The sequence below is a fragment of the Hahella sp. CCB-MM4 genome, assembly GCF_002260525.1.
Lineage (GTDB): Bacteria > Pseudomonadota > Gammaproteobacteria > Pseudomonadales > Oleiphilaceae > Hahella.
In genome coordinates this window covers 1-57,671 of sequence record NZ_MRYI01000011.1, presented here as the reverse complement: position 1 = coordinate 57,671, position 57,671 = coordinate 1, and the positions used below count along the sequence as shown (strand labels likewise).

At 50.2% G+C, this 57,671-nt stretch carries 50 protein-coding genes (1 of these 50 running past the window's edge); 20 read left to right on the top strand and 30 right to left on the bottom strand.

From position 1 onward, the window contains the following. Together BTA51_RS18005 and BTA51_RS18000 are read right to left on the bottom strand one after the other, a co-directional pair. Positions 1 to 1,262, bottom strand: partial view of an aldehyde dehydrogenase family protein gene (locus BTA51_RS18005; protein ID WP_094709762.1) — the 5' portion only. It extends 238 nt beyond the left edge of the window; 1,262 of the gene's 1,500 nt are visible here — the first part of the coding sequence; the start codon lies at positions 1,260 to 1,262; its stop codon lies beyond the left edge, outside the window. Between the two features lie 99 nt (positions 1,263 to 1,361). Next, complete coding sequence (locus BTA51_RS18000) at positions 1,362 to 2,504, bottom strand: saccharopine dehydrogenase family protein (RefSeq protein ID WP_094709760.1); 1,143 nt, start codon at positions 2,502 to 2,504, stop codon at positions 1,362 to 1,364. A 160-nt stretch (positions 2,505 to 2,664) separates the two neighbouring features. Here BTA51_RS18000 and BTA51_RS17995 point away from each other — a divergent pair, with 160 nt between their 5' ends. Then, on the top strand, positions 2,665 to 3,090 hold the full coding sequence (locus BTA51_RS17995) for an Lrp/AsnC family transcriptional regulator (RefSeq protein WP_094709758.1): 426 nt from the start codon (positions 2,665 to 2,667) through the stop codon (positions 3,088 to 3,090). A gap of 49 nt (positions 3,091 to 3,139) precedes the next feature. Here BTA51_RS17995 and alr read toward each other — a convergent pair whose 3' ends face one another. The 3 genes from alr to BTA51_RS17980 all read right to left on the bottom strand — a co-directional run bounded on the left by alr (position 3,140) and on the right by BTA51_RS17980 (position 6,095). Continuing rightward, complete coding sequence (alr, locus tag BTA51_RS17990) at positions 3,140 to 4,222, bottom strand: alanine racemase (RefSeq protein WP_094709756.1); 1,083 nt, start codon at positions 4,220 to 4,222, stop codon at positions 3,140 to 3,142. 104 nt (positions 4,223 to 4,326) lie between these two features. Then, positions 4,327 to 4,713 (bottom strand): RidA family protein, encoded by a 387-nt coding sequence (locus BTA51_RS17985; protein ID WP_094709754.1) that lies wholly within the window; start codon positions 4,711 to 4,713, stop codon positions 4,327 to 4,329. Between the two features lie 38 nt (positions 4,714 to 4,751). Beyond that, positions 4,752 to 6,095 (bottom strand): D-amino acid dehydrogenase, encoded by a 1,344-nt coding sequence (locus tag BTA51_RS17980; protein ID WP_371333201.1) that lies wholly within the window; start codon positions 6,093 to 6,095, stop codon positions 4,752 to 4,754. Between the two features lie 166 nt (positions 6,096 to 6,261). On the opposite strand from BTA51_RS17980, the gene BTA51_RS17975 reads away from it, so the two are divergent. Beyond that, positions 6,262 to 6,747 (top strand): Lrp/AsnC ligand binding domain-containing protein, encoded by a 486-nt coding sequence (locus tag BTA51_RS17975; protein ID WP_094709750.1) that lies wholly within the window; start codon positions 6,262 to 6,264, stop codon positions 6,745 to 6,747. A 37-nt stretch (positions 6,748 to 6,784) separates the two neighbouring features. On the opposite strand, the gene BTA51_RS17970 is transcribed toward BTA51_RS17975, so the two are convergent. Both BTA51_RS17970 and BTA51_RS17965 read right to left on the bottom strand, forming a co-directional pair. Beyond that, positions 6,785 to 7,387, bottom strand: a complete 603-nt coding sequence (locus tag BTA51_RS17970; RefSeq protein ID WP_094709748.1) for an ACP phosphodiesterase — start codon at positions 7,385 to 7,387, stop codon at positions 6,785 to 6,787. 222 nt (positions 7,388 to 7,609) lie between these two features. Then, a complete protein-coding gene (locus BTA51_RS17965; protein WP_094709746.1) occupies positions 7,610 to 8,074 on the bottom strand; it encodes a hypothetical protein in 465 nt (154 codons plus the stop codon). 170 nt (positions 8,075 to 8,244) lie between these two features. On the opposite strand from BTA51_RS17965, the gene BTA51_RS17960 reads away from it, so the two are divergent. Beyond that, positions 8,245 to 9,153 (top strand): DMT family transporter, encoded by a 909-nt coding sequence (locus tag BTA51_RS17960; RefSeq protein ID WP_094709744.1) that lies wholly within the window; start codon positions 8,245 to 8,247, stop codon positions 9,151 to 9,153. Positions 9,154 to 9,176: 23 nt separating this feature from the next. Here BTA51_RS17960 and BTA51_RS17955 read toward each other — a convergent pair whose 3' ends face one another. The 3 genes from BTA51_RS17955 to BTA51_RS17945 form a co-directional block, all read right to left on the bottom strand. Beyond that, on the bottom strand, positions 9,177 to 10,382 hold the full coding sequence (locus BTA51_RS17955; protein ID WP_094709742.1) for a sodium:proton antiporter: 1,206 nt from the start codon (positions 10,380 to 10,382) through the stop codon (positions 9,177 to 9,179). Between the two features lie 70 nt (positions 10,383 to 10,452). Then, a complete protein-coding gene (locus BTA51_RS17950) occupies positions 10,453 to 10,995 on the bottom strand; it encodes a winged helix DNA-binding protein (protein ID WP_094709740.1) in 543 nt (180 codons plus the stop codon). 109 nt (positions 10,996 to 11,104) lie between these two features. Beyond that, entirely contained in the window at positions 11,105 to 14,698 is a 3,594-nt protein-coding gene (locus BTA51_RS17945; RefSeq protein ID WP_094709738.1) for a hydantoinase B/oxoprolinase family protein, read from the bottom strand. Between the two features lie 293 nt (positions 14,699 to 14,991). Here BTA51_RS17945 and BTA51_RS17940 point away from each other — a divergent pair, with 293 nt between their 5' ends. From BTA51_RS17940 to BTA51_RS17925, 4 genes are all read left to right on the top strand, one after another. Continuing rightward, a complete protein-coding gene (locus tag BTA51_RS17940; RefSeq protein ID WP_094709736.1) occupies positions 14,992 to 15,969 on the top strand; it encodes a TRAP transporter substrate-binding protein in 978 nt (325 codons plus the stop codon). 77 nt (positions 15,970 to 16,046) lie between these two features. After that, positions 16,047 to 16,631 (top strand): TRAP transporter small permease, encoded by a 585-nt coding sequence (locus BTA51_RS17935; RefSeq protein ID WP_094709734.1) that lies wholly within the window; start codon positions 16,047 to 16,049, stop codon positions 16,629 to 16,631. A 5-nt stretch (positions 16,632 to 16,636) separates the two neighbouring features. Then, positions 16,637 to 17,935 (top strand): TRAP transporter large permease, encoded by a 1,299-nt coding sequence (locus tag BTA51_RS17930; RefSeq protein WP_210404867.1) that lies wholly within the window; start codon positions 16,637 to 16,639, stop codon positions 17,933 to 17,935. Positions 17,936 to 18,088: 153 nt separating this feature from the next. Beyond that, complete coding sequence (locus tag BTA51_RS17925) at positions 18,089 to 18,952, top strand: LysR family transcriptional regulator (protein WP_094709730.1); 864 nt, start codon at positions 18,089 to 18,091, stop codon at positions 18,950 to 18,952. Between the two features lie 21 nt (positions 18,953 to 18,973). Here BTA51_RS17925 and BTA51_RS17920 read toward each other — a convergent pair whose 3' ends face one another. From BTA51_RS17920 to BTA51_RS17905, 4 genes are all read right to left on the bottom strand, one after another. Further along, positions 18,974 to 20,320, bottom strand: coding sequence for a cache domain-containing protein (locus BTA51_RS17920; protein ID WP_094709728.1), 1,347 nt, complete (start codon positions 20,318 to 20,320; stop codon positions 18,974 to 18,976). A gap of 216 nt (positions 20,321 to 20,536) precedes the next feature. After that, positions 20,537 to 21,283, bottom strand: coding sequence for an ABC transporter substrate-binding protein (locus BTA51_RS17915; protein WP_094709726.1), 747 nt, complete (start codon positions 21,281 to 21,283; stop codon positions 20,537 to 20,539). A gap of 770 nt (positions 21,284 to 22,053) precedes the next feature. Then, complete coding sequence (locus BTA51_RS17910) at positions 22,054 to 22,818, bottom strand: ABC transporter substrate-binding protein (RefSeq protein ID WP_094710008.1); 765 nt, start codon at positions 22,816 to 22,818, stop codon at positions 22,054 to 22,056. Positions 22,819 to 22,935: 117 nt separating this feature from the next. Then, complete coding sequence (locus BTA51_RS17905; protein WP_094709723.1) at positions 22,936 to 23,823, bottom strand: LysR family transcriptional regulator; 888 nt, start codon at positions 23,821 to 23,823, stop codon at positions 22,936 to 22,938. Positions 23,824 to 23,950: 127 nt separating this feature from the next. On the opposite strand from BTA51_RS17905, the gene BTA51_RS17900 reads away from it, so the two are divergent. The 4 genes from BTA51_RS17900 to BTA51_RS17885 are packed head-to-tail and all read left to right on the top strand — an operon-like array spanning position 23,951 to position 27,708. After that, positions 23,951 to 24,739 (top strand): putative hydro-lyase, encoded by a 789-nt coding sequence (locus tag BTA51_RS17900; RefSeq protein ID WP_094709721.1) that lies wholly within the window; start codon positions 23,951 to 23,953, stop codon positions 24,737 to 24,739. 40 nt (positions 24,740 to 24,779) lie between these two features. Beyond that, positions 24,780 to 25,829, top strand: coding sequence for a TRAP transporter substrate-binding protein (locus tag BTA51_RS17895; RefSeq protein WP_210404866.1), 1,050 nt, complete (start codon positions 24,780 to 24,782; stop codon positions 25,827 to 25,829). A 3-nt stretch (positions 25,830 to 25,832) separates the two neighbouring features. Continuing rightward, positions 25,833 to 26,435, top strand: coding sequence for a TRAP transporter small permease subunit (locus BTA51_RS17890; RefSeq protein WP_094709719.1), 603 nt, complete (start codon positions 25,833 to 25,835; stop codon positions 26,433 to 26,435). Then, entirely contained in the window at positions 26,425 to 27,708 is a 1,284-nt protein-coding gene (locus BTA51_RS17885; RefSeq protein WP_094709717.1) for a TRAP transporter large permease, read from the top strand. Before BTA51_RS17890 ends, BTA51_RS17885 begins: the two co-directional genes overlap by 11 nt. Before the next feature lie 139 nt (positions 27,709 to 27,847). Here BTA51_RS17885 and BTA51_RS17880 read toward each other — a convergent pair whose 3' ends face one another. Both BTA51_RS17880 and BTA51_RS17875 read right to left on the bottom strand, forming a co-directional pair. Next, complete coding sequence (locus tag BTA51_RS17880; protein ID WP_094709715.1) at positions 27,848 to 28,378, bottom strand: hypothetical protein; 531 nt, start codon at positions 28,376 to 28,378, stop codon at positions 27,848 to 27,850. 384 nt (positions 28,379 to 28,762) lie between these two features. Beyond that, positions 28,763 to 29,839, bottom strand: a complete 1,077-nt coding sequence (locus BTA51_RS17875) for a porin (RefSeq protein WP_094709713.1) — start codon at positions 29,837 to 29,839, stop codon at positions 28,763 to 28,765. A 340-nt stretch (positions 29,840 to 30,179) separates the two neighbouring features. On the opposite strand from BTA51_RS17875, the gene BTA51_RS17870 reads away from it, so the two are divergent. Next, positions 30,180 to 30,656, top strand: coding sequence for a YchJ family protein (locus tag BTA51_RS17870; protein ID WP_371333197.1), 477 nt, complete (start codon positions 30,180 to 30,182; stop codon positions 30,654 to 30,656). 67 nt (positions 30,657 to 30,723) lie between these two features. On the opposite strand, the gene BTA51_RS17865 is transcribed toward BTA51_RS17870, so the two are convergent. Both BTA51_RS17865 and BTA51_RS17860 read right to left on the bottom strand, forming a co-directional pair. Then, complete coding sequence (locus tag BTA51_RS17865; protein WP_094709711.1) at positions 30,724 to 31,281, bottom strand: 1-acyl-sn-glycerol-3-phosphate acyltransferase; 558 nt, start codon at positions 31,279 to 31,281, stop codon at positions 30,724 to 30,726. Positions 31,282 to 31,407: 126 nt separating this feature from the next. Further along, positions 31,408 to 32,010, bottom strand: coding sequence for a glutathione S-transferase family protein (locus BTA51_RS17860; RefSeq protein ID WP_094709709.1), 603 nt, complete (start codon positions 32,008 to 32,010; stop codon positions 31,408 to 31,410). 136 nt (positions 32,011 to 32,146) lie between these two features. Between BTA51_RS17860 and BTA51_RS17855 the strand changes: the two genes are divergently transcribed. Then, positions 32,147 to 33,043, top strand: coding sequence for a LysR substrate-binding domain-containing protein (locus BTA51_RS17855; RefSeq protein ID WP_094709708.1), 897 nt, complete (start codon positions 32,147 to 32,149; stop codon positions 33,041 to 33,043). Here BTA51_RS17855 and BTA51_RS17850 read toward each other — a convergent pair. The 3 genes from BTA51_RS17850 to BTA51_RS17840 form a co-directional block, all read right to left on the bottom strand. Beyond that, positions 33,005 to 33,778, bottom strand: a complete 774-nt coding sequence (locus tag BTA51_RS17850) for a sulfite exporter TauE/SafE family protein (RefSeq protein WP_094709706.1) — start codon at positions 33,776 to 33,778, stop codon at positions 33,005 to 33,007. The two genes, BTA51_RS17855 and BTA51_RS17850, sit on opposite strands and share 39 nt — an antisense overlap. 73 nt (positions 33,779 to 33,851) lie before the next feature. After that, positions 33,852 to 34,328 carry an NADAR family protein gene (locus BTA51_RS17845; protein ID WP_094709705.1) on the bottom strand — a complete coding sequence of 159 codons (477 nt, stop codon included), beginning with the start codon at positions 34,326 to 34,328 and terminating at the stop codon, positions 33,852 to 33,854. 168 nt (positions 34,329 to 34,496) lie between these two features. Beyond that, positions 34,497 to 35,858 (bottom strand): MBL fold metallo-hydrolase RNA specificity domain-containing protein, encoded by a 1,362-nt coding sequence (locus tag BTA51_RS17840; RefSeq protein WP_094709703.1) that lies wholly within the window; start codon positions 35,856 to 35,858, stop codon positions 34,497 to 34,499. A gap of 281 nt (positions 35,859 to 36,139) precedes the next feature. Here BTA51_RS17840 and BTA51_RS17835 point away from each other — a divergent pair, with 281 nt between their 5' ends. Beyond that, on the top strand, positions 36,140 to 37,657 hold the full coding sequence (locus tag BTA51_RS17835; RefSeq protein WP_094709701.1) for a thymidine phosphorylase family protein: 1,518 nt from the start codon (positions 36,140 to 36,142) through the stop codon (positions 37,655 to 37,657). Beyond that, positions 37,657 to 38,529, top strand: coding sequence for a ribose-phosphate diphosphokinase (locus BTA51_RS17830; protein WP_094709699.1), 873 nt, complete (start codon positions 37,657 to 37,659; stop codon positions 38,527 to 38,529). The genes BTA51_RS17835 and BTA51_RS17830 overlap by 1 nt, the downstream gene beginning before the upstream one ends. 38 nt (positions 38,530 to 38,567) lie before the next feature. Here the strand turns inward: BTA51_RS17830 and BTA51_RS17825 are convergent, their stop codons facing one another. After that, positions 38,568 to 40,487: a 7TM diverse intracellular signaling domain-containing protein gene (locus BTA51_RS17825; protein ID WP_094709697.1), complete on the bottom strand. Its 1,920-nt coding sequence runs from the start codon at positions 40,485 to 40,487 to the stop codon at positions 38,568 to 38,570. A gap of 184 nt (positions 40,488 to 40,671) precedes the next feature. Here BTA51_RS17825 and BTA51_RS17820 point away from each other — a divergent pair, with 184 nt between their 5' ends. The 3 genes from BTA51_RS17820 to BTA51_RS17810 all read left to right on the top strand — a co-directional run bounded on the left by BTA51_RS17820 (position 40,672) and on the right by BTA51_RS17810 (position 43,173). Then, positions 40,672 to 41,634: a D-2-hydroxyacid dehydrogenase gene (locus tag BTA51_RS17820; RefSeq protein WP_094709695.1), complete on the top strand. Its 963-nt coding sequence runs from the start codon at positions 40,672 to 40,674 to the stop codon at positions 41,632 to 41,634. 123 nt (positions 41,635 to 41,757) lie between these two features. Continuing rightward, the gene (locus BTA51_RS17815) at positions 41,758 to 42,630 is read left to right on the top strand and encodes a phosphodiester glycosidase family protein (protein ID WP_094709693.1); all 873 of its coding nucleotides are present in this window, start codon (positions 41,758 to 41,760) and stop codon (positions 42,628 to 42,630) included. A gap of 9 nt (positions 42,631 to 42,639) precedes the next feature. Then, positions 42,640 to 43,173 carry a hypothetical protein gene (locus BTA51_RS17810; RefSeq protein WP_141215630.1) on the top strand — a complete coding sequence of 178 codons (534 nt, stop codon included), beginning with the start codon at positions 42,640 to 42,642 and terminating at the stop codon, positions 43,171 to 43,173. A 119-nt stretch (positions 43,174 to 43,292) separates the two neighbouring features. On the opposite strand, the gene BTA51_RS17805 is transcribed toward BTA51_RS17810, so the two are convergent. Together BTA51_RS17805 and BTA51_RS17800 are read right to left on the bottom strand one after the other, a co-directional pair. Then, positions 43,293 to 43,667, bottom strand: a complete 375-nt coding sequence (locus BTA51_RS17805; protein WP_094709689.1) for a YciI family protein — start codon at positions 43,665 to 43,667, stop codon at positions 43,293 to 43,295. A 147-nt stretch (positions 43,668 to 43,814) separates the two neighbouring features. Continuing rightward, positions 43,815 to 45,065 carry an RNA polymerase sigma factor gene (locus BTA51_RS17800; RefSeq protein ID WP_246841083.1) on the bottom strand — a complete coding sequence of 417 codons (1,251 nt, stop codon included), beginning with the start codon at positions 45,063 to 45,065 and terminating at the stop codon, positions 43,815 to 43,817. 182 nt (positions 45,066 to 45,247) lie between these two features. Here BTA51_RS17800 and BTA51_RS17795 point away from each other — a divergent pair, with 182 nt between their 5' ends. Together BTA51_RS17795 and BTA51_RS17790 are read left to right on the top strand one after the other, a co-directional pair. After that, a complete protein-coding gene (locus BTA51_RS17795) occupies positions 45,248 to 45,667 on the top strand; it encodes a secondary thiamine-phosphate synthase enzyme YjbQ (RefSeq protein WP_094709687.1) in 420 nt (139 codons plus the stop codon). 121 nt (positions 45,668 to 45,788) lie between these two features. Beyond that, positions 45,789 to 47,156: a YihY/virulence factor BrkB family protein gene (locus tag BTA51_RS17790; protein WP_094709685.1), complete on the top strand. Its 1,368-nt coding sequence runs from the start codon at positions 45,789 to 45,791 to the stop codon at positions 47,154 to 47,156. Between the two features lie 45 nt (positions 47,157 to 47,201). Here the strand turns inward: BTA51_RS17790 and BTA51_RS17785 are convergent, their stop codons facing one another. The 6 genes from BTA51_RS17785 to BTA51_RS17760 all read right to left on the bottom strand — a co-directional run bounded on the left by BTA51_RS17785 (position 47,202) and on the right by BTA51_RS17760 (position 57,234). Continuing rightward, positions 47,202 to 49,643 carry a DUF748 domain-containing protein gene (locus BTA51_RS17785; protein WP_094709683.1) on the bottom strand — a complete coding sequence of 814 codons (2,442 nt, stop codon included), beginning with the start codon at positions 49,641 to 49,643 and terminating at the stop codon, positions 47,202 to 47,204. 277 nt (positions 49,644 to 49,920) lie between these two features. Then, positions 49,921 to 50,121, bottom strand: coding sequence for a hypothetical protein (locus BTA51_RS17780; RefSeq protein WP_094709681.1), 201 nt, complete (start codon positions 50,119 to 50,121; stop codon positions 49,921 to 49,923). A 253-nt stretch (positions 50,122 to 50,374) separates the two neighbouring features. Beyond that, a complete protein-coding gene (locus BTA51_RS17775; protein ID WP_094709679.1) occupies positions 50,375 to 51,598 on the bottom strand; it encodes a hypothetical protein in 1,224 nt (407 codons plus the stop codon). 285 nt (positions 51,599 to 51,883) lie between these two features. Then, the gene (locus BTA51_RS17770; RefSeq protein ID WP_094709677.1) at positions 51,884 to 55,051 is read right to left on the bottom strand and encodes an efflux RND transporter permease subunit; all 3,168 of its coding nucleotides are present in this window, start codon (positions 55,049 to 55,051) and stop codon (positions 51,884 to 51,886) included. 14 nt (positions 55,052 to 55,065) lie between these two features. Next, entirely contained in the window at positions 55,066 to 56,346 is a 1,281-nt protein-coding gene (locus BTA51_RS17765; RefSeq protein ID WP_094709675.1) for an efflux RND transporter periplasmic adaptor subunit, read from the bottom strand. A gap of 135 nt (positions 56,347 to 56,481) precedes the next feature. Continuing rightward, positions 56,482 to 57,234 (bottom strand): 16S rRNA (uracil(1498)-N(3))-methyltransferase, encoded by a 753-nt coding sequence (locus BTA51_RS17760; RefSeq protein WP_094709673.1) that lies wholly within the window; start codon positions 57,232 to 57,234, stop codon positions 56,482 to 56,484. Positions 57,235 to 57,671 lie beyond the last annotated feature (437 nt).

Here is a 57,671-nt window from a genome sequence, read left to right as displayed (position 1 = left end):
TTGGTGAATATGGCGGAAGACAGACCTTGTGGTACATCATTCTGACGCTCAATAGCATCTTCCAGATCGCTGTAGGTAAAGAAGTACAGGATCGGTGCGAATGTTTCTTCCTTATTGTTCTGCAGAGCGTTACCACCTTCCACAATCGCCGGATTGACGTAGTAAGCGTGTGGGAATTCGCTGTCCAGAGCGCGGCCGCCGCCAAAAACGTCGCAACCGTTATCACGGGCCTTCTGCAGGGCATGTTCCATTTGCTCGAATGAGCGGGAATCGATCAGAGGGCCTACTAGAGTCCCGGTATCCTGCGGATTACCAATAGGCAGCTGGCTGTAGGCTTTTTTCAGCCGGCCGAGCAGTTCCTGTTGAATGCTTTCATGGGCGAAGACCCTACGGGTTGTCGTACAGCGCTGTCCGGCTGTACCCACTGCACCAAAGACAATTGCGCGGGTCGCCAGATCCAGGTCAGCGCTTTCGCTAACGATAATCGCGTTGTTTCCACCCAGTTCCAGAATGGATTTGCCAAAACGTGCTGCAACTTTCTCGCCGACGATGCGGCCCATGGCACAGCTACCGGTGGCGCTGATCAGTGGGACGCGCTTATCGTTAACCAGTTGCTCACCGATGTCACGCTCACCAATCAGGATATGGGACAGATGAGCCGGTGCGTCACCGAATTTCGCCAGAGCCTGTTCAAACAGGTGCTGGCAGGCAATCGCACACAGAGGAGTCTTTTCAGAAGGCTTCCAGATCACAGGATTACCGCAGACGATCGCCAGGGCGGTGTTCCAGGACCACACAGCCATCGGAAAGTTAAAGGCGGAGATGATGCCGACAGGCCCGAGAGGGTGCCAGGTTTCGCGCAGGGCGTGGTCTGGACGCTCAGAAGCGATGGTCTTGCCGTACAACTGACGGGACAGACCAACAGCGAAATCGCAGATATCGATCATTTCCTGCACTTCGCCTTCACCTTCAGCGACGATCTTGCCGCATTCCAGAGTGATCAATGCGCCCAGAGTGCTTTTATGCTCGCGCAGGATCTCGCCGTAGATACGCATCAACTCGCCACGCTTGGGAGCAGGGACTCGACGCCATACTTTGAAAGCTTCTTTGCTTTGCTGAATCTTTTGTTCAACGCTGTCCGCAGTATCCAGTTTCAGGCTGGCAACAGTAGAACCGTCAATCGGTGAGTGGACTTTGTAGTCACCGCTGTTCAGGGTCGCTTCATCAAGACCCAGCTTGGAAAATATTTGTTTGATGTTCATGTATGCTCCTCCTTGGGAGTTATCATCCTGTTAAGCGGCTAAATTCAAATTATCTCACATTGAGGAGGAATTTAGCCGCAGACGTTTAATCCCAGGAAATCAGGCAATCTTTTTTACGCTTGGTTCAGATTCTTTAGGATCGTGACTACCTACAGTGTTCTTATTGTCCATGTAGTTGCGTCCGAATCTGTTGGCAATGAAGTCAGCAAAGCAGATGTCTTCCTGACGTACGAACCCTTTCTGAGGCAACTTGCCTTCCACCATCAGATCCAACGCCGCACAAATACCGCTGGCTGTGGTGATCTGGATGGCACTGCGCAGGGTGTTGTTGATTTCGCGGCTGTAAACCTTGCGAGCAAAGGTTTCCTGCACGAACATACCGTTTTTGGTGCCGCTGACGTTTACAAACACCAGAACCACGTCCTGCATGGTGACAGGTACGGAAGCTTCCATAATATCTTTCAGCAGATCAGGGCGATCACCCAGACCCAGGTCATTGATCAGCATTTTCATCAGATCACGGTGACCAGGATAGCGAACGGTTCTGTAGTTCAGGTTTTTGACTTTGCCTTCCAGAGTTTCACACAGAGTGCCCAGGCCGCCAGAAGTGTTGAATGCTTCGTAATCGTCGCCATCCAGAGAGAAGGTTTCCAGCTCTTCCAAGGGTGGAACTTCACGCAGTTTACCGTTAACGATGGCTTCACAGGGGTTCAGGTATTCGTTGATCAGGCCGTCTGTGCTCCAGGTCAGGTTGTACTTCAGAGCATTGGAAGGATAGCGGGGCAGAGCGCCGACGCGCATGTGAACGTTGTGCAGGGTGTCGAACTTTTTCGCCAGGTCGTATGCCACGATGGAAATAAAACCGGGGGCCAGGCCACACTGGGGAACCAGTGCGGTTTTGGATTCTTTCGCCAGTTCCTTGATGACGCGGGTGCTGGCAACGTCTTCGGTCAGATCGAAGTAGTGAGTGCCTTGAGCCACAGCCGCAGTGGCAATAGTTCGGCCAATGTTGAATGGACAGCAGTTGATGACGCCAAATTTGTCTTTCAGGATCTCTTCCATTTGAGCTTGGTCGGAAGCATCTGCTTGCTTGGTCTCAACCGCAGGAACCTGCAGTTTGACTCTGGCCAGGGATTCTTCGTACTGGTCAACAATCGTTACCGTGTAGTCTCCGGTGCTGGACAACAAGTCCGCGATCATGACACCAATTTTTCCTGCTCCAACAACTGCGATCGATTTCATAAAGCTCACTCCCAAAAAGTTGAAATTGTTTTAACAGATTTAGTTTAGGTAGCCTTGTTGTCGGATCGTAAGTGTCAAACTGACTATTTTACGGGTAAAAATTGACGAATCGACTATACTGGTAGTCGATGTGTCAAAATTGAATGAGATTTGAGCGTAAATGGATGATAAAAATCTTCAGTTGCTGAACCTGCTAAGGCTCAATGCCAGGGAGTCAACAGCTGCCCTTGCCAGAAAGCTGAATCTGTCACGCACGGCGGTGCACGAGAGAATCAGTAAACTCGAGGCCACCGGTATCATTCGTGGATATACATTGAAGGTGAATGAAGAGTACGCCAGTAAGCTGATTACGGCGCAGGTAATGATTGAAATTAATCCCAAGCTGGGAAAGCAGGTGACCAATAGCCTGGCGCGTATCAGTCAGGTTCAGTCTCTGTATACCGTCAATGGCCAGTATGATCTTATTGCGATTATCAGAGCTGAAAATACCCAGCAGTTGGATGAGGTGTTGGACAAGATCGGCGAAATTGACGGTATCGAAAAAACCATGTCGTCAATCGTGCTGTCAACCAAGTTTGAGCGATAAGACACAAGGGCAGGGGCTTCAATAAGTTATACGCCTGCCCGAGGGAGACTTACCGGTTTAGGTATTCCCTGTGAACTCTTGGTGTCAGGCAGGTCGTCAATGTGTAGGGGACCGAGTCATACCAGGGAGCTACTTCGTCGAGTGTCAGTGTTTCACCCCAAAACTCCACGTCTGAGCCAATATTGACGCCGGTCAGTCCTGTCAGGTCAACGGTGATCATGTCCATGGATACCCGGCCGATAATTTTGGTCATCTGACCGTTCACCATCACCGGCGTTCCCGAAATTGCCTGTCGATGAAAACCGTCACCATAGCCCATGGCCACGGTGCCTACACGGGTCGATTGTTCTGCCATCCAGGTTGCGCCATATCCAACGACGTCCCCGGGAGGGATATCGCGCACGGCTATGATTTCAGAACGCAGGCTCATGGCTTTGCGTAATTTATCGCCAAACGGATGGGAGCCGACAAAAGGTGAGGCACCATAGAGCATCAGACCTGGGCGCTGCCAATCCGCAAGGGCATCGAACCATCCCAGTGTTCCGGCAGAATTGGCCATACTGCGGGCGGCATTCAAGCCATCACAGGCCCTGTTGAAACAATCTATCTGATCGTGTGTCGCAGGGTTGTCCAATTCGTCGGCACAGGAAAAGTGGGTCATCAGAACCACTTCACTGATATGGGGAAGGGAAGATAACTGCTCAAAAGCGCTGCGAGTGAGTTCCGGGGGAATTCCCAGTCGGTGCATGCCGGTATCTATTTTGAGCCAGGCTTGGGTAGGCTGGGAACCATGCCAGTTCTTCAGGGACTCAATCTGTCCCAGATCGTGAATCGCTGTCCACAGGTTATATTCCTGGACGGCTTTCAGATCTTCGCCATCGAAAAAACCTTCGAGCAGCAGAATAGGCTTTTCGATGCCGTTTTCCCTCAGACTGACGGCTTCTTCTACGCACGCGACAGCAAAGGCGTCTGCATCCTGATTCAGCGCATTGGCAACCACTACCGCACCGTGGCCATAGGCATCAGCCTTAACGACAGCCAGGGCGCGCCCCTGTGGGGCCATGGATTTTGCCAGCCGATAGTTATGCCGGATGGCATCAAGATCAATAACGGCTCTTGCCTTACGACTCATAAAAAGCGCTCTTAAGATTCATCAAGGCCCCACCGGTACAAAATACCGGGAAGACCTTGAGGATTATGAGGGATGAAACGTGACTCTGCCACAGTCGGCTGATATTAGTCAGCCAGCACCATGATGGCTTCGACTTCGATATCAACGTTTTTGGGAAGCTGTTTTACAGCATAGGCTGCGCGGGCAGGGTATGGTTCGTTGAAATAACGGGCCATCACTTCGTTGACTTGTGGGAAGAATTCCATGTCTGACAACAGAATTGTCAGTTTTGCCACATCGGCAAAAGAGCCACCAGCAGCTTCAATTATGGCACCCATATTGTCGAATACACGGACCGCCTGAGCTTCGAACGAATCATTGACGATTTCCATGGATGCAGGATCCAGGGGAATCTGACCGGAAATATAGACAGTGTTTCCGGCTTTAACTGCCTGAGAGTAAGTTCCGATAGCTGCTGGAGCCTTGTCAGTATGGATAATGGTCTTTTGCATGTTGAATCCTTGATTAATTAGTTGGTTGCCTCAGGGGGTTAACCCGCGTACTGGGCTTTCAGGCGAGGAGCCCGGGCGCTGCCGTAGCGCTCAATACCCAATCCTTCAGAACTGATTTCCGGTTTGTGACCGCTGATGACATCGGCAATGTACTTGGCTGAACCGGTAGACATGGTCCAGCCCAGGGTGCCATGGCCACTGTTGATAAACAGGTTGCGATATTTGCTGCCACCCAGAATCGGTGTACCGTCCGGAGTCATCGGACGCAGTCCGGTCCAGAATGTTGCATTACTCAAATCTCCACCGCCAGGGAACAGATCACCGACAGAGTGATTAACGTTACGCTGACGATCGGGAGGCATTTTCAAATTGTAGCCACAGATTTCTGCGGTTCCACCAACCCGAATGCGGTCATTCAGACGGGTAATGGCAATCTTAAAGGTTTCATCCATCACCGTGGATTGAGGCGCTTTGTCCTCATCCACGAGCGGAATGGTGATGGAATAACCTTTAACCGGGTAAATCGGTGCATTGATGCCGATGGTTTTCAGCAACAACGGGCTGTAGCTGCCCATCGCTACAAGATATCTGTCTGCCGTCAACAGACCTTCTGAGGTACGTACCCCATCAATACTGTCACCTGTGGTCAGCAGGCCATCGATCTCGGTGTCATATTTGAATACTACGCCGGCCGCTTCACAAGCTTTAGCCAGTGCCTGGGTAAATTTAAAGCAATCACCAGTTTCATCACCCGGCAGACGCAGGCCCCCGACGTATTTTGACTGCACATGGCGCAGGCCGGGCTCTACATTGATGCAACCCTGACGATCGAGTGCCTGGTAGTTGACGCCGCATTCCTCAAGAATCGCGATGTCTGAAAGCGAAGCATCCACCTGCTTTTGAGTGCGGAACAACTGGAGAGTCCCCTGGGTACGATGATCGTAGTCCAGAGACAGTTCATCCCGAAGGTTTTTCAGACAGTCCCGGCTGTATTCTGCCACCCGCACCATGCGTGCTTTGTTAATGCGATAGGACTTTTCATTGCAGTTCATCAGCATTTTGAAAAGCCAGGAATACATTCTTGGATCGGCTGTCAGACCAAGACGTAGTGGGGCAAGATCCTGCATCATCCACTTAATGGCTTTTAGGGGAACCCCCGGAGCCGCCCAAGGGGCTGAATAACCCGGTGATACCTGACCGGCATTGGCAAAGCTGGTTTCCAGGGCAGCTTCCGGTTGACGATCTACTACAGTTACTTCATGACCTGCTTTGGCCAGATACCAGGCGCTGGTAACGCCAATAACGCCGGAACCTAAAATCATCACTCTCATGGTTTGCCCCTCCTCCCAACTACGGGTGTCAGCTTGGCTGAATTGATACAGGAAAAAGATGTGATGATTATAGGGTGGATGACGCCATATATTTTTACGAATTTTGCTATTTTCCAAAATAAAGTCTGGATTTTTCTAAAAATGCAGAAAATAATCTCGTGTAACGGGTTGTTTTGTTTTTTGCTCTGTTTTGGGGCGGGTATTGGGAGGGGAAACTATGAAGCCAATGAAGAAAAAGCGGGAGTTCGATCGAATAGATAGCAACATTATTCGAATTCTGCAAAAAGAAGGGCGTATATCCTATACCGACCTGGCGGATCGGGTGGGTCTATCTACGACACCTTGTATGGAGCGGGTAAAGCGGCTTGAAAAAGAGGGGGTGATTCAGGGATACCATGCCCGCATCAATCCATCGGCGTTGGATTACAACATGCTGGTATTCGTGGAAATATCCTTGTCTTATCAGTCCCCGGACGCTTTTGCACGCTTCAGCGAGGCCATTGCCGGATTTCCATATATTCTTGAGTGCCATTTGGTTTCTGGTGACACGGATTATCTGATCAAGGCGCGGATCAGTGACATGTCGCAATATCGGGAACTGTTAGGGGAAATGTTGCTACGTATTCCCGGAGTGAGAAACTCAAAAAGCTATATTGTCATGGAAGAGGTCAAGGAGACTCATATTCTGCCAGTGGATATCTAATGGCCGCTAACGACAGTGGTGGGGATGCAGGCCGTTTTCAGTGTTTTCCCAGGCGCATTGCCGTGTCGGCGGCAAAATTCATAATGTCGGGATACATGGCCAGGAAGATATCCTTCAGTTCAGGCTCGTATTGTTGCAGCACTTCCACGGTGATTCCCAAATCACGGGGTTTACGTAATCGTTGCCCGATGCGATCCAGTGCCATCCTGATATTGTCGATATCCCCATAGGCGCTCAGCCAATCATACTGAACCATTCTGGTGAGCATGTACTGTAGTTTGGGAGCTTCCGCTTGGAGAGAATCAAACTGTTCCTGCAGGACCAGATACTGCTGTTCAATCCACGCACTTTTGTCCTCTGAATGGTAAAGCTGCCATTGACGGGAGAGGAAGTAATCCCAGAACAAGTCCAGGCAGATACCGGAATAGCGCCGGTAATGGGAAGGAAACAGGGCTCGGGCATCTGCATTGGCAGGATGATCATCCGTGTACTGGTCTATATGACGATGCAAAATGATTCCCTCAGCTATTTCCGAAGGATATTCGCTAAGATCGGTTCCCTTGACGAAATCGCCCAGCAGATTACCAAGGGCATGGGTATTGCTGTGATCGGCGAGGTGCAGGTGAGCGAGATAGTTCATACTGGTCGAGCTTGTCTGGGAGTTGCGTTCAGGCTAACACAATTCGCCGATCATCAGCATGATCCTCCGTCCAAATCCTGCAATCCTACCAGTAATCTGTATGTTGGCTGCTGCCTAAATTAATATGTTGGCTGCGACCTAATTAAAAGGGCAGTCTTGTAAGAAGCTGTTTAAATAAGGCGCATTCATACAAGGGGCAATCGAAAAGCTATCTAAGGGTTATCAAAGAGCCGCCGCATCGAAGAAAAAGCTTGGAACGAACACTTCCGGCAGGTATTTGTTCAGCTCACGATCCAGATGGTTCCACAGTTCCTCGTTATTCGGGTCTAGTTGCAGACTCTTGCTGGCATCCTGAATGACGTCATTCAGTGCCACCAATTGCGAAGACCAGTCCAGACCATTGTTCAGTGCCGTGTAGTTAACCGGCGCACCATATTGGCGGAATACCGTTCGATAGCAATCGTCGATATCTTCCACCCAGCCGCTCATGCTGCTGGAGAGGTCAATAATATCCTGTCCCATGGAGGACAATGGTTGATGATCAAGAAGGTAGGGGGTGAAGACGCTTTTCAGAATGACGACAATTTTATTGCGTTCTGATTCGCAGGCGCCCAGTTCCAGTGCCATGGAAAACATTGGAATGACGAATAGCAGAAGCCCAAACATCAGCCGGAGTTTTGCTTTCATACTTTATCCTCCTTGTCTGTTTGGTGAGCAGACATTGATAAGCGTAGTTGAAAATGCTGAATCAGGCTTAAAAACGACTCCCCTAAGTGGCTTGGAAGGTTGCCGGATGCATCCGCTAAAACGCGAAATTTCCTCTTGCGTCAGCCTGTTAACTCTGGCCCAATGCGCCGATGCAAAACGACAGTCAACCCATCACTACATCTTCGACCCCGCCGGTTAATGAACGAAAGGCTCTGGGCTTTGGCCTGGCGGCTGTTCTCTGTTGGTCAACGGTCGCTGTTGCCTTCAAGATGGCTCTTGCCCAGATGGATGTGGCAGAGTTGCTTTTCTGGGCGACACTGACATCGGTTCTGGTGATGGGGCTGGTGCTCGCCGTTCAGGGTAAACTCGTCCAGTCGTTTCTGGGATTGAAATCCAACTGGGTCAGGGCGCTGGGAATGGGCATTATCAATCCTCTGGCCTACTACTTTGTTTTGTTTGCCGCCTATGACCGACTCCCGGCCCAGGTAGCTCAGCCGGTTAACTATACCTGGGCAATCGTATTGGCCTTTATGGCGGTGATATTCCTCGGACATAAGATCTCCAAAGCAGATTTTGTGGCGATGGCGTTGGGTTATTCCGGGGTGGTGACCATTTCTTTAGGCAGCTCGTCGGACCAGACGCCTCTCTCATTTATCGGTCTGGGGCTGGCTATTTTCAGTACTCTGCTTTGGGCGGGATACTGGATTGCGAATTCTCTTGATAAGCGTGATCCCGTGGTCGGTCTGTTCCAGAACTTTCTGATGGCCTTGCCGCTCACCCTGATATTGGCCTGGCCCCTGGAGCCGGGGTTCAAACCGTTGCTCAGCGCTGTATATGTGGGCACATTTGAAATGGGGATTACCTTCGTTCTGTGGCTTTTGGCAATGAAGTCCACACGGCATTCCAGCCGGTTAGGAAACCTGATTTTCCTTTCTCCTTTTATTTCCCTGGTCCTGATTCATCTGTTTCTCGGTGAGCACATCTATGCCACCACGATGATCGGGCTGGTCCTGATCATCGCCGGGCTGATTATCCAGAACCGATATGCGCGTCACTAGCATGATTCCCTGAAGGGAGCTTGTTATTTCAGATGGTTTTTTCGTAGGTAAATCTGCAACACAACAGGGTTCACAATCAGTGTGAACAGGCAGAGCACCAGGACGATGCAGAGCATATCGTTTCGGTAGGGATAGCTATTTGGAATCATCAACACCAACGCGCAGGATACTGCTCCCCTCAGACCTCCGAGGGTAAGAATATGCTGCCACCTGATGGGAATGGGTTGTCTGACCGCCCAGAACAGAGCACCGCTGCCATAAATTAACAGGGCACGGGCAAGAAACAGGATGACGATGACCCCAGGTATTGCCCAGGACAAAGGGAAGGGGTGCAGGCCGGCGGTAACGCCCAGTATGAAAAACAATACACTGCCGGCCAGTTCATTCAGATAGTTCCAAAAGCCTGAGAAGGCTTCTTTTTTCGCAGGTCTTCCCCTTGTCCTGATATAGCTCCAGGCCGCAAACATGGTGGTGACGACGCCGGAGATGTGCAGCAGGTTTTCAGCCAGAAGAAAGCTGGCGAATGCCAGAACCAATGACAGGGACAACTCGGCAAAATGGTTCCTTTCATACCAGATCAAAATCAATTTCGAAGCCATCCAGCCCATCAGTATTCCCAGTGGAATAGCGGCACCGAGTGTCCACAGTAAGCGCAGAGCCAGTTCTCCGGAATGAAGCTCCTCTGCATTCAGGGCCAGAGCGGCGATGCTCAGGAAGGCGACAATTGCGGTGCCATCGTTAAACAGACTTTCGCCTTCCAGCAGAGCCGTTAGTTCCTTTGGCATATGGAATCGCTGAAAGATGGTGCTCACGGCGGATGGATCCGTCGCCGCAACCGAGGCCGCCAGTAGCAGGGCGTGGATCAAAGGGACGCCAATTAACCATTGAAAGGGTAATCCGATCAAAAAGATTGTGATGGCGACCCCCGCTGTGGCCAGGAATCCCACGTGCAGTCCGTGTTGTTCCACTTCCGAAGGGGACAGGGTTCGGGCGCTTGAAAAGATCAGTATCGGCAGCAGGAGGGCAAATACCAGTTCCGGCGTCAGGTGTAAGGTAGGGAGAGGGCCGTAATGTGGTTGAATCAGCCCATAAGCCAGCCCGGCAAGAAGGAGCCAGGACTCAGGGGGGAGGATGCTTTTGCGCGAAAAGTGGCGAATGCCCGCCAGCACAAAGAGCAGTACGCAAAATGAGGCGACATTTATGGCTAGTGTGGCATCATGCTCGAGCATCCCTGTCCCCAATTAATCATTGGTGAAAGTCTAAATTAATAGGTGCAAATCTAATTTATTTGGTGAAAGTTTAAAGGGAGGCTGCTGCCCTGGCTGCCTGATCATAGAGTCCGGAGACGCTTCTCAGAATTGTGGCCGCCACTCGCAAATCGTCAGTATCGGTATCAATGACTTTCAGAGAAGACAACAAACATTGTTCCCGAACCTTGCGGTAATCGTCACAAGCCTCGTAACCTGTTTTCGTGGTCCGGTAAAAGACTTCCTTGCCGCGTTTTTCGCTTTCAACCAGTCCACCCTTTAGCAGCTTCTTCAGTGAATAGTTCACTGTATGCTGATCTTCAATATTCAGCATAAAACAAATATCGGCAATGCGCTTGGGACGATCACGGTGGTTGACGTTGTGCAACACCATGATATCCAGAGGACCCAGATCTCCAATCCCGGATGCTGACATGCAGCGAGTCATCCAACGGCTGAAGGCATTGAACGCAATAAACAAGCCGTATTCCAGCTCGCTCAGTTGCCAGCCTTCACTTGATGCCAGATGGTAGGAGGAGACGATGGGAGGAAGGTCCAGAGCGGAAGGTGCATCACTCGTGTTTTTTTTAGACATAGGCTTTGCTGGTCTCATTTAAGTATGCATTTAACAGGCAGGCCTTAGGATACCAGCCATCATGACTCGCTCCCAGTCCTTGGGGCGAGCCATGAATAAAACGGCCCTGTCAGGACTGGCCGTAGCCACCGCCTCCCGGGGTTTCAATCATAAACACATCGCCGGTCAGCATTTCGACCTGGTCCGCCGCCTTCAACTCCTGGATTTCACCCGTATGGCGAATGACCCGGTTGTGGCCTACCTGTCCCGGATTGCCGCCAGCCATGCCATAGGGGGCTATCAGGCGGTGACCGGAAACGATCGCGGCAGACATCGGAGCCAGGAAGCGAATTTTACGGATGACACCGTCGCCTCCCTTATATTGTCCGCTGCCGCCACTGCCATGCCGGATCCGGAAGTCATCCACGGCCACCGGATAACGCCACTCCAGTACTTCAGGATCCGTCAAACGTGAGTTGGTCATGTGGGTATGAACCGCATCGGTGCCGTCAAATCCAGGACCAGCACCAGATCCACCGCAAATGGTTTCGTAGTACTGTTTGGACTCATCGCCAAAGGTGAAGTTATTCATGGTGCCTTGGGCCGCTCCCATGGTGCCAAGCGCCCCATAAAGCGTGTCGACGATCGCCTGAGAGGTTTCCACATTGCCGGCAACCACCGCAGAAGGGTAGGTGGGGTTCAGCATGCAGCCTTCCGGAACGATCACATTCAGAGGCTTCAGGCAGCCTTCATTCATGGGAATATCGTCGTCGACCAGTGTACGGAACACGTAAAGGGCCGCGGCCCGGCAGATGGAAAGAGGCGCATTGAAGTTGTTTGCCTGCTGTTCCGAGGTACCGGTGAAATCCAGAGTGGCTGAACGGGTTTCCTTATCGACATGAATGGAAACACGGATGACGCCTCCCTGGTCCATGGGATACTCAAAAGTTCCCGAGGTAAGCTGGTGTATTACCCGGCGTACAGACTCTTCCGCGTTGTCTTGAACATGCCCCATGTAGGACTGCACGACGTCAAGGCTGAAATGTTCCACCATGCGCTGCAGTTCCTGGACGCCCTTTTCATTGGCCGCAATCTGAGCGCGTAGATCGGCAATGTTCTGGTCAATGTTCCTGGCAGGATACTCCCCGTCGCCGAGAATCCTGCGAATGTCGGATTCCAGCAGCTTACCGGCCTGAACCAGTCTGAGGTTGTCCAGCAACACGCCTTCCTGATCCACAGTTGAGCTATGGGGAGGCATGGAACCGGGGGTGATGCCTCCGATATCCGCATGATGTCCCCTGGAGCCGACATAGAACATCACCTGATTGCCGGATTCATTGAATACCGGAGTTACCACGGTGACATCAGGCAAGTGAGTGCCGCCGTTATATGGGGCGTTGAGCACAAAGACATCGCCTTTTTGCATTTCCCCCTGCCACTTGCGAATGACCGAGCGAATACTGTCGCTCATGGAGCCAAGGTGCACTGGCATGTGAGGGGCATTGGCGACCAGATTGCCCTCGCTGTCGAACACGGCGCAGGAGAAATCAAAGCGTTCTTTAATGTTCACCGAGTGTGCGGTATTGGCGAGTACGCCCCCCATTTGCTCGGCAATCGACATATACAGGTTGTTGAATATCTCCAGCATGATCGGATCAGCTTCGGTTCCAATTGCATGCTGGTGTTGCTGGGCAACGACTCGCTCCAATACCAGGTGACCCCGATTGTTGATCACGGCCTGCCAGCCCGGCTCCACGATCGTGGTGCTGTTACGGTCGATAAGAATCGCCGGACCGTCAATTCGGTCCTCCGGCTGCAATTTATCGCGATCATACAAAGGGGTTTCCCGATAGGCCCCTTGGCTGTACATCTGCACATTGGCCAAAGCTTCAGCGTCTTCCTGGGAAATATCACGAGAGAGAACCGGGTCATCCGCCACGCCCGTATCGGCAATCGCCTCAACCGAGACCGCCTCTACAATCAATGGGCGATCGCTGACAATAAAACCGAATTGCTGACGGTGCTGCTGCTCAAATTCATTACGCATGGTGTCGGCATCTGCCGCGATTACGGGGAGGGCAGTGTCAGTCCCTTCATAGCGAAGCAGGGCTTTTGAAATGACGGTAATCTGGGATGCCTGCAGATCCTGATCAAGCAGTTCCTGCTGTGATTCCGAGGCGAGTTTTGACCAGGCGTCCCCGACTATCTTGAGATTGTCTTCGCTCAGTTGCAGTTCTACGGATTGCTCCCGCATGGCCCGTATCTCGGCCAATCCCATACCATAGGCGGAAAGGACACCAGCATAAGGATGAATGAACACCCGCTCCATCCCCAGGGCATCGGCGACTAGGCAGGCATGTTGTCCGCCGGCTCCCCCGAAGCAGCAGAGCGTGTACTCGGTAACGTCATAGCCTCTCTGCACTGAGATTTTTTTCACCGCATTGGCCATGTTTTCGACAGCTATGCGTAGGAAACCTTCTGCCAGTTCTTCAGGACTGGTGCCGACTTCAGTCGACAGTTGGTTAAAGCGGCTGACCACGGCGTCCCGATCCAGTGGTTGGTCTCCGTCAGGTCCAAAGACATTGGGGAAATACTCGGGCTGGATCTTGCCCAGCATCACGTTGCAGTCGGTGACCGCGAGTGGGCCTCCGCGACGGTAACTGGCTGGTCCGGGGTTGGCTCCAGCGGAGTCCGGGCCCACTCGCAAACGGCTGCCGTCATACTGCAGGACTGAACCGCCACCGGCGGCTACAGTATGGATACTGAGCATCGGGGCTCTCATACGCACGCCTGCAACAACGGTCTCGAAGCTACGCTCAAACTCGCCATCATAGTGGGATACGTCGGTGGAGGTTCCCCCCATATCAAAGCCGATCAGCTTATGGAAACCTGCCATGGCCGCAGATCTGACCATGCCGACCACACCCCCGGCCGGGCCGGACAGGATCGCGTCCTTGCCTTGGAATTTATGGGCCTCGGTCAAGCCTCCGTTGGATTGCATGAACATGAGGCGCGCGTCGCCAAGATCATTGGCCACCTGGTCGACATAGCGACGTAGAATAGGAGATAAGTAGGCATCCACCACCGTGGTATCGCCCCTGCCCACAAGCTTCATGAGCGGGCTGACCTGGTGGGATACAGATATTTGCTGAAAACCTATGTTTCCGGCCAGTTCGGCGACAGCCAGTTCATGGTCCGGGTAACGGTAGCCATGCATGAAAACGATCGCAACGCTGCGTATACCTTCCTGATATGCCGCTTCCAGTGCTTCCCGGGCAGAAACCAGATCAAGAGCTTTCTCAACAGTGCCGTCAGCCATAATCCTTTCGCTGACTTCGGCCACTTTTTCGTAAAGCAACTCAGGTAAAACAATGTTTCTGGCAAAAAGATTGGGGCGGGTCTGGTAGCCGATGCGAAGGGCGTCTGAAAAACCCTTGGTGATTAATAGTAGTGTGCGATCCCCTTTCCTTTCGAGAAGGGCATTGGTAGCGACGGTGGTTCCCATCTTGACGGCATCAATCATGTCTGCCGGAATCGGATCACCGTTCTTTACACCCAATAACTCGCGAATGCCTTGCACGGCAGCATCACGGTAGCGTTCAGGATTTTCTGATAGCAGTTTGTGAGTGGTGGTGGAACCGTCAGGGCGCTGGGCCACCAGGTCAGTAAATGTGCCACCACGATCGATCCAAAACTGCCAACGACCAGAATTATTGTTGTTCATTACGTGACTCCGAATGCTGTTACTGGATTGCTACATGATTTCTAGATTAGATCATGAGTTCTAGGTTACATCATGAGTGTGTAAATATATTAAAAATAAATTATCGACAAATTGTCAATAAAATGATATTAATTTTGTTGTGTTGTTTTGGAGTGGTTGAAAAAACGATTCCAGCGTAAAAATAAGAAACAGCCCTTGATGCCTGTTTCTGGACGGTCGCTAACTACACTCAATAACAATAAACAGCATGTTGTAGAGGTCAATAACCAGAAATCTTCCAAAGAGGCGTAACGATGAAGAATAAAATGTTCTACAAAATTGCCGGCGCTATTTTCGCTATCTTCGCATTGGGAACGGCCCAGGCGGACGAGTGGGATATGCCCACCCCATACCCTGATAAGACTTTTCATACACAGAATATTATTCAGTTTGCCAAAGATGTTGAGGAAAGCACCAAAGGTGAGCTGAAAATCAAAGTTCATACGGCAGGTTCTCTGTTCAAGCACGCGGATATCAAGAATGCCGTACGCGGTGGGCAGGTACCGATTGGTGAATTCTTCCTATCACTTCTCTCCAATGAAAACCCCGTATTCGGCGTGGATTCACAGCCATTTCTGGCCACCAGTTATGAAGATGCCGATAAGTTATGGCACGCGCAGAAAGATGTGGTTTCCAAGTTATTGGATAAGCAGGGGCTGATGATTCTCTATTCTGTACCCTGGCCTCCACAGGGCTTGTATGTACGCAAAGAAATCAGCAGCGTGGATGACCTGAAAGGCGTGAAGTTCCGTGCTTACAACGCCACCCTTGAACGCCTGGCCAGCCAGATTGGCGCAGCCCCCACCCAGGTTGAGGTTCCGGACATTCCCCAGGCGTTTGCTACCGGACATGTAGAAGCCATGATCACTTCCCCTTCAACCGGCGCAAATTCCAAAGCCTGGGACTTTGTGAATCACTATTATGATATTCGTGCCTGGTTGCCGAAGAACGTTGTGGTGGTGAACAAACGGGCATTCCGTCGACTCGACAAATCCGTTCAGGAGGCCGTTTTGCAGGCCGCAGCTGCAGCGGAGAAGCGTGGTTGGGAAATGAGCCGCCAGGAAACCACGGAACAAACCAAGGTTCTGGCTGACAATGGTATGGCAGTGCATGAACCTACTTCTTCCATGTTGAAAGAATTTCAGGCGCTTGGAAATCAGATGATTGATTACTGGGTATCCGAGGCCGGACCGGAAGGTCGCGAGATTCTGAATCAGTATAACGCTAAATAACCGTTCAATATTGATGATCCCGAATTGAGGTAATCAGTGAAACTGGCTACCTCAATCGTTAAAGGGGGGAGTACATAATGCGCCGTATATTAGACGTTATATATACCTGTGGCGCAGGTCTGGCTGCACTATTTATCCTGGGAATCTGCCTGCTGGTAGCTGCTCAGGTGTTCCTGAATCTTATCGATCGGCTACTGCTACTTTCCGGATTTGATGCGGTGGGTCTTTCGATACCGTCCTACGCGGACTTTACCGGATTTTTCCTGGCCGCCTCGTCGTTTCTGGCACTTGCCTACACTAAGCGTGAAGGCGGTCATATCCGGGTGACGCTGATGCTTCATCAGTTGAACGCTAAATGGCGTCATATTTTCGAGATAGCTACTCTGGTAATCGGTGGTGCGGTAACGATTTACTTCGCTTTCTATACCGGACGATTGGTATGGGATTCCTTTGTCTATGAGGATTTGTCATCCGGCATTATTTCCGTCCCTTTATGGATACCGCAGTTTTCCATGTTGCTGGGGCTGATCATCCTGGCGATTTCTTTTATCGACGATGTTGTGTGCGTCCTTATGGGGGCATCCCCCAGCTATCACGGCAAGGGAGAGGAAGCTCTGCTGGAAAAAGAAGAAGCTCCAACAACCATGTTTGAAGGGGAGTAGTGGGTATGGAACTTCTCAGCACGTTATTCTTGTTGATTCTTTTGTTTGCGCTGCTTGGCGGCGGACTCTGGGTGGCCATGTCACTGATGCTGGTGGGTATGGCCGGGATGATGATGTTTTCATCTGCTCCCATGGGAGATGTTCTGGCGACCACAGTCTGGGGAGCCAGTAATTCCTGGGCTCTGGCCGCTTTACCTCTCTTTATTTGGATGGGGGAAATTCTGTTTCGTTCCAGGCTGTCTGAAGATCTGTTTACTGGACTGGCGCCCTGGATGGGGCGTGTGCCCGGGCGTTTGCTGCATGTGAATATACTGGGCAGCGGAATTTTTGCCGCGGTGTCCGGTTCCTCGGCCGCTACGGCAGCGACCATCGGTAAGATGACGATACCGGAGCTTTCCAGCCGCGGGTATCAGCAAAACATGATTATTGGAACCCTGGCCGGTTCGGCCACATTAGGGCTCTTGATTCCACCTTCGATTGTTCTGATCGTTTATGGGGTGGCCACCGAACAATCCATTGCCCGGTTATTCATTGCGGGGGTGCTGCCAGGCTTATTGTTGGTTGTCCTGTTTATGGGCTATGTCATGTTATGGTCGTTCCGGCAGCCAAAAGAGAGTGTGGCCAGTGAAGAAGTGCTGCCTCTTAAGGAAAAGGTTAGGAGATCCCGTCGTTTGATTCCGGTGGTGTTGATCATTTCCGGTGTTATTGGCTCGGTGTATTCAGGAATCGCTTCCCCGACTGATGCGGCTGCGGTCGGTGTGCTGCTGTCTCTGGTATTCTCTTTCCTTACCGGATCATTAAACCGACAGAGCTTTATCGAGGGCCTGATGGGGGCCACCAAAACCTCCTGCATGATTGCTTTTATTCTGGCAGGGGCGGCCTTCCTGACCGTTGCCATGGGGTTTTCGGGGATACCGAAATCACTGGCGTCCTGGATTTCCACACTGCAGTTGTCCCCTTATGCACTGCTATTTGCACTCACATTGTTCTTTATTGTTCTGGGCTGTTTCCTTGACGGTATCTCCGTGGTGGTGTTGACCACTTCGGTGATCATGCCCATGGTAGAGCAGGCCGGGATAGATCCCTTATGGTTCGGGATTTTTCTCGTGATTGTGGTGGAAATGTCTCAGATTACGCCACCGGTAGGGTTCAATCTCTTTGTGCTGCAAAACCTCACCGGGAGAAATATCCTGCAAATCTCCAAAGCTGCCCTGCCGTTCTTTCTGTTGATGCTGGTTGCGCTGTTCATTGTGACGGTGTTTCCGGAGATCGTAACTGCCCTGCCTAATCAAATGGGCGGGTGACCATTTCCCATGCCGTACCCTCGGCCTTGGTTGGCCCTGTCGTTCAGGGCCTTTTTTAAAGGACTTATCTTTTCGTTAGGCAAATTCGTCATGGACTGAATATGACTCGGTCTGTTGGCGTTTAACTGAGCACAGTTTTCAGAAGATACGCTTATGAATACGAAAAATTTAGATGCCTTTTTAGCGATAGTTAAGTATGGGACTTTCAAAGCGGCAAGTGAGGTGCTGCACACGACGCAGCCTGCCATTTCCACCAGAATTGCCAAACTCGAGGAGGATGTCGGTTCTGAACTTTTTGACCGGTCGGACAAAAGAGTTCGATTGACACCAAAAGGTTACGCGCTGCTTCCCTATGCGGAGCGAATTGCTGCCCTGTTGAAAGAAATGCAACATGTGGCCGGTGAGCGAAATGGATGCAGTCGGACCATGAGGCTGGGAGCGACAGAAACCGTGGTGCATTTATGGATTTCCAAGTTCATCAATGCACTGCACGGCCACTATCCCAGCCTTTCGATAGAGCTGATTGTGGATCAATCATCCTGCCTTCGAGAAAAGCTGGTCACAGGTGAACTGGATCTTGCATTTCTGACCGATGCGGCGGCGGATTCTGATATAGAGTCCCAACCTTTCTGCACTTATCCGCTGGCGTGGGTCGCAAGCCCGAGACTGACAGAGCCGGGGGCAGATATCGACCTGCACGAACTTGCCCGATTCCCCCTCATTACCTATCCCCGCCAGTCAAAACCTTATATCCAGCTTCAGGAAATGTTTAACGCGGTGAATATGCCGACGGTCAGGATAAATGGACTGAGCTCCCTCGCCACAATTATTCATATGGCTTTAGATGGCATCGGTATTGGTATTTTGCCCCAGGCGGCGGTTGAGAAGGAGTTGTCCAGCGGTGAGTTAATCCGGTTGAATCCCAATAAAAGTCTTCCTGATCTGGAATATGCTGTGGCGAACCGTACAGATCCATTTTTCCGTACGGTCGCCACGCTGGCCTGTACGCTCAGGTAGGCAAAATCTCTGTGGCAGGTTCTATAACGGAATCTCTACCTTAATCAGCGTGCCGGCACCTTTGGAGGTGAACACCGACAGTTTTCCACCTATCAAGTGTGCCCGCGCCTGCATATCGTTAAGTCCTACACCGGCAGATAAGGCTTTGCTTTGAGTGTCCGTCATATCGAAGCCCGAACCGTTGTCCTGTATCTTGAGAGTCAGCTTGTTTTTGCTCTGATTCAGTCGAATATCGGCTTTGGAGGCTTTTGAATGTTTTACGATATTGTCGATAGATTCTTTAGTGATGCGATACAGAGAGCTTTCAAGGTCCGGGCGTAATCTTGATTCGGTTCCAGTTTCTTTGTAAGTAAACCGGATCTCGCATCTTGAGTTGGTGTCGTCAACCAGAACTTTCAGGGCTTCACCGAGTCCTTTTTCTTCCAATGCGATAGGTCGTAGCTCCCCGGAAATTCGGGAAATATCTTCGATGGTTTTGTTCAGGAGATTCACTGATTCTGCGGTATCCTGATCCTGTGGGGAATCTCCGGATTTCGACGCTTTTTCCAGTTTCTTGCGGACGCTGTAGAGTGATTGAGCAATGTTTTTCTGGAGTTCATAAGCGACCTTTCTGCGTTCTTCCTCCTGTGCTTCGATGGCTTTATGGGAGAGCATCTGCAGTTGCTCATCTGCCAGTTTTCCTTCGCTTAATGTCATTCGGGCACCGATGACACCCACGATCAGGATCGCAATACCGGAAGCCCCCAGAACTAACTGCAGAGACGTTGCAATACTCTGGTCAACGGAATCCTGAATTTCCGCGATGGTATCTTCGATGTCATCCACATACAGCCCCGTGCCGATCCACCAGTCCCATCCGTCCAGGTTCTGGGCATAGCCGATTTTATCGACTTCACGGTTCAGGGAAGGCTTCATCCACACGTAGTTGGAAAAGCCTCCACCTACGCGGGCTTTGTTATAGAGTTCCTGAATGATTTTAACCCCGTTCGGGTCTGTCATATCTTCCTGATTGGCTCCTTCCAGATGGATATTGGGATGGGCCTGGGTGGTGTATTTTTCATATCCGAAAAAGTAGCCATCGTTGCCGTAGGCCATATCCCGGATAATCTGCCTGACCTGTTCCTGGGTACCTTCCTGCGTTCTGTTTTCAGGAGAGGTCAGATGTTTAAGTGAGGTGACCGCGATGTTGGTGTAGTTCTTAATTTCCTGACGGCGTAATTCGTAAAACTTATCAGAGAAGTTGGCAACGTTGTGGGTGCCCAGTTCATCCACCTGGCGAATGACCAGTCCTATCATTAAGGAGCTGATGATCACTAGCGGCAGTAACGTCAGGATAAGAATTTTTATTCGAAAATTGAGCTTTTTCATTGTTGTGCCCCGTTTTTTGGATAAAGGCCCCCCAGGGCGTGCTCTGGAAAGGGAGACGCCTGCGGGGGCCGGTGTGTTAATCGGTCTTGATTGGGGGAGTTGAGTCTGAGGTTACCCGGAGGGGCTTGTTTTATCGCCCCTGTCTTCTTTTTGTCAGTACGGCATGTATTGGCCCGGCGTATTGTTAACCGGGTGGCTTATCCTTCGCCGGATGATTCACTCTGAGTAGGCTTTAACAATGTTGTTATAAGTTCCATCTGACATCATTTCCTGCAATACGTTGTCGAACTTATCGCGCAAGCCGCTGAGGTTGTTTGCTTTGGAAAAAGCGATGTAGCTGGGAACGCTTTGGACTTCGCGATCCAGAGACTTGAACTGGCCGCTTAGTCCCAACTGTTTGAACATGGCCAGAGCCGTATATCGATTGCTGATCAGAATATCGATGCGGCCGGATTGGAACTTTCTGACACTCTGTTCGAGGTTGGTAGCCTCTGATAGTTTTTTGAAAGTGCCATTTTTACGCGCTTCGTCAAATGCGCTGCCGTAGCTGATATCGCGAACGATGCCAATGCGGTAGTCGGCCAGGGAAGTCAGATCCCCGTTGAAGCTGATCGTGCTGTCCTTGCTGACAAACAGAACCACTTCCTGGGGCATCAGAACCGTTTTTGAGTAATCCAGAAACTGCTCCCGTTCGGGATTCTTATAGGCGGTGAAGATCGCATCTGCCTGTCCTTCTTTCACCATCGACAATGAACGGGGCCAGGCATTGAGGCGGATTTGCGTATCCATGTTCAAGCGCTTGAAAGCCTCATTGACGATGTCTACCACCATCCCTTTGACCTGGTCTTCTTCCTGGTATTGATAAGGCGGATATTGAAGGGTTACGAGCTTCACTACTTCCGCATTGGCGGGTGAAAGCCAAGTGACAGTTAATAACATCATTAAGCTGAATAAGTGTTTCATACAGGGGCTCCCGATGTCGTTGCACTTTTCGACAATGTCGTTGCGCTATTTCGATATAGCCGTTAGGCCGGTAAACATCCTTTAGGTCGGTCAATTCCTATAGATCGCTAACATCCTTTGGATGGGTCATCATCCTTTCTGTTAGCGGTCTTCCGTTGCTTCTTATCTGCGGTCGTCCATGGCATGAGATGTAAGGGATGACTCTTTGGGGCTGTGCTATCCGAGGCTCTTTTTATCTGGATCAGTTTTTAACTGGATCAGGTTCTATCAAGATTAGTCTGGATTCTTCTTTATTCGAGCGAGTATCTGTTCGCATACCTTGATGCCCTAAGCAATGCTGTAAGGTTGAAGAGCAATGTTCGTGCATTCATGACAAATATCAGAATGCTGATGACTGAAAACATCACAAAACCGGCAAACCAGAGGTCATAGGGCAGACTGCTCCCGGAATGGCTCCTTATGCAGGCAAAAAGTATGTTGATGCTGGACAGAGTCAGGAAGCCTGATAGGGCAGACATCAAAATAACGGAACAGCAATCGGCAACGGATGATATTTTAATGGAGGCAATCATTAATAATATTTATCTCTGACAATAAAATATACTTTATATTTAAATTCCAGATATTCCGGAATGTATTAATATAATTATTGTTGTATGTCCTGGAAGGTGTAAAGACGATTAAATTTATTGTCTTGAATAAAAATATTTGATTAATCGAGTCGCAGAAAGGGAGTGTTGACTGGATATGGTTGAAATGTATTGAAAAGGTTACATTTTATAACGTGCGAGTATCTTTTTATATTCACCGTTGTTTTTGAGTCTGATCAGCTCACGGTCAAAATCATCACGTAGCCGGGTCAGTCCCTGTTTCCTGGAAAAGCCTATAAAGCTGGGAACGTGATCCACTTCCCGGGACAGGCTGGTGATCAGATTCGTCATGCCCGTGGTTTGCAGTTTCCAGTCAGCCACAAACTTATTGCTGATGAACAGATCAATACGCCCCAGCATGAGTTTTTGGAAATTTTGTTCAAGCTTTTCAACGGATTGGACGTTGAGGTTTGGGCGCATCTGATCAAATCGAGGGCCGTAACTGATCGTGGAGATCACTCCGATTTGCTTGTCTCTTAAGGTGGTCAGATCTCCATTGAATATGATTGGACTGTCCTTTTTGGCGTAGAGTGCGATGGTCTGGTGAATCAGTACTTCCTTTGAATAATCCAGGAATTTCTCGCGGTCCGGAGTTCTGTAGGCAGTGAAGATGGCGTCAGCGTTGCCTTTCCTGACCAGGTCCAGGGAACGGCTCCACGGGTGAATGTTGATTTGTACTTCATGTCCCAGTGAGGTCATGATTTTTCTGACAATATCGACGGCGATGCCGGTTGGACTGCCATCTTCTCCGGTGTATTCCAGCGGGGGAAACTCCAATGATACAAATACATATTCTTCTGCATTTGTATCAGTTGCAGAGAGGAGAAGTGACATTGATATTAAATATGAGTACAGCAATCTCTTCATATTAATAACAGGATTCATATAAATTACCCTCATCAAAAGATCGTTCTCGGATAATTTCCATATACCACCTGATTAAGATTAGGTGAGAGTCATATTTATAACAAATGTATGTGCTCTGCCAAAGTGGTTTGAATGTTAAATGGACTGATTCAATTCCAGTGCAAGTTCCGTGATGGCCTTGAGCAGATGGGCATCTGCGGTTTGCATGTAGCTGATGGTGAAGCTCATTTCAGGCAGCTCTCCTCCCACCACCTCGATCAACTCAAGTTCATGGTTCTCCAGTTCCCGGCCGATCACCCTGGAAGGAATGACTCCCACTCCAACACCTTCTGCGCAAAGCCTCACCATGGCCGATAGAGAGGTGTTGCCATAGATCTTGAAATTTTTCATTTTAGCTTCGGTGAACAGATCCCTGATCGCCATATGTGGCAGTGTGTTTTTGGGGTATGTGATGACCGGATAACGCGCAACTTCATGCAATGAAAGGGGTCTGCCGTGCAGAGGAAGTCTGGGACTCGCAATCCAGTTCAAAGGGTAACTGGCCAGGTCAAAGTTGCACACATTGGGTTCCTGGATGGGCCCCAGAAGAAAAACGATATCCAGAGCACCCTTGAGAAGGTTTTCCCGCAGGTTTCGGGAGACGTCGACTTCGATATCCAGTGTGATCATCGGATAGGTACTGCGAATGGCTTCCACCAGTTTAATGAGACTGGTATGTACAATCGTTTCAGACACCCCCATTCGGACATTGCCACTATAGGCCTGTCTTGATTCCGCGATATCCAGAATATCTGCCCGTAGCTTCAACATCTGCTCAGCATAAGGCAGTAACTCTCGACCTTTGGCGGTAAGGCTGACCCGTCGCGCGTCTCTCTCAAACAATTTGACGCCAAGCTCATTCTCCAGAGCGGCGATTCGTTGGGATATGCCGGGCTGGGTTGTGTGAAGACGTTGGGCGGCCAATCGGAAACCACCCAGCTGAGCCACCCAGATGAAGGTTTCCAGGTTCTTCAGATCAATCATGTACCGCCTCTCAAATATTGATGGATAACAAAATATGATCACTTGAGATCATTATATATAATTTGTATTTATTGATTATGCCGTAGTTTAATTCTTAATCATATTGACTGATTGGGAGTTAAGCGTAGTGATCAGTATCAAGACTGTGGATGGCGGCTTCAGGGGAGCCATTCGTTCCGGTAGCTACACTGGCCAGACTTCCGGGATGGCTCCTGGATATGTGCAGGCCAATCTGGCCATTTTCCCCAAAGACTGGGCAGAAGAGTTTCTCAGATTCTGTCTATATAACCCCAAGCCTTGCCCATTGCTGGGGGTGACGGAGCCGGGTAACCCAAAGTTGCCGATGCTCGGTACAGAAATTGATTTGTGTACCGACCTGCCGCTCTACCGGGTGTGGCGTGACGGTCTCTGTGTCGATGAGCTCAGCGATATTCGGCATCTATGGCGCGATGATCTGGTGGGATTTGCCATCGGATGCTCATTCTCTTTCGAGCAGGCCCTGCAGGACGCGGGTATTCGATTACGCCATATAGACCAGGGGCGTAACGTTTCCATGTATCGCACCAATATACCGTGCTTGCCGGCAGGACGTTTTAGCGGCTCTCTGGTCGTATCAATGCGACCCATGAAAGCGGCTGATGCGATTCGGGCCATTCAGGTCTGCTCGCGATTCCCCAACGTTCATGGCGCCCCGGTTCATATAGGAAATCCCGCCCAGATCGGGATTGCCGATATCTCCCAGCCGGACTATGGCGACCCCACCGAAATACTCGACGACGAAATACCTCTTTTCTGGGGGTGTGGTGTGACTCCGCAGGCTATTATTTCAGAAGTGAAGCCTCCGTTTTGCATCACTCATTCGCCGGGTTCAATGCTGATTACAGATTTGTTGAACGGAGCACTCGCAGTGCTATGAGGCCTGTAGTGTTTTGAATTAGTCACCAGAGGACAATGCGATGAAATACCTGATTCAAACAATAATAGCGATGGTGTTCACCTGTTATTTCGGGAATGCCGGGGCACAGGAATTGCCGAAGACCCATCTGACGGTGGTCGGGACCTGGAGTAATTTGTCTCAATACAAGAACTTTGAGCAGCCGTTTTGGGCTAGAGAGATCACGGAAAAGTCCGGTGGTGCAATCACCGCCGATATCAAAGGCTTTAATGAAATGGGCTTGAAAGGCGGTGAAATCGGCCGCTTGATGAAACAGGGAGTATTGGACTTCGGCTCCACCGTATTGGGATATCTGGCCAGCGATAATCCTAAAAATGAAGCCATTGATCTGGCCGGCCTCAGTCCTGATATATCCACGGCCCGTAAGGTTTCAGATGCCTACCGGCCGGTTTTGGCGAAGCTCTACAAAGAAAAATATAACGTCAAACTGCTGGGGATATGGCCCTATTCTGCCCAGGTTCTCTACTGTAAAAGCCCCATAAATGGTTTGGCTGATCTGCAGGGCAAAAAGGTCAGAACAGCCAACCGAACTTTGGCCGAATTTGTTGAAGCCTTTGGTGGAACCGGGGTGACACTTTCCTTTGGCGAAGTCGTGCAGGCCATGCAGACCGGTGTGGTTGACTGTGCAATTACCGGAGCGCTGTCCGGCTATTCGTCCAAGTGGTATGAAGTCAGTCATTACCTCTATGCCTTGCCGGTAGGATGGAGTCAGGTGGTTCACGGGGTCAGCTATGATGCATGGAATGATCTGGATGATCGGGTCAAGGTATTTCTGGAACAGGAGATTGCTTCTCTTGAGAATCGTATCTGGAGTGAAGCCGGCAAGGAAAGTGAGCAGGGCATTGCCTGTAATACCGGCCACGGCCGCTGCGATTTTGGCCAGTCTGCTGATATGGAGCTGGTGCAGGTGTCCAGAGACGATAAGGTGGCGTTAACCCGCGTTCTGGATGACGTTGTATTGAAAAAATGGGCTGAACGCTGTGGTGAAGCCTGCGCTGAAGAATTCAACGACACTATTGGTAAAGTGGTGTCGGCAAGAATCAGGAGATAACCGATGGAGAGACTCTACTGTCTGGCAGTAAAGTTGAGTCGGGTCTCGACATGGATTGGTGGCGGCCTGCTTTTGCTGTCTGCCGCCATTACCACGGTGGATGTGATTTTACGCAAACTGTTCAATATCTCGATAGGTGGGAGTGATGAAATTGCCGGCTATATCCTGGCAATTACCACCAGTTGGGGACTTTCATTTGCTCTTTTGAGTCGGGCCAATATTCGTATCGATGCGCTTTATGCCCGTCTTCCCGGAAAACTCACCGTATGGCTTGATCTGCTCGGGTTGGTGCTGCTCGGTGTGTTCATGTCTTTTGTCACCTGGTTTGCCGCCCGCGTCTGGTATGAGTCTGTCTCGGTAGGTGCTATGGCCAATACACCTTTGCAGACACCGTTGATGTATCCCCAGGGAATCTGGGCTGCCGGCTTTGTCATCTTTATGTGTGTTCTGTTGATTCTGTTGGCACGGGTTCTGGCGTTGCTGTGGCGCAAGGATTACAAAGAGGTGACTGCCATCGCGGGAATCCGCACGGTGGAAGAGGAAGTCCATGATGAGGTTGCCAGTGTCATTGACCATATAAAAGAGGAGCGGCGTTATGCTGATTAATGCGGCGTTGATTCTGTTGGTTCTGCTGGCACTCTCGGTCCCGGTCGCTGCGACGATGGGAGTTTTGGGTCTGGCGCTGGATCAGATGTATTCCATGTTGCCTTTGTACAAAGCCAGTGGGGAAATATTCTGGTCCACCAATACGGACTTTCTTCTGGTGGCGATTCCCATGTTTATTCTGTTGGGAGAAATCATGCTACGAGCAGGTATGGCGGAGCGTTTGTATGACGCAATGGAGAAATGGATGGGCTGGTTGCCGGGTGGGCTGATGCACGCCAATATCGGTGCTTGCGCTGCCTTTTCTGCGACTTCAGGGTCCAGTGTGGCAACTGCGGCGACGGTCGGAACCGTTGCAATCCCTCAGGGCGAGCGTTACGAATATGCGCAACCGTTGTTCCTTGGTACCCTCGCTGCAGGTGGAACTCTGGGCATCCTGATCCCACCGTCCATCAATATGATCATCTACGGGATGTTGACGGATACGTCTGTACCTCAGCTGTACCTCGCAGGATTCCTGCCTGGTCTGCTGTTGGCACTGATCTTTGGCTTGACGGTGTTTGCGCTCTGTCTGTTACGGCCGGGTTGGGGAGGAAGGCGACAAACTGCCAGCTGGTCTGCCCGACTGAGATCGCTGAAGAACTTGCTGCCGCCGCTGACGATATTCCTGATCGTTGTAGGGTCTATTTATGCCGGGGTTGCCACGCCAACGGAAGCTGCAGCAGTAGGTGTTATGGCCGCGATCATCCTGGCGGCGATCTATCGAAGTCTTTCACTGGAAATGCTGAGAGAAGCGATTGAAGGCACGGTGAGAACTTCCTCCATGGTGATTCTGATTATCCTGGCGGCGTACTTTCTTAATTTTGTACTGGCTGCCATTGGTTTGACTGACAAATTGACCAGCCTGGTGCTCAGTCAGGGATGGACACCACTGCAGACCTTCGCGGCGGTGGTGGTTTTTTACCTGATCCTCGGGTGCTTTCTGGAAACTCTGTCGATGATGGTCACGACGATTCCGATTACCGCTCCATTGATGTTTGAGTTGGGCTTTAGTCCGGTCTGGTATGGCATTGTTGTGATGGTGTTGCTGGAAATGGCCTTGATCACACCTCCCGTCGGGTTGAATCTTTACGTGGTGCAGGGCGTTCGTTCCCGAGGTTCTCTGAACCAGGTTTTGATCGGTGCTCTGCCTTTTGTTGTGGCAATGATTTTACTAATTATTGGCCTGGTATTGTTTCCGGGAATCGCCACCTGGCTTCCCGAGCAGTTCTATTAATCATCCAGCAGGCAAATAGCGTCCTTTAACTTCCTTCTATTTGCCTGGAAACCCCCAAATATACCGTGGTTTCTGAGAGGGCACAGCCACGGTATATTTTCAGACTGCTTTCCGTCGAGAATCCTTTCTGCTCAGAACTTTAACGGCTAACGTACTCTCGAATATTTTTCAGTTCACTTAATTGCGGCCATTCTCGTAATACCTGCGCAGCCGGACACCAGGGATAGGGGAGAGCGGACACCCACTTCATGACGGCCTCAAGATGCTCCGATGGCAGGGACTGCATGATCTCAATGGTAATGGTCAGCTGTTCAACCAAATGTGAGTTCTGCTGAAATCTCCAGTCGTACCAACCGCATCCGACTCTTACCTGACGATCGGCTTTCTCTGACATAAACACCAACCAATCGCAGCCAAACTGGTGCATGTTCTTTTCCGGAGGAGGTGCCAGACATAGGGTATAGACGTTTTCGTAGGTCTGGGCGAAGCGACGAACCAGGACATTCGTGATCTCTTCACGGCCATAGGTGGTTGGAGGAAAGGCGATGTTGTCCGTTTTGACGCTCATTTCCAGTGACGCATTTTCTGAAAATGCCTGCTTCATTCGATGCGGTTGATTTCTGTCTTTGGCGTATATATAGGATCGAATTGAATCTTCAGGACGATGCATGACTGATTTCTCAGGTTTGTAGAGGTGGATGCCTAATTCGGCATGATGAAATTTCGCTTAATCATTATTTGATATTATATATGTGTATGGAAAGCAATTAGTATTTCTATGGCAGGGATATTCTTATTATTTGACGACTGCAAGGAAGTTCGTCTCTATCCTCTCGCGCAAAAAGATCCCATCCCTGGGTGACGAAGTACGGTCTAATAAATGGGAAGAAGAAATAAAAATCGATATATATTGTGTTACATAGTCATTTAAGTGTTCTTTCGGCTTATAAGGCGTGGTTGTACTGTTTATGGGGCTGTTTTCGTTTTGTACATCCTTGTACTGTTTAGAGATGTACTAATCCGAAGTTCTGGATCTCAACCTAGAGGCTGTCGATTAAATTTTGAGACGTACGCCGGTTGTGAGAATTGAGATATCTTCGAAATCAGCACCGTCTCTGTCGAGGCTGTGGACTTTATAGGACGCGTATAGATCGATACCTTTACGCGCTGCAAAAACATAACCCAGGCTGATAGCTTCTGCCTGATCATTTAGCTGGGCCCGATCATCGGTAATGGCATAAAGGAGGGAAACGGCATGTTTACCGGTTTTGTAGCCAATTTTGGCTGATTTGAACTCTGAATCCGGGTTGCTCTCATCATCGTCACCGGACTTACCGATTGCGAGCGCAGCGTTCAGACCACCGGGCAACAACACGGCAAGTGATCCGCCGAAGGTGTTTTCGTCGCCGGCCACATTACCGTCCTCGGTACTTTCGGTGGAATAGCCGAGCCCTGCTTTAAACGCCAGGCCGCTATCGGTGGTATGACTAAATCTCAGACCGAGTTCTGTGATGTCGCTACTACCTTTCACGCCCTGACTGAGTGCGAGCCCGAAACCTCCGAAGCTGGGAGTATCATAACGCAGCCGGTCGTAGCGCGATTCGAAGTCCAGATTGTTCATGGTGGAACCGATGGTAGGGCCGGTGCGATTGAACTGGATACCGCCGCCGAGCAGTGAAGGATCCGCCCAGTTGATGACGCCAGTACCTGACAGATCCATTTCCATAATTCCATTCGCAGCACCATCTCCCTGGCCAATGGTGACTTTTCCCCAGTCATCGGTAAACCAGACTTCCATCAGTCTTTCACTTAATACGGGAGTGGTCGACTTATTGTCAAAGCTAACGCTGTAGGAGGAGTTTGATGGATATTCCGCTTCGAATTGCCCGCCTACTTTGGTTCCACTGTCCAGCTCTGTTTCTGCCTTAAGATTAAAGCGGGTATCGCTGTTAATGTTATCGACAAAAAACAGTTCAGTATCATTGCCGTCATCTACGTGCATGAGGGCCCGGTTGACCTGCAGAGTCAGGTTCAGATCCACTCCATTGTAGTTTCCAAGGTCGACGGCATAACCTGTTAGTGGCGCTGTAGCCAGAGCCATGCATAACGCATGTCTAGTGAAGTTTTTCATTGCTTACCTTTAAATGAATTTATGATTGTTAATATGTTTATTGATGTTTTTAAATGGTATAGCGGCCGTTGATAATCTTTGATTGATTAATTTATGGCGATATTAAGTTTGATAATTGGTGTGCGGGTTGTAAAACTAATTAAATTTATATAAATGGATTAAAGTTTTTTATTGGTGTATATATTTGATAATGTTATTGATATCGATAGTGTTGATTTATAGGAAAAGGGTTGGATGTCGTTACTCTATGAATGAGGTTTAAATTTCATTCTTTTATCTAATGTGAGATATTTATTCCGCTTTATTTGGAACAACGACTCTCTATCTGGAACGACGTGGAATGACTAAAAGCGGGAATGAAATGACCCAGACATCCAATTTGTTATGCCCCTGCGGGTCAGGGAAAAACTATCAAGCATGTTGTGAAATATATCATCAGGGGCAGGCCGCTCCAGACCCAGAGTCACTGATGCGCTCGCGCTATACCGCCTTTTCCGGGTCAATGTGGCAATATCTTCTGGATACTTGGCATTCGAGCACGCGACCCGCGTCGCTGGGGAACGATGATCCGGTTGAATGGTTCAAGCTCGAAGTGCATGAAAGCTCGGCGGACTCTGATAAGGGCAAGGTTTCTTTTTCTGCGACTTTCCGACAGGCGGGAAAGTGGATGCAATTGCGTGAAAACAGTCGTTTCCTGCATGAAAACGGTCGTTGGTATTACGTGGATGGAGACGCGGAGTGGGTGGAGCTTGACCCCGGCAGAAACGATCCCTGTCCCTGCGGTAGTGGTAAAAAATTCAAGAAATGCTGTGGCTGATGATGTCGGGGAAAAACGCCGTGGCTGCTGAAGTTGATAAGGAACTGGTGAAATTGATAAAAAACAATCAGGCTTCGCCGATATCCAGCTTGATGCCATAAGGGGCATACAGATCTCTGATTCTGATCAGGTCATCACGGATAGAATCCGAAGGAAACAGCTTGGCGACCATTCGGCCACGTTTGGCGGCAGCATCTGACAACATCAGAATAATGGGAACACCGGCTGCTTTGGCAATATGCCAGAAGCCTGTTTTGATAGGCTTGGCATTTGAGCAGGATAATTTATGGCGGGTGCCTTCAGGGGCGATCAATAGCGTGAACTCTTTGTGACTGTCGAACAATTTTTTCATGTCCTGAACCAGATTTGATTTGCGGCTGCGGTCTACAGGCAGGCAACCGAGTCTGGTGAGAAACCAGGAAAGGGGCCAGAAAAACAGATCCTTCTTCACCAACGCATGAACTTTGATGCCGTAAATCTTAAACAATGCCAGGGTGCGGACGCCGTCCATATTAGTGGTATGCGGAAACCCAACCACGACCTGTTTTGCTTCCCAGGCATCGGATTTGGGTTCATAGGTCCATCCACCGATACGGAAGATGAATTTGGCAAAAATTGTCAGCATCAAGATAGCCTCAGATTAAACTCTACTGCGAGGTGACTTTCGATTTTATCGCGAAAGGCGGCGCATTCTAACTCAAAGTGTTATCTGAGGCCAAAAATTGCACGATGTATCCCCACAATGGGGTACTTAGCTATCCCTAATCAGGCTATGTGCCGGGTGTGAAGCAACTCTGTCGAGCCAGCGTTGCACGTTGGGATAATCACTTAGCTGAAAGCCTCCTTCATCAGCCACGTGGGTATAGGCATACAGAGCAATATCGGCAATGGTGTAATGGTCTGCCACCAGCCAGTTTCGATCTTTCAGGTGGGTATCCATAATTTTCAGTGCTTTTCGACCTGCTTCCTGCTTGCCCGGAAGAAGCAATTCTCTCTCGGCATTCATGCCAAGATGGGTCAGCCAGAAGCGGGGTGAGGCGACATTCGGTTCGTGGCTGTATTGTTCGAAGAACAGCCATTGCATCACTTCTGTCTGATGTTTCAGGCTTTCTGGCCAGAAACTCGTTCCCTGCGACAGATAAAAAATAATGGCGTTGGATTCACTGATGATCGTGCCGTCATCCAGTTCCAGCACTGGAATTTTGCCATTGGGGTTCAGCTTCAGAAAATCCGGGGTGTGGGTCGCGCCTTCAATAATGTCGTATTCTCTGTATTCGTATTCGATTTCCAAAAGATGCATTAATAAGCGGGCTTTATAGCCATTGCCCGACGGGCGGTAATCGTGAAGAATCATAGCTGCGTCTCTCTCATTGTGATAAATGCCTGGTCGAGTCATTGTTGTGAGAGTTCGCTCCAATCACAAACGAATAGTTTTGATCTCTGTCATCAATACTGTTGATGCTTGATCAGTGAATAGAAGTTGAAGCCTTATGGATATTGATCTCCTGCGTACCTATCTGGCGATTGTGGATACCGGTAGTTTTACCCGTGCCGCCCGGCAGACCTTTCGCACCCAATCAGCTGTCAGTATGCAGATGAAGCGTCTTGAAGCTGACGTGGAAAGAGCCTTATTCCGTCGGGAGGGGCGTTCACTTGAGCTGACCGATGATGGTAAACGATTGGTGCACCATGCCCGCCGGATCCTGGCGGTACACGATGAGGCGATGGCCAGTATGCGTCCGGATGCCGGTACCTTCCGAATCCGGTTGGGATGCCCGGATGATTATGCCCGCAGCATATTACCAAGAATGATCATGGTGATGAGGGAACTCTATCCAAACATCAGTCTCAACGTTCAGTGTGCCTCCTCCAACAAGTTGCGCCAGTTGATGGATGAGGGAGAAATAGACCTTGCGGTGTTAACCCGTGCGCCGGGCAGCGATGAAGGCTATCTTTTGCTGGAGGATCAGGGAGTATGGGCTGCCGCCAGGGGACGCAGGTTGCAAGAAGGTGAAGTTCTGCCTCTGGCAATCTATGAACCGGACTGTAAATTTCACAGTGCTGCGTTGGATGGCTTGGATAAGCTCCAGCGCCCCTACGAGTTGTTGATGACGTCTTCCAATGCTTCAGCCCTGTTGGCGATGGTGAAAGAGGGAGGTGCAATCACGGCAGTTGCCACATCTACCCTAAGCGAAGATATGGCGGTATTGGGAGCAGAGCACCATCTACCGCCTTTACCCCGAGTGGAGATTGCGGTGATGATCGCCGGTCAGCCTCATCCCATGATGACTCCCGCCTTTGTCAAAGATCTGATTGCGCGATATCGGGAAGTTCTTGATGACAGGGAATTACATCAAGCTGTTCCAGAGACCCACGCTGCTGGTTAGTAGAAGAGCGAATCCGAGCATCCGGAAAAAGGCGACCTGGTCTTTGTGCATCATTCGATCGTGGAAGCGAAGTCCCAGGACATGGCCAATGGCTGCACAGGGGAGCAGCCATAGATGGTGAATCAGCTGTAAGTCCACTCCGGCCATAATGAAGGCGGCCATTTTAATCGTCACGAGAATAAACCACAGGGCAAATAGTGTGTTGCGCAGTTTTTCCGGGGCGACTTTGGTGCTGTACACCGCAACGATCAGTGGGGCTCCGATGAGTGACGTCCCGCTGATATAACCTCCCAGCATCAGGAAGAGTATATCCAGTTTGGGATTACTGCTCTTGAACGGCTTATTCAGTATGTAAGACAAGGCATAAGCAGAAACGATGCTGAAAATAATCCCGCCCATCAATACTGGAGGCAGGGTGATCAATCCGAACACGCCGATCAGTTTGGGAATGATCATGATCAATAGGCTTTTGCCAAGATAAGACCAATCCACCGTACTCTGTTCACCGTTACCAAGGAACTGACGGTAACCCTGATTTCCAAGCACTGTCAGCGAAGAGAATATCATCAGGTGGACAGCGATCAATGGCAGGTAGACCAGAGGTTGATTTTCTATCAATAACAGAAACGGCAATGCCAGAACGGCCCCGCCAAATCCCAGGCCGGAGCGTACAAAACCGCTCCAGATAAATACCAGGCCAATCAAAACGTATTGGTACCAGAAAAGGTGTGCCATTGACTTCGACTCGGGGGCTTAGGTTGGTCGGACGATAGGGTAGATCGGATGTATAGGTTAAAGAAAGTGGATTTTAGCCTTCAGCTTTGGCTTCTTCCTGTAGCTTGTTGCGGACCTTCATCAGAACTTTTCCGAAAGCATTCTGTCCCCGCTTGTCTCTGCCGCAGCCCCAGAAATAGTCATAATTGTTGCTTTCAATCAGCATCCTGCTCCCTGTCGCCAGCAGAGCGTCAGCAATATGCGGGTAGGTTTTACAGCGAATATAGATTGCGCGGGTCATTACCACTTCGCGGACTTTTTTCCAGTCAGCACGAAGCTTTCGGGATTTTTTACGGCCCAGGGAGCGGGCAAGCTTCGGTGTTGCGGCCTGCCTGATTTTTTCCTGGTATTCATCATCTGTAAACTTCATTCCCTGGTAGTAATGTTCAACGGTCGGCCAGGATTTGCCTTCCAGCTCGAAAGCATAGGGTGAGAAACACCCCAGTAGCTCATCGGGATTGGAGCGGGACAAAAATACCGCGTCTTCTGGCTGGTCGGGAGGAAAAAGCATTGAGGTTTTCCTGAAGATTGGATACCGGAAGGCGATTGTATCACAGAAGGGGATTGTATCATGGAAGGGGATTGTATTACGTATGCGCAGAGGGCTGTTGGCGATTTAATGACGCCGACAGCCCTAACAGTGGGGCTTCAGGGCAATCGAGCTTGGGTTTGCCTTTGCTTACAGCGGCAGAGTCACCTTGTCCAGATACTCCGGTACTGAAACGTTCCAGCCAAGTTCGTCCTTGATGCGAAGACGTAAAGCGTCGGAAGCAGGTGCCTCACCGTGAGTGACGAAGGTATGTTTCGGAGGACTGGAGAAATTCTCCAGCCAGTCCAGAATCTCACTGTAATCTGCGTGGGCGGACAGGGCATCCAATTGATGTACAGAGGCCTTAACCGGGTAATACTGCCCATGAATTTTGACCTGCTGAGCGCCGTTGACCAGAGAATCGCCTCGGGTTCCCGGTGCCTGAAAACCTGCGAAGACGACACTGTTGCGGTAATCAGGAAGCAGGGCTTTCAAGTGGTGCAATACCCTTCCTCCGCTTGCCATGCCGCTGGCGGAAACAATGATCGCAGGGTATTTGCGTCGGTTAAGATCAATGGATTCCTCTACCGTACGGACATAATGCGTCCCTTTGTCGATATCATGGCATTGTTCAGGAGTGAGCCTGTGCAGATGGTGGTAATGACAGAAAATTTCCGTTGCTGTAATCGCCATCGGGCTGTTCAGGTATACCGGCAAGTCTGGAATTCTGTTGGCCTTTTTCAGCTCCTGAATCAAATGCAGCAAGGCTTGAGCCCGACCCACGGCAAAGGCGGGAATTAATACTATTCCACCCTGTTCAGCCGTTGAGGTGATGATGTCGGCCAGCACTGTGGGAATGTCGATAGACTCATGAAGCCGGTCACCATAGGTAGACTCAAGCACTAGATAGTCTGCCTCTTCTATGGCCTCAGGAGCTTTCATGATCAGATCATGAGGGCGACCAAGATCGCCTGAAAACACCATTTTGCCGGCTGGGGAGTCCAGGACGATGCTGCTGGCCCCCAATATATGGCCGGCAGGAATAAATCTGGCTTTAAAACCGGGCAGGCAATTTACATCTTCATGAAAATCCACAGTCTCAAAGTGTTCGATAGCTTTCCAGGCTTCTTTTTCCGTGTATAGGGGAAGTGCCGGCTTGTGCTTTGAAAACTGTCGCTTGTTAGCGTATCTGGCATCTTCCTCCTGCAGAAAACCGGAATCAGGAAGTAGAACTCTGGCCAGGGATTTGGTGGCTCGGGTGCAGAACACCTTTCCCTTGAATCCGTGTTTGATCAGGGCTGGAATATAGCCGCTATGATCCAGGTGGGCGTGGGTCAGCAGCAGGCAATCGATGTCTTTAGGAGCAATAGGCAGGGACTTCCAATTTCTCTCCCGAAGGTTTTTTACTCCCTGATAAAGACCACAATCCACCATCATCCGTCGATCCTGGTGGGTAATAAGATATTTGGAGCCGGTTACCGTGCCGGCTGCGCCAAGAAAACTTAGCTCCATGTGCTTTCCTTATGATAGTTATTTAGACGACCTGACTGACAGACTGGTTAGCTACGCCAATTTCAGCTACTCCAATAATTGTATGAACACGGGGGTAGACCAGTTGATCTGAAACAACTTTCAATAGCATAGTTGAATTAAACTGGTTAGGGTTAGTGCATCTGTGTAAGGCGCAGATGTCTGCGACAATTTGTCGAATCAGCCTATGTCTGGCTTGTCGAATAAGCTAGTGTCCGGCTCGTCGGATCAGCTAATGTCTGACGCATTTGAAAGGTCGTGGGATGGATCAGCATAAACTGAATTTTTTATATCTTAAGCGTGTGTATATCGACACGATGCAAGAGCCTGTGGTGTACATGCGCCAGGACTGCCATGTATGCCGCTCAGAAGGCTTTAATGCCATGTCCCGGGTACGGGTCAGTACCGAAAAGAAAAGTATTATCGCGACGGTGAATAAGGTCACGGACGGATGGCTCAGCCACCAGCAGGCGGGCCTGTCAGAAGCGGCCTGGCGTCTTCTGGATGCCGGCGAGGGAGAAGTGGCCTATTTCAGCCATACCAAGCCGGTGGATTCCATGAGTTATGTACGCGGCAAACTGTATGGAACAGAACTGTCAGACCAAACAGCTCAGGCCATTATCAGTGATATCAGCGCCGGACTCTATTCAGATGTGCAGCTGGCTGCCTTTGTGACGGCCTGTTCGGGAAGTCGTCTTGATCGAGATGAGGTGGCGGCACTTACCCAGGCGATGGTTCATGTGGGTGAAAGGCTGGAATGGGACGAAGAACGTGTCATGGACAAGCACTGCGTCGGCGGGTTGCCTGGAAATCGGACCACTCCCATCGTCGTCGCGATTGTGGCCGCAGCAGGGCTGAAAATGCCAAAGACCTCTTCGCGGGCCATTACGTCTCCGGCAGGAACGGCTGATACCATGGAAACCATGGCGCCGGTGAACCTGTCGTTAGAACGTATGAAACAGGTTGTTAAAGAACAAGGGGCGTGTATCGCCTGGGGCGGATCTGTCAGCCTGAGCCCGGCGGATGATGTGCTGATCCGGGTAGAGAGGGCTTTGGATCTGGATAGTGAAGGGCAGTTAGTGGCTTCGGTGCTGTCCAAGAAAGTGGCTGCCGGGTCCACCCATGTCCTAATCGATATCCCTATCGGTCCTACCGCCAAAGTGCGTAGTGAAACCTATGCCCAGCGTCTCGCGGAACAACTAAAATATACCGGCGATAAGTTGGGAATCTGTGTTGAGACTAGTTTCAGTGATGGCAGTCAGCCAGTTGGACGCGGTGTAGGACCGGCACTGGAAGCGCGCGATGTATTGTCGGTACTACGCAACCAGGAAGATGCTCCGTCCGACCTGCGGGATCGGGCGTTGATCCTGGCCGGCAGGTTGCTGGAAATGGGGGAAGTCGCTCCTCCAGGCAGTGGGCGTGATAGAGCCCGGGCTTACCTTGAAAGCGGGGAAGCCCTGGACAGATTCATGGCCATTTGTCAGGCACAGGGAGGTTTCCGGGAACCTCAACTCGGTACTCATACCAAAGTTGTCAGGGCGGAACGTAGCGGCCTGCTGACCTATATCAACAATCGTTTTATCGCCAAGCTGGCTAAGTTGCTGGGGGCTCCTACCGATACTGGAGCAGGCCTCGACATGCATGTCCGGTTGGGGGATAAAGTCTCGTCAGGACAGCCGCTGTATACACTGTATGCAGAATCCCACGGTGAACTGGCGTATGCGCTGGATTTTTTGAAAGAACACAGGGATGAAGTGCGTATTGTAGAGGAAATTCTTTAATGGATCTGTTTAATCTGAGTTCTGCACATCCTATTGCAGAGCGTCTGCTGAGTGACCCTGACCTGCAGCCCGGAGAGTTCGAGCTTCGGCATTTTCCCGATGGCGAAAGTTATATCTGTGTCACCAGTAAACCATCGGCAGAGGCTGCCATTTTCTGTGATTTGTCTGCGCCAAACGGCAAACTGCTTCCGCTGTTGCTACTTGCCGATACTCTAAGAGATCTCGGTTGGCGCAGGATTACTCTCCTGACCCCCTATCTGCCATATATGCGGCAGGACATTCGATTCAAACAAGGGGAGGGCATTACCTCCCGCTACTTCGCTAAAATCCTTTCTGCCAGCTTTGATCATCTGATCACTATCGATCCCCATCTTCATCGTTACCATTCCCTTGATGAAATTTACAGCCTGTCCAGTCAGGTCCTGAGCGCCTCTGCTGCCATCGCACAATGGATCCGGGAGGAAGTGCCGGGAGGCGTTATTGTGGGGCCTGACAGTGAGAGTGACCAGTGGGTATCCAGTGTGGCCAGAATGGCTGGTTGTGAACAACTGGTTTTTAATAAAACCCGGGCCGGCGATAAGGATGTATCCATTGACGCCGGCGACCTCAGTCAGTTCCAGGGCCGTACACCGATCATGGTGGACGATATTATCTCTACCGGACGTACGATGATCGAAGCAGCAGAACAAATGGTGGCGATGGGACTGAATCCGCCGGTGTGTATCGGTGTGCATGCGCTATTCGCCGATGATGCCTGGCAGGCAATGTTGGAAGCGCCTCTATCCCGTGTCGTTACGTGCAACACTGTTCAGCATCCCACCAATGGGATTGATGTCGGTGACATCATGCTGAAAGGTTTGTTGAATCGCTAAGTCTGTTGATTTGCCAAGAAGACTGGCGGCAATCGTGCTCAGGAATCCAGGGAGAACTGCACAGAATTTCCTCCCTGGTTACGGGCCGTTTCAATCGCCGACCGGGCGCGCCGAATGATACCGTCCATGCTCTCAGAGCTGTCCGGAATCTCGTTGCTGATGCCGATACTCAGGGTGACCGTGAATCGATGACCTTCCACCACCATCAATTTGGCTTCACTGAAGCTGCGGATTCTCTCGGCCACCTGCAGGGCATTTTCGATGGCGCTGTGGGGCAGCAGCAGTGCAAATTCATCTTCGGCCAGCCGGTAGGCCCTGTCGCCGGCCCTTTCGGTTAAATCGTCCAGTTTCTTCGCCAGTTCGACCAGATAGCTGTCGATGGCAACCCGGCCATAGTTCTTGTTGATCAGTTCAAAACTGTCAATTTTGATCAGCACCAGAGACAGAGACGATACAGAACGACTACAGCGACTCCATTCCTCCTTCAAGTGCAACCTGAACTGATCAACGGAATACAATCCGGTCAAGTCATCACGCACTGCCAGCTCTTGTAGCTGGGCATTCACACGGGACAAAGTGGTCAATGCGGTTTTGAGTTCTTCTGTGCGCAGGGCAACGCGTCTCTCAAGCTCTTCATTGGCCAGTTGCTGTGATCGTAAAACCTCCTGTTGCGCGGAGCGGGCTTTCCGCTCCATCTCCAGTGCGTGTTCCTGCATTAGCAACCGCTGCTTGCGCTCTTGATTGATTCGTTGAGCCAGTGCCAGTGAAAACAGGAAAACTTCGGCGGTGGAGCCGATTTGGGGGCCGTACTCAATGATTTTCCAGTTCGGAAATACGGCCACCTTCGCTAACACGATGGAAATATTGCCGATCAGGAAAATTCCCCAGCCGATAGTGAATATTGCCGCATTCTGTGTTCTAAGAAACCAGAGGAAGGCACCACTTCCCAGCAGGACTGCAGAAAGAACGAATACCGTGAACATTGCCACCTTTAACGCAGCAACATAAGAGGCGGTCAGTGCCATGATTGATGACAGCAGTCCTAAAAGAGCACCTACCAGAAACAGGTAACCCAGACCTTTTCTGTTGATGTGCAAATCCAGATATCGATAGGAAAAGAGGCTGGCAAACAACATGCTGGTTCCTATGAAGAATACCAACTGGTCCTGGTTCCAGGACGGCGAGTCCGGCCAGAAAAACTGGTAGCTGGTCCCGTGCAGGGTGAGCTGGACTATGGCGATCGACATCACATATGCCACGTAGAGGACATAAATCGGGTCTCTGATTAACAGCCACAGCACCAGATTGTAACCGGCCATGGCAAGCATGATTCCCGTAAACAGAAGCTGGGCTGCCAAAAGCCACTGATCCTGATCCAGAAAAACCTGAGGATCCCAAAGTACAGCGGGTAGTTGCATGGAGCCTTCAGTTTTTACCCGGATATAGATTTCATAATTCTGCTGAGGGCCGAACCTGAGCGGAAACAGGAAGTTCCTGTTGGCAATCGGCCTCTTGCTAAACGGCAGGGTATCTCCTGTTCGAAAGCTTTTCAGTACATAGCCGTCTGCCAGCAGATACACCTCTACGGTGTCCAGTACCGGGTATTGAATATCGAGCCAGCGCTCAATTTCCCGGGCACTTGGATTGCTGACATTTAAACGAAACCAGTAGGGAGGGGGATTCAGTCCGAAGTTGGGGTTTTCGCTGGTTCCTTTACGCCAGGTCAGGGCAACCCTTTGATATAGGATATCTTCAAGGAGTATGCTTGATTCATTGTCCCGGCTCCACCAGAGATAAGGGGCAATATTGATCTCCTGGGTATCGTTCGAAAGAACAATGCTGTCATAGGGCGAAGCCGCCAGTGCTGTTGCGCCGGTTAGGGGGATCAATATGGCCAGCCGGATCAGCCATATGAAAATGCTGAAGAATAAGTTGTTGTATTTTTGGCATTTGGCCATTTTAAGTCCACATGCAGAATTCCGCGGTGGAAAAGCTCAGGTTGGGAAGGTCGCCGCTCATTCCTGATATCAGCAGAGCCGTACTTAATTCATTGTAGTGTGCTTATTGCGAGTTTTCATAATATGGATTAATAAAGCGTGTCAGGCGATATGTGTTTATCAATAGATTTTGGGGAGAATCACCATGAAAGCGGTTATTTTGGATGCTGACAGTCTGGGGACCGGCGTTTCTTTACAGTCTATCGAGCAAAGTGTGCCGGAGCTGAAGCAATATCCTCATACCTTACCGGAACAGGTTGACGAGCGTATCCGGGGGTATGATGTTGTGATCGTGAACAAAGTGGTTCTGAGTGAACGCCATATGATCGACAATCCCCAGCTCAGGCTGATCGCCGTGACTGCAACGGGTACCAACAATATCGACATGCTGGCGGCTGAAAAACATGGCATTGAAGTCCGCAACGTTGCCCATTATGGAACGGCCACTATTGTCCAGCACGTATACTCTTTGATTCTGGCACTATCCAACAACCTTCTATCTTATACCGGTGCCGTAAGAGACGGTCGCTGGCATCAAAGCCAGACTTTTTGTCTGATGGACTACCCGATCCGGGAACTGGCAGGCCGCAAGCTGGGTGTCATCGGTTATGGAGAACTGGGGCAGGCTGTTGCCAAAGTCGCGCCGGCGTTTGGCTTAGAGGTATTAGTCGGCGCTCGGCCGGGAGGGAAAACGGGCCATCACGATGGTGTCGACTACCTGCCTTTGGGGGAGTTGTTACCACAGGTGGATATCTTGAGCCTGCACTGCCTGCTGTCTGAAGATACCAGTGAGATGCTCAACGAGAAAACCCTGACCATGATGAAACCGGACGCCATCCTGATCAACACAGCCCGTGGCGGACTTGTAAATGAGCAGGCTCTTGCCGATGCATTACGAGCCGGGCGTCTCGGTGGTGCCGGTTTCGATGTACTGACCAGGGAACCTCCTGTCGAGGGAAATCCTCTGCTGCAGGATGATATCCCGAATCTGATCGTCACCCCCCATTGTGCCTGGGCAAGCGTCGAAGCCCGGCAAAGACTGATTGATATGACGGCTGACAATATCCGTCACTTTGCAGAGCATCAGCAGTTGCGCGTGCCCTTATGACGACTTAGTTCTGTGTTATAGCTGGTTTAGTACGTTTTATTTTAGGTCTTTTGGCCGATTAATTGTGATGTAACAGATTGTTAGGATGTTGCAATCTGTTGATTGGTTATAGAAGGAAAAGTCATGGCAACCCCAATGGAGTTGGAACTTGGCATTAGAGGATTTTGGAGTCAGGTTGCTCATCATACCAAAGGTAAGTCGTATGCGTTTTTGAAGGATGGCCCACTCTTTTATTTAGTCTTTGATGACAGTGTGAAGATGGAGCCATTTGTACGTACGTCGGAAATCATGTTTGATGCCCGCGCTATGGAAGCAACCAGGACTAACGGCTACCTTGCGACAATCAATGCCCAAGTCTACGGGATTAATACAACAGGAAAAATAGACTATGCAGTAGGCAGCGATCCTGTAACACCCAAGGGGATAGAGCCTGAAGGCTATACCGTGTTAGGAAAAACGGTAATAGCGGGTAGGGCGGCACCTCTGAACTTCTTTATTGCAAACACCCAATCGAAATCACCAAAGTATCAATTTGGCTTCGGTTCAGCACCTGTCAATGTTGATGCTGCTATTGGAGGTGCGGGACCTATCATAGTGAATGGGTTACCCTATGGTGTTGTTAATAAATATCGCAAGGGCACGACTCCAGGGAAACCGGTTGGCAAGCCATCGCCGGAAAAAGCAAAAAATCTCATTCAGCGCAGTAACGCTACTTTCACTGCATTTACTAAGCATGCATCCTCTCCACGGACGGGAATCACGGCAATCGCGCACCATTCAAAAGAGAAAAAACTTGCGGTACTGGTTCTACCTGACAATAGCGGAGATTTACCCCTAACCTCTCTGCAAGCAAAATTGCTCAACGTAGGTTTCGATAACGCTATATTTCTTGACGGGAGTAATTCATCCATGCTGATGGTTGAGGGAGCGTTTTATGCTCGACAGGGGGAAAGCAAGAATATGACAAATGTTGTCGGAATTGGCTTTAAATACTGAATGAATTTTATGAAGATCAAAATCTTGCTAGCCTCAATTATTGTTCTTATTGGAGGATTGCTGTCTGTATTAATTTTTGCAATCAATGATCCTGTTTTTATGGCTGGAGGAAGCGATGCTCTTGATGTGACTACAGCACCAGCACCAATCGGCCAATGGATTGCACTGGTCTTTTACTTGGTTGTCTTTTTATTTTTAGTTTTTGCGAGGCCAAGCCGCTCTGGATCGTCTCTAGTGCTAAAAACTATCCTGGCATCCACAAGCTTGGCTATTTTGCTGGTTAGTGGGCATACCTATACCGTTTCCGGCAAGTCAAATACCCTGGAAGATAAATGGTTTGGCGTTTCTATGCAGGTGTTGAAGTTCGATCCGTCTGAAGGATTGGCTGATATCAGTGTAGAGCGCAACAAGCTGACCATTTCTATTCTTCAACAGGGGAAAGTGGAGCAGACGATACTGATTGGTCCATTTATATGGGGGGTTAGAGACGATAGCCTGATTACCATACTGGAGGATTTTGGAGCCAGTATTGCAAAGGAATAAAGAAAACAACCGATACCAAACTGTATATGTTTTCTTTTCGAAAGGCTTTTCACCCTGCAGTGCCTTTGAGTAAGGGAAGGCCCCGCAGGGGATAGAGTCGGTACGCAGTTTAGTTCAGGCTATACATACCCCACATTACCCTCTGCCTGTAATTCCCTGACTGGCCTGACTTCGACGCTGCCATAGCGAGCCGGTGGTATTTTACTGGCGAGCTGAATGGCTTCATTCAAGTCCCGTGCTTCCAGAAGGTAGTAGCCTGCGAGTTGTTCCTTGGTTTCTGCGAATGGGCCATCCATCGTGCTCAACTGGTTGTTGCGGACTCTTATGGTGGTGGCCGTGGATACCGGATGCAGAGGAGCGCCGCTCAGAAAATGGCCCTGACTTTGAAGATTGTCGACGCAGGACATGCATTCCCGATTCAGGGTGTCCCATTCCTGTTGGTTCATCTGAGCCATCATCTTCTCATCGTAGTAAACGAGGCATAAATATTTCATTCTCTTCTCCGTTCCTTCAGGTTTGCTATCAAGCATGGGAATCTGCTGTAGGTTGGCAGGGTCATGGATTAGTCGGTGGGCGAGCCTGATTTTCGACAGTGTCCGCATTTTTTTATGAAAATTATTCTCTTCAGAGCATTATTCGAATTACTCATTCAGCTCCATCAGACGGCGCTGCAGAAACCGTTTCTCAGGTTCCAGCTGCGCCAGCTCCAGCGCCTTTTGATAGGCGCTCCTGGCGTCATCATGGCGGCCCAGCCGACGACAGAGATCTGCCCGGGCGGCGTGAGCTAAGTGGTATTTCTCCAGATCTCCCCGGGTCAATATGTCATCGATGAGTGTCAGACCGGCTTCGGGCCCATCTTTCATGGCGATGGCAACGGCCCGGTTGAGTTCCACTACGGGTGATGGATTGGCCTGTAGCAGCAAGGTATAAAGGCCAGCGATCTGGTTCCAGTCAGTATCAGCATAGGTTGGGGCTCTGGCATGGGTAGCTGCAATGGCTGCCTGTAAGGAATACATACCCACAGAGGGAGCATTCATCGCCTCACGAACAAGTTCTGAGCCTTCTTCAATCGCCTTTTGATTCCAGAGTGAGCGGTCCTGATCCTCCAGCAATATTAAATTGCCATCGGCTGATGCTCGCGCTGTTCTTCTGGAGTCATGGAGCAGCATCAGTGCCAGCAGACCCTTGATTTCCGAATCGTCCAACAATTGGTTGAGCAATCGTCCCAGTCGAATAGCTTCGTCAGTGAAATCCAGCCTGAGCAGATCATCTCCGGTGGAGGCTGCGTAGCCCTCATTAAAAATGAGATAAATCACCTGCAGGACCGACTCCAGGCGTTCAGGCAGTTCCGGTGGTGGCGGAACCTCGTAGGGAATGCCGGCATCGCGAATTTTGGATTTAGCCCTGACAATTCTTTGTGCCACGGTGGTGGGTTTGATCAGGAAAGCTCTGGCAATTTCTTCTGTTGTCAGATCACAGATTTCCCGGAGGGTAAGCGCGACCTGTGCTTCTTGGGCCAGGCTGGGATGACAGCAGGTGAATATCAGTCTTAGACGGTCGTCCTCAATCTGATCGTCCGCAAGATCGGCAGGATCAACAGATTCATTTTCCAGCTTGTCAGCTATCTGATCCTGTAGGGTGTCGAATTTTGCATCGCGGCGTAACCGGTCAATAATTTTGAATCGCCCTGTAGAAACCAACCATGCCCGGGGATTGGACGGTACCCCTTCTTCCGGCCATTGCTTGACGGCGGCGGCAAAGGCTTCGTGCAGCGCTTCCTCAGCCAGCTCAAAACTGCCGAGCAAGCGAATCAGAGTCGCCAGTACACGGCGTGATTCGGTGCGATAAATATGATCTATGCTGCTTCTGGTCAGTGTTTCCGAGTTAGCCAAGTATTTTCCATTCCTCTGGAGGATCAATGCTGCCTTTTACTTTCAATAGCAAACGTCAAAGCAAAAGATTTACGCTCACTTTAAGGATTCGTTTATCTGTTGTCATCGTTGATTTCTTGAGGACGGGTGTATGCTGTATTGTAATGAGATGATTATTGAATTCTGATCTTTAAGAGCTTGTTATGTGGACACAAAAAGAGATTCGTTTGAAGCCCAAAGCCAGAGGGTTTCATTTGATTACGCGAGAAGTTTGCCAGAGTCTGCCGGAAATCGGTCAGATGAAGGTCGGCGTTATACATTTGTTTATTCAGCATACCAGCGCCTCACTGACGATTAATGAAAATGCAGATCCAACAGTTCGTGAGGACATGGAAGCTCATTTCAACCAGACAGTTCCGGAAAATGCACCATACTATAAGCATACTCTGGAAGGGGCTGACGACATGCCGGCACATATCAAGACGGTGACGGTGGGGCACAGCATCAGCATCCCTGTGACAGACGGCCAGCTTGCGTTAGGAACCTGGCAGGGAATATACCTGGGAGAACACCGGAACCATGGGGGCTCGCGGCTAATAATCGCCACGCTTTGGGGCGAGTAAGTCTCTACTGGAATAGACAATATATTATCGGAGCGGATTCTCGGTCGAATCCGTTCTTTACAAAAACAGTTCGTCAGCAGAACCAAGATGCTTGGCTTGGGCGGAAAAAGTTGAGGATGTTATGACAGAATCAGTGTCAGACAACTGGTTAGTGAAGTTTGAACGATGGCTTTGGCAGCATGAGACAGCCAACAGTTCACGATGGATGAATATCGGCTGGCATACAGCCAGAGTGTTCTTTGCTGTCATTCGGGACGTCATCGGGGGACAGATCACCCTGCATGCCATGAGTCTGGTTTATACCACGCTGTTGTCCATCGTGCCCTTCCTGGCACTGAGTTTTTCCGTTCTGAAAGGCTTTAATGTTCATCACAGCCAGTTGCAACCCATGCTTATGGAACTGGTGGCCCCCCTGGGAGATAAGGGGCCGGAAATAGTGGAGAACGTACTCTCGTTTGTCGACAACATCAAAGTTGGGGTCCTGGGATCCGTTGGATTGGGGCTGCTGATCTACACCGTTATTTCTCTGGTGCAAAAAGTTGAGCGCTCGTTTAACGAAATCTGGCGGGTAACCCATATCCGTTCACTCGCCCAAAGGTTCAGTAATTACCTCAGTGTGATCCTCGTAGGGCCTCTACTGGTGTTTTCAGCGTTGGGGGCCACGGCCACGGTTGTTGGCTCTGACGTCATTGTCCAGCTGCGTAGTGTGGAGCCATTTGGTTGGTTGTTTTCATTCTTCAGCCGCATGACTCCCTATTTGATGATCATCGGACTCTTCACATTTTTGTACGTGTTCATTCCCAACACCCGGGTAAAGCTTAAGTATGCTTTCTTCGGCGGACTGGTGGCAGGAATCATCTGGCAAAGTGCCGGATTTGCCTTTACCAAGATCGTGGCAGGCTCGACAAACTATGCGGCCATCTATTCCGGCTTTGCTGTGGGAATCGTCCTTCTCATTTGGATCTATCTTGCCTGGTTGATTTTATTGATTGGTGCATCGGTGTCTTTTTATGCGCAGCATTCTCTGCAGATAACTCGTGATAGCCGACAGAAACCCAGCGCTGAAGTGGATGAGCGGACCGGACTCTCTATCCTGTATCAGGTATGCAGACACTTTGACCAGCATGGGGGAGGAACCTCAATTTCTGCAATGGAATCTGAGTTATCGGTAGGGCCGGAAGTGATTCAGCGTATGATTGACAAGATGATACGGCTGGGGCTGTTGGCCATATCCGGCTCGGACAAGGATGAGCTACTGCCGGCCAGATCCCTGGACAAAACGTTGATGAAAGACGTTCTGGGTGTTCTTCGGTCAGCAGAATCTCCGCTACCCCCTTCTTTACGAAGGGAGTATGAAGTCACGAAACTGTATGACAGATTACAGAAATCGTTAGACCAGTCTCTCGGAGAATTGACCGTCGCTGACTGGGTTCGTGGAGGCATGACGAAAGACGGAAATGCGGTAGTAGCTGGAAACACTACAGATTAGTGTGGGGCTCAGCAGTCTCCGAGGGGAGACTGCTTTCCGTGGGAGTTAGAGGTCAAACTCCAGCCTTGGTTCTGCCTTGGCTTCACTGTCAACGCCAGGAGAGCAGAGCAATACCCTTGAAGACTTGATGTCTTGGCTGATTAAAAAGTCTTTCACAGCCTCACCGCGGGTGCTGGATATCTCTTTCAGCGTTTTGAGTTGTTCATCCGATAGTGCGGCAGGAGGCTGAGGCAGGCCCAAATCTGCCGGTGTGGCATACGGACAGGCTTTGAGTTGAGCGTCCTCTTTATCCTTCATCAACTTCGCCAGTTCCTCGAGGAAAGCTTTCTGCTCTGCTTCGATGGCGGTTTGGGTCGCGGGGAACTTGAGTGGCTCAACCCGGACTTTCAGCATTTGTTCGCCCGCAATCTGGGCAATACTGATGACATTTGCATATGGCACAAATGTCTGCATGACATAGGATGTTGTCGCTTTGAACAGCGCTTTTTTGAATATGATGCTCAGGAAGCTGCCCCATCCGAATTCCGGATCGTCAATATTTCCACTCATGGGGATTTCCAGCTCAATATTATCCTGGCTGTCTTTTAGCATCCCAACAGCGACATTTAACGGAATGGCGCTCGCATCCTTCACGTTGTCCTCCTTCACTTTGCTGCCGCTCAGATCAAACTCCCGCATGGTCAGCATCGTTTTTCCGTCCAGAATTCCCTGATCAATCGTCAGAGCGATATTCATGTCCAACTGACCGCTTTCAATGTCGTAACCAAGAGCTTCTGCCACATAGGGTGAAAATGGCGGCATTTGTGCCTCGGTCAATTCAGTGCGGGTATCCAGGCTTAATTTTTCCGCAAATGGATATAACCGGGTGTCTGTTTTAACGATGGAATACTTATCAGTCTTTCCGTCCAGGACGACATGAATAGCCTGTTGAGGGTCTTTGGTATTAATACCTTCAACGGTCAGGGAATTGATGAACAGAGTTCTTTCCAATGCCGGTGTCACGCCGCCATCAGTCAAATGGACACTAGATTCTCCATCCACCGATAGCTGGTGCAGTATCACGTAGAAAGGCTCAGAGGCATCATTTGGAGTTTCAGGCTGCTCTGATGATGGCTGCTCTGACGACGGCTCCGTGTTCTCCTGCTTCGATGGGGATGGTTCTGATGTTGCCTCCTCCTCGGTGGAGGGCGGTTGTTCTGGAGAGCCAAGAGCTACCAAAGTCGTCAACTGGCGGCTTTTATCCATGATCACATGGGATTCGAGATTGCTAATATGAACCTGATCAATCTCAGCGCCAGCCGGGGAGACATCGATCTTATCGACAATCAGTTTGCCCAGATGAACCAAGGCGGGTAGTTGGCCACTGTCATTACTGGCTTGTGATGCCGTTAATCCGGTGCTATCAACCTGGCCAATGGAAAGAGTGAAATCCGACCCGACGGCGCTGGTTTGCAAAGGGCTGACCTTCAGGGAGTCCCATGAGGCAAGCAGATTTTTACCCGTTACGTCGCTAATGCGGCTGTTGAAACTGCTGATGGCACCATCCAATACGAGAGCAACGTCTCCTTGTTGAGGAACTTTCAACTGCAGAGAATTGATGCCCAGTTGGGTTCGTTCACTTTCGATTGCCAGATCAGCAGCCGGGAGGGAAATTCGATCTATATCAAACTGTTTGGTGGTGGCAGTAACAATCAGATTATCCGGTTTCTGGTTTACGACCACTTCACCTACCAGGGTGACATTTAAATTACCCTGGTTCATCGGAGCTGGCACGTAGTGAGAAAATTGATCCAGGCTGGCGGTCAGCAGCTTAATGTCCAGCCAGAGAAGTAATTGCTCGGGGGTATAGCGGAATGAGGATCCAAGGTCCAGGGTAGCGCCGTTAGCTACCGCAGAAAGAGTGGCCGCCCCTTTCCAGTTCAGGCCTTGCCCCTCAATGTTACTGACCTGAAGTTCGTTCAGAGTTAACTCATCATGCAGCGGCGTATCAGCATCCTGCCCCAATCGTGTCACATTGATACGGCTATTGGTAAAAACGATGGATGGAAGCAATACATCCCAGGGAGTGGAGGTAGATTCGTCTTCAGGAGGCGGAGTTTCCTCCTCTGCGTTGTTGTCTCCGATTTTTACACCGGCAATCTGCCAGCCGTCGGAAAGCTGTGTGATATCCAATTGCAGACCGCGGACTTCTATCTGGTCCACGATCACTTTCTTTTCGAAAAGAGGGAGGAGTGACAGCGCTAACCTGAATCCATCCAGCTTGAATTCCAGGTCATTGTCGAGTGTCACCTTCAGATCTTCTGCACCCACTTCCGTGGTGAATGGATTGAGGGACAGAGACTCGGCAGTGAACGTTGCGCCGTTTTCTGCAAAGAAGTCTTCCAGTACGGTTCGGGCTATTACTGGTGTTAACCCCCAGATAATCAACAACAAACTGACTAAAACAATAAATAGCGTAAGAATGGTGCGTCGAATGATACGCTGCATCTTGGATCCTTAGTGGCACTCTAATTTTTTCTTTGGGAGGCATGGTTAAGCCTGCCAATTTTTCATCTGAATGAAAAGCTGATTTTGGATGGGAATGATGGAATTGTCAGGGGGAAATCCAGAGAAAATCCTGGTTTCGAAACATCCAGGGAAGCCTGTGTGCATATACTGCCGGCATTGAGCATAGCAATATACATAGAGGGATTATTGTCTCTACTGTAAAGGGGAGATACAGATACAACTGGCCTATTGAAACAAGGCCAGATTATCAGGGGGATCAGCGACGGGAAATTTCGCCCAGAACTTCGCAGCGCTCCAGAATCATGCGCTCGTAGTCTGCCATCAGGCTGCTATCAACTGATGAAAGTTGTTTGCGGCTGTCCAAATAGCGAATTAGACGCTGAACATCCCTGAATAGCTGCTTTTCTAAACGCTCACGTGAGGTCTCATCCCGACCCAGCCGACTTTGGTGATACATTGAGGTCATCCTGTTAACACTCTGTTACGTTTTTGACAATTTTAACTATGTACAAATAAAAGTCAAAAAATAATCAAAAGTTATAGTCCATATGGTCTATATTCCCGATAAACGGTCAAGTGGTGAGTGAGAAATGAGCATCCCTAGCATCTGAATCTATGATTTTGCCTAAAAAACGCTCAAAGGTGAATAACTCTTACAAAAGGTGAATAGCTCCTATAAAGGAGAATAGCTCTTATAAACGTTAATAGATCTATATTGCCCAATCGAAGATGAATATCAGCTGAAGTAATCCCGCCAAGGCACCAAGAACTCCTCCAATGGCAATCAGCTTGATTTCATCTTCCTGGAAGCATGGCCGTAAAAGATTCTGGAACTCTTCTGGCGACAGAGACTCCATCCGGCTTCTCATAATGGATTCGACGGCCTCTGCTCGTTCCTGATTGAACATTGGGTCATCCAGCATTTCCGATGAGATCTCAACGGCTTTATCTCCCACCTTCAATTTCAGATCGGCGAACTTCTTTGGACCCAAGGCCAACTGTGTCAGTGGTTTACTGATCCCCGCAGTATCGTCGACCACAGGTTTTACATGTTTCTTGATCAGGGCTCTGGTTCTTGCGCATTTGGGACCATTGAGCATGGCGTTGACTATTCGTCCCACGGTCAGGATTTCATGTGTCACAATCCGGCAAAAGGAAGTGGCGACTTCTTTTTGGCGTTTAAGGAACAAGCCATGCAGGCGGATTGGGCCTACTTTGATCGGGTGCAAGGGACGGAATATGACATTGAGGGCGATCCAGTTGGTGGCCCATCCAACCAGAAATCCGCAAACCGGCAAGACCCATTCGTTTGGAAACAACGCCCACAACCCCATTTGCAGAAGGCCGAATAAAAAGCCAAAACCCAGCCCGCTGTTGATGATGAAACGAAATTCTGCCGCGCCACACTCTAGGAATATACGATTAAGCAAGTGCTTGTCCGCAACCAGCTGGCGGGTGACCATATCTTTTATGTCCAGCAGATCCTCCACCTGCTCACCAATATCGTCCACCAGGTTGTCTATCAGCGAGGGAGCGCTTTTTCTTACTCGTGAATAGACCATGGCCTTCATGCTATTGGGCAGGTTCTCCCAAAGGGTGGGGTGCTCTTGCAGCATCAGGGCGTCGACGTAATCCTCAATACGGGGGAGAACCGTCTCAACGATGTGTTCAGCCAGAATGGTGGGATCTATCTGTTCGAACACTTCCTGTACGGTGCCAATTTTCGAGATGGTGGAGTCCACACTGATAACCGCCATTCTCTCGGCTTTGGAGGGAATAATGCCCTGCCATCCGAAAATAGGTTTGAGACCCTTGAACTCCAGGGGGTAAAAGGTCAGCTTGATGGCGAGCCAGTTGGTGCTCCAGCCGATAAGTGCAGCAATCAGCGGAATGCTGCCGTATTTCCAAATGTCAGGATTGGATAGCCAGTCCATAGAGTGGGCTCCACGTGAATGCCGGTAGTATCAGGCGGCTATTGTCATGAAAATGTCATAGGTTATGCACACTAATCGTGCGCAACTCGATATTGTCAATTTTCTGTTGCAGCCGTCAGGCAGCAATTGTTTGGATATTAACCTATTGATTCTGTTGGCTCTTGGGCAAGGTGTTTTGACAGGAATCCGAATCTGCTTCGCAAAATTAGCGCCAGAATTGCTCTGGCGACTAATTTTCCACAAAGTTATCCACAGGCCGGTTAGCCCTCTTTTATGAGAGAGCCGTTATGGTAGAACTATGTGATCAGGGGGCGGTGTTGAAGGTTGAAGCTGTTTTTGTCGACGCTCAATCAAACCCTCAATCAGGGACAGGATAACCGGAATAACCATCAGTACCAGCACGGTGGCGAATGCGAGACCAAAGGAAATGCTGACAGCCATTGGTATCAGAAACTGGGCCTGTAGACTGGTTTCGAACAGGAGTGGCAGTAACCCTGCAATGGTCGTCAAAGAGGTTAGCAATACAGCCCTCAGACGCTGACAGGAGGCTTCAATAAGCGCTTCCGTTCGGGGAACACCTTTTTGGCGCTGGTCCTGATAAAAGGTCACTAGGATGATGGAATCATTCACGACAATGCCGGACAGGCCGAAAAAGCCGAACAGGGAGAGGATGGTCAGATCCAGCCCCATCACCCAGTGGCCGATAATTGCGCCGGTGAGGCCGAAGGGAATAGCGGCCATCACAGCCAGGGGCCAGAAATAAGATGCGAACACCCAGGCCAGAATCAGGTAGATCAGCGAGATACCAATCAAGGCGCCAAAGCTCATGTCACGTCCAGTGTCGCGTTGTTCTTCTGCTTTACCTTTGAATTCATATACCAGCCCATAATCATTCACGATCTGTGGCATGGTGGTAGCTTCCAGTTCAGCCAGTACTTTGTTGGCGTTAGTGACACTGGCATCCACTTCGGCAGTCACGTGAATACCGAGCTTTCCGTCGGTGTGTCTTAATAGCTCCAGACCTCTTCTGGACTCCAGTTCAATCACATTCTCCAGCAATACTACCTGATGTTGCGGCGTGACAATCGGGAAGCTGGTCAAGGCACTCTGTTGATCCCGTTCGTCATCCGGCAGCACCACTCTGACTTCAATTTCATCCTCGTTCTCGTTGATGATCTGCAATAGCTGCCCGTCAAAAGCTGCCCGCAACTGTCGACCAACATCGGCCACACTCAGACCCAACGCCTGACCGGTCGGTGTGAGCTTGTAGATGAACTGTTGTTTGCCGTAAGGCAGGTCATCCTGAATATTTCCGATGCCTTGAAAGGATCTCAAAGCCGTCGCGATCTCTTCTGCAGCGGCTTTCAGTCTTTCCGGCGGAGCGTTACGAAGGAATACGTCGATGTCCTTGCCGGGTGGGCCTCCACGCGGACTGGAAATCGAAAGCTGCTCAATACCATCAATAGAAGGCAGCTTGGATTCCCAGGTTTTAATGATTTCAGTGTTGCGGATATCGCGTTGGTCCGGAGAGGCCAGCTCTGCCTGCACCGTCGCGTACTGATCGCCGTTCTGAAAATTCTGGCCGCCGTCAAAGCTACCCGTGTTGATCCTCACAAGAGAATGCAGCACCAGATCAGAGTTAGTACCCTTCAACTCTTCGTTGGTTTCCCAGAGAGCCTCTTCCATCTGGTGGGCATAGGTTTTCACCTTGTCCGCCGGAGTTCCTGCTGCAAATTTCACACTACCGATGAGAAAAGTGTTTTCCGGGGTCGGGAAAAAGGTGAACTGCAGTCTGCCGCTTATTAATAGAGAGACGGCAAAAGCAAACAGGCAGACCACGAGAATCAGAGTATGTGCGCGATTATTCAACGCGGCTGTCACCAGAGGGCGGAAACGCTTGTCCCTGATGTTGTCAAACCATTGATCGAGTTTCTGCCGTGTAGGCCCAGGAGACTTGTGATGATTCTTATGAAAACTGTGACGCAGGTGGCCGGGGAGTACCAAGAAGCTCTCAATAAGCGAGGCAATGATGACGCAGATAATGACGACAGGTATCGCGACCAGAATATTGCCGATGATGCCGCCGATAATCATCAGCGGCAAGAATGCGGCAATGGTGGTTAAGGAGGAGGACATGACCGGCACAAACATGCGTCGGGCGCCCCCCTCAGCGGCACGCAGGGAATTTTCTCCACTGCGATAGTGGGTCAGAGCGTCCTCGCCCACTACAATGGCATCATCAACGATGATCCCCAGTGCCATGATCAATGCAAACAGGCTGACCATATTGATACTGCCACCTGCCAGGTACATCACAGCCAGGGTGCCCATAAAAGATACCGGGATACCCCAGGCGACCCAGAATGCCACTCTTCCGTTAAGGAAGATAAACAGGATTCCGACTACCAGGACCAGCCCGCCCAGTCCGTTTTTCAGCAGCAGATTGATGCGGTCCTGTATCAAAACATAGGCTTCGCTAACTGGGTGAAGCTGCACTGATGGCGGTAGGGTGGGGCGGGTATCCTCCAGCCAGTTATTGAAAATCTCCGCCATTTTCAAGGTGTCGGCATTTTCCGTTCGTTTAATCTGCATCAGAATGGCCGGTTCACCTTTATAGAAAACCTCTATAGCCTGATCCTGTGGCCGTTTCTCGATACGGGATATATCTCCAAGTCTTAGTTGCTGGCCATTGGCGGTTGTCAGCACGGCCAGGCGGCGGAAACCGTCCTCATCCGTTTGCTTCTGAAGACTACGCAGTTCTCTTTCTGAGTCCTTGCGGCCAGTCGTGCCCGCCGGAATATCCTGGCTTTGTGCCGTAATCAGGCTTCCCAATTCGGGCAGTGAGCGCTTCAGGGCATGGATCTGACTGCTGGGAATTTGAATGGCAATTTCTTCTTCAGGAAGGCCGACAAAATTGATCTTGGCAATGCCCCGGTCCAGCAGTTCCCGTTCATATTCCCTGACCAAGGATCTCAATTCGAATAGTGACTCTGAGGACGTTACCACCAATTGAGCCACATCTTCATAGCGAGTCACTTTGCTGATTTGGGGATCCTCAGAATCGGAAGGCAGGTTGCGCACCATACTGACCCGTTCCTTGACCTGGTCAAGCGCCAGGCTCATGTCAGTACCTTCTTCGTATTCGATGACTATCAGGGAGAGCCCTCGGGTGGAGGTGGAACGCATTTCTTTCACGGAATCCAGATCCCGTAGTTCTTGTTCCAGCGGGGTGGTAATTGATGAGGCGACATCTTCTGCCGCAGCTCCGGGCCACACCACTCTGACAGTAATAAAATCCAATGCAAAATTGGGCAGGAACTGGGTGTTGAGTTTAACCAGTCCGATGGCTCCGGCCATCAGCATAATCAGCATTAGCAGGTTGGCGGCGACTTTGTGTTGAGCAAAGCGACCGATCAGGTCCGATTGGTGTTTGCCGGCATCATCCAGGTTCATGGTCGAATGTCGTCCTATTGTCCGCCGTTATCCGGAATCGGTTTTTCAACCGAATCCTGTCGGGATTTGATTTTCAATCCGGTTACCGCTTTAGGTAGTTGGGTGGTCACTACGGACTGTCCCTCGTCGATCTCAGGGGCAGTAAAAATCACCCGCTCACGTCCATTATCATCACGGTAGCGGCCCAGGCGATTGATGGTAACCGCCTGCAGACGGGACTCTTCATTCACGATATACACTCTGTCATCCCCATAAATAGCGCTCAGGGGGACGGTAAAGGCATTTTCCTGATGAGGCAGCTTAACGTGAAGGTCAATCGGCTTGCCAAGAGGGAGCGAATCGGTATTTTGCGGATGCAGATAAATATCAATACCGCCGGTGGAGGTATTAGCGGCGGCGGCAATTCTGTCCATGGTAAGTTGCAATTCCTGGCCATAGACAAGGGCATATGCCGACGCTGTGTCATTGTCCGACATCATGGACCTGATTTGCGGAACCCATTTGTCAGGAATTTGTGCCCGGACTTCAAGACTATCCAGTGCTACCAGCTCGATCAGAGGATCCCCTGATCGTACCCGTTCGCCAATGGCAACCTTCAACGCTACAACGCGGCCGTCAAAAGGAGCTTTTAAGGCGGTTTGTTCCATATCCAGCTGGGCAAGGGTCAGCTGAGCTTTTGCTCTTTTCAGACGGGCTTCCAGCTGAGCCAGAGTATTGGTGAAGTTGTTGACACTAAGCCTGCGGTTGGTGACGGATAGTTCCTGTTGGTGCAGGGCACTGAGGGCGTTGTCTGAGCGTTCTTCGGAAGTCACTTTGTTTTTTATCAGGCGCTGTTGCCGCTCATAAGCTTTACGGGCCAGAGCCAGCAAGGTCTCCTCAGTTTTAAGGGCTTCCTGATTCGCTTGATGGTTAGCCCGGGCCTCAGCGATGGCGGCTTCAAGCTCCTGAACATCTGCCTGCCGCTGAGTGAGCGTCGCACCGACTTCCACATCATCGAGGCGTAGCAGGATATCACTCTGATGAAACTCACGCCCTGCCAGGAACGGAGTCGCTGTTACTGTACTGCTGCTGCGGCTGGTGATCAGGGTACGCTGGGTCGACTCAATTTCTCCAATCAAGTCCAGCTCAGGGGATCTGTCCACCCGGGTCAGTCGTTCGGTATCCACGGTCCAAACCGTTTCCTGCTTGGGTTTGACCGGAGGTGTTGGCTTAGAGGAGACCAGATAAGCGATCAGTACTATTGTTAATCCGACGAATCCACTAACAATGAGATGTTTGGATTTATTACTCTTCATATACGTCCTATTTTCTGTCCCTCAGTATGTTATACCGGCAGCGCCATCCCTTCGATCAAGTGATCCATGGTTCATTTTATCTGCATACAATAGCCATGGCTGCCGGATTATCCGACAGTGGCATAAGACAACGGGTCAGGGCAGCTGGAAGTCTCCCCAGGCACATTGCAGATAGGTTAGCCCTGCTACAGGTGCAGTTTCTGTGCGTAGTACTCTGGGCCCCAGACACAGCCTTTTGAAACCCCTGGATTCTGCCAGAGATACCTCATCCTCACTGAAGCCACCTTCCGGTCCTATCAAAAGAGCAATCGATGCCGGTGAACGGCTATTATCCTGCCATAAAGGTGTGACGTTTTCCGGTTTATCATGAGGATGTAAAATCAGCTTGAGTTCGGCCTCAATGCTGTTCAGCCAGTCATCAACCGACGCAATTTCAGTTACCTGTGGTACTACTGCCCGCCCGGATTGCTCACAGGCGCTGACCACAACCTGTTGCCAGTGGCCCCGGCGTTTTTCCTTGCGGTTGTCGTCCAGTCTCACTTCACAACGCTCACTGGTTAATGGAGCGATAGCATTGACTCCCAATTCCACCGCTTTCTGGATAGCGTAATCCATGCGGTCGCCACGGGAGACCACCTGGCCCAGGGTAATCTTGATCGGGGACTCGTTTTGCAGTTCTATCTTTTCTTCGAGCGACAGGCTGATGTCTTTGCGTTCTACTTGTTTGATGGTTGCGAGTACATCAAAGCCTTCGCCATTGAACAGGCGGATCTGGTCATTCGGTTTCAGTCTTAAAACCCGGCCGACATAGTTGGCGATGTCTGGGCCGGCCATAATCGTATTTCCGACATTGAGAGGTTGATTGCAGTGAACTCGAATAGTCCGCACGGGAGGTCCTTATTTGGAGGCTGTTTGCTAAAAACCGCATAGACGGCCGCTTGGAAATTTGCCGGATTATTGTTACGTGGTCAATCTAAAAGGCGATGAAATCATGTGACCTGATTTGACCTGTCAGACAATTCATCACTCGGCCCAGTTTGTATTCAAGTTCTGTTGGTTAAGCATCGGTTTTCTAAATCTCTCCATTTTTCTATGTAATTTGGCCTATGGCGATATGGCTAAGTGTATGTGTCTAGGGGTGTTTCTTTGACAAACATGGTAAAGCTGACAGACAATCACGCCCTTTGAGTTCGGGACGACAGGGAATTTTCATATGGAACTGCAGGAACTGATCCTCGCGCATCATCAGTTGAGGGGCTACCGCATTGGCGGCGAATACTGGATTTTTGCCCCTTATCATTATGAGCCTTCCTACTGGCTCATTC

Coding starts and splice junctions, on each gene's coding strand:
- BTA51_RS17805 (WP_094709689.1), bottom strand. CDS start 43,667: ATGAAATATTTATGCCTCGTTTACTACGATGAGAAGATGATGGCTCAG.
- BTA51_RS17810 (WP_141215630.1), top strand. CDS start 42,640: ATGAAGATCAAAATCTTGCTAGCCTCAATTATTGTTCTTATTGGAGGA.
- BTA51_RS17885 (WP_094709717.1), top strand. CDS start 26,425: ATGCTGATTAATGCGGCGTTGATTCTGTTGGTTCTGCTGGCACTCTCG.
- BTA51_RS17905 (WP_094709723.1), bottom strand. CDS start 23,823: ATGATTGATCTGAAGAACCTGGAAACCTTCATCTGGGTGGCTCAGCTG.
- BTA51_RS17940 (WP_094709736.1), top strand. CDS start 14,992: ATGAAGAATAAAATGTTCTACAAAATTGCCGGCGCTATTTTCGCTATC.
- BTA51_RS17995 (WP_094709758.1), top strand. CDS start 2,665: ATGGATGATAAAAATCTTCAGTTGCTGAACCTGCTAAGGCTCAATGCC.
- BTA51_RS17890 (WP_094709719.1), top strand. CDS start 25,833: ATGGAGAGACTCTACTGTCTGGCAGTAAAGTTGAGTCGGGTCTCGACA.
- BTA51_RS17915 (WP_094709726.1), bottom strand. CDS start 21,283: ATGAAACACTTATTCAGCTTAATGATGTTATTAACTGTCACTTGGCTT.
- BTA51_RS17845 (WP_094709705.1), bottom strand. CDS start 34,328: ATGCTTTTTCCTCCCGACCAGCCAGAAGACGCGGTATTTTTGTCCCGC.
- BTA51_RS17910 (WP_094710008.1), bottom strand. CDS start 22,818: ATGAATCCTGTTATTAATATGAAGAGATTGCTGTACTCATATTTAATA.
- BTA51_RS17830 (WP_094709699.1), top strand. CDS start 37,657: ATGGATCTGTTTAATCTGAGTTCTGCACATCCTATTGCAGAGCGTCTG.
- BTA51_RS17895 (WP_210404866.1), top strand. CDS start 24,780: ATGAAATACCTGATTCAAACAATAATAGCGATGGTGTTCACCTGTTAT.
- BTA51_RS17955 (WP_094709742.1), bottom strand. CDS start 10,382: ATGCTCGAGCATGATGCCACACTAGCCATAAATGTCGCCTCATTTTGC.
- BTA51_RS17765 (WP_094709675.1), bottom strand. CDS start 56,346: ATGAAGAGTAATAAATCCAAACATCTCATTGTTAGTGGATTCGTCGGA.
- BTA51_RS18000 (WP_094709760.1), bottom strand. CDS start 2,504: ATGAAATCGATCGCAGTTGTTGGAGCAGGAAAAATTGGTGTCATGATC.
- BTA51_RS17935 (WP_094709734.1), top strand. CDS start 16,047: ATGCGCCGTATATTAGACGTTATATATACCTGTGGCGCAGGTCTGGCT.
- BTA51_RS17870 (WP_371333197.1), top strand. CDS start 30,180: ATGACTAAAAGCGGGAATGAAATGACCCAGACATCCAATTTGTTATGC.
- BTA51_RS17790 (WP_094709685.1), top strand. CDS start 45,789: ATGACAGAATCAGTGTCAGACAACTGGTTAGTGAAGTTTGAACGATGG.
- BTA51_RS17925 (WP_094709730.1), top strand. CDS start 18,089: ATGAATACGAAAAATTTAGATGCCTTTTTAGCGATAGTTAAGTATGGG.
- BTA51_RS17825 (WP_094709697.1), bottom strand. CDS start 40,487: ATGGCCAAATGCCAAAAATACAACAACTTATTCTTCAGCATTTTCATA.
- BTA51_RS17855 (WP_094709708.1), top strand. CDS start 32,147: ATGGATATTGATCTCCTGCGTACCTATCTGGCGATTGTGGATACCGGT.
- BTA51_RS17785 (WP_094709683.1), bottom strand. CDS start 49,643: ATGCAGCGTATCATTCGACGCACCATTCTTACGCTATTTATTGTTTTA.
- alr (WP_094709756.1), bottom strand. CDS start 4,222: ATGAGTCGTAAGGCAAGAGCCGTTATTGATCTTGATGCCATCCGGCAT.
- BTA51_RS17930 (WP_210404867.1), top strand. CDS start 16,637: ATGGAACTTCTCAGCACGTTATTCTTGTTGATTCTTTTGTTTGCGCTG.
- BTA51_RS17865 (WP_094709711.1), bottom strand. CDS start 31,281: ATGCTGACAATTTTTGCCAAATTCATCTTCCGTATCGGTGGATGGACC.
- BTA51_RS17985 (WP_094709754.1), bottom strand. CDS start 4,713: ATGCAAAAGACCATTATCCATACTGACAAGGCTCCAGCAGCTATCGGA.
- BTA51_RS17920 (WP_094709728.1), bottom strand. CDS start 20,320: ATGAAAAAGCTCAATTTTCGAATAAAAATTCTTATCCTGACGTTACTG.
- BTA51_RS17970 (WP_094709748.1), bottom strand. CDS start 7,387: ATGAACTATCTCGCTCACCTGCACCTCGCCGATCACAGCAATACCCAT.
- BTA51_RS17775 (WP_094709679.1), bottom strand. CDS start 51,598: ATGGACTGGCTATCCAATCCTGACATTTGGAAATACGGCAGCATTCCG.
- BTA51_RS17880 (WP_094709715.1), bottom strand. CDS start 28,378: ATGCATCGTCCTGAAGATTCAATTCGATCCTATATATACGCCAAAGAC.
- BTA51_RS17945 (WP_094709738.1), bottom strand. CDS start 14,698: ATGAACAACAATAATTCTGGTCGTTGGCAGTTTTGGATCGATCGTGGT.
- BTA51_RS17770 (WP_094709677.1), bottom strand. CDS start 55,051: ATGAACCTGGATGATGCCGGCAAACACCAATCGGACCTGATCGGTCGC.
- BTA51_RS17780 (WP_094709681.1), bottom strand. CDS start 50,121: ATGTATCACCAAAGTCGGCTGGGTCGGGATGAGACCTCACGTGAGCGT.
- BTA51_RS17860 (WP_094709709.1), bottom strand. CDS start 32,010: ATGATTCTTCACGATTACCGCCCGTCGGGCAATGGCTATAAAGCCCGC.
- BTA51_RS17950 (WP_094709740.1), bottom strand. CDS start 10,995: ATGTCTAAAAAAAACACGAGTGATGCACCTTCCGCTCTGGACCTTCCT.
- BTA51_RS17850 (WP_094709706.1), bottom strand. CDS start 33,778: ATGGCACACCTTTTCTGGTACCAATACGTTTTGATTGGCCTGGTATTT.
- BTA51_RS17820 (WP_094709695.1), top strand. CDS start 40,672: ATGAAAGCGGTTATTTTGGATGCTGACAGTCTGGGGACCGGCGTTTCT.
- BTA51_RS17840 (WP_094709703.1), bottom strand. CDS start 35,858: ATGGAGCTAAGTTTTCTTGGCGCAGCCGGCACGGTAACCGGCTCCAAA.
- BTA51_RS17975 (WP_094709750.1), top strand. CDS start 6,262: ATGAAGCCAATGAAGAAAAAGCGGGAGTTCGATCGAATAGATAGCAAC.
- BTA51_RS17835 (WP_094709701.1), top strand. CDS start 36,140: ATGGATCAGCATAAACTGAATTTTTTATATCTTAAGCGTGTGTATATC.
- BTA51_RS17960 (WP_094709744.1), top strand. CDS start 8,245: ATGCAAAACGACAGTCAACCCATCACTACATCTTCGACCCCGCCGGTT.
- BTA51_RS17815 (WP_094709693.1), top strand. CDS start 41,758: ATGGCAACCCCAATGGAGTTGGAACTTGGCATTAGAGGATTTTGGAGT.
- BTA51_RS17875 (WP_094709713.1), bottom strand. CDS start 29,839: ATGAAAAACTTCACTAGACATGCGTTATGCATGGCTCTGGCTACAGCG.
- BTA51_RS17795 (WP_094709687.1), top strand. CDS start 45,248: ATGTGGACACAAAAAGAGATTCGTTTGAAGCCCAAAGCCAGAGGGTTT.
- BTA51_RS17965 (WP_094709746.1), bottom strand. CDS start 8,074: ATGAAAGCAAAACTCCGGCTGATGTTTGGGCTTCTGCTATTCGTCATT.